Source organism: Aeromonas sp. MR19 (assembly GCF_963899305.1).
Taxonomy (GTDB): Bacteria; Pseudomonadota; Gammaproteobacteria; order Enterobacterales; family Aeromonadaceae; genus Aeromonas; species Aeromonas bestiarum.
Window position 1 is genome coordinate 1 of sequence record NZ_CAWQWZ010000012.1, and the last position, 57,671, is coordinate 57,671.

The 57,671-nt window shown below is 58.9% G+C and carries 45 protein-coding genes; 16 read left to right on the forward strand and 29 right to left on the reverse strand.

The features are described 5' to 3' along the window. From AACQ95_RS11625 to AACQ95_RS11655, 7 genes are all read right to left on the reverse strand, one after another. Window positions 1-1,885: retention module-containing protein (locus AACQ95_RS11625; protein ID WP_241280930.1), on the reverse strand; the 1,885-nt coding region annotated here is incomplete at its 3' end. A 267-nt stretch (window positions 1,886-2,152) separates the two neighbouring features. Next, a complete protein-coding gene (locus AACQ95_RS11630) occupies window positions 2,153-4,078 on the reverse strand; it encodes an EAL domain-containing protein (RefSeq protein WP_043556504.1) in 1,926 nt (641 codons plus the stop codon). Window positions 4,079-4,081: 3 nt separating this feature from the next. After that, window positions 4,082-4,843, reverse strand: a complete 762-nt coding sequence (locus tag AACQ95_RS11635; protein ID WP_241280931.1) for a transglutaminase-like cysteine peptidase — start codon at window positions 4,841-4,843, stop codon at window positions 4,082-4,084. A 118-nt stretch (window positions 4,844-4,961) separates the two neighbouring features. Beyond that, window positions 4,962-6,290, reverse strand: a complete 1,329-nt coding sequence (locus tag AACQ95_RS11640) for a TolC family outer membrane protein (RefSeq protein ID WP_043139314.1) — start codon at window positions 6,288-6,290, stop codon at window positions 4,962-4,964. 35 nt (window positions 6,291-6,325) lie between these two features. Then, window positions 6,326-7,744: an HlyD family type I secretion periplasmic adaptor subunit gene (locus AACQ95_RS11645; RefSeq protein ID WP_043139311.1), complete on the reverse strand. Its 1,419-nt coding sequence runs from the start codon at window positions 7,742-7,744 to the stop codon at window positions 6,326-6,328. Continuing rightward, a complete protein-coding gene (locus tag AACQ95_RS11650; RefSeq protein ID WP_241280932.1) occupies window positions 7,737-9,881 on the reverse strand; it encodes a type I secretion system permease/ATPase in 2,145 nt (714 codons plus the stop codon). Before AACQ95_RS11650 ends, AACQ95_RS11645 begins: the two co-directional genes overlap by 8 nt. Before the next feature lie 388 nt (window positions 9,882-10,269). After that, window positions 10,270-11,205, reverse strand: a complete 936-nt coding sequence (locus tag AACQ95_RS11655) for a TIGR01212 family radical SAM protein (RefSeq protein WP_241280933.1) — start codon at window positions 11,203-11,205, stop codon at window positions 10,270-10,272. Window positions 11,206-11,805: 600 nt separating this feature from the next. On the opposite strand from AACQ95_RS11655, the gene gltB reads away from it, so the two are divergent. Both gltB and AACQ95_RS11665 read left to right on the forward strand, forming a co-directional pair. Beyond that, entirely contained in the window at window positions 11,806-16,263 is a 4,458-nt protein-coding gene (gene gltB, locus AACQ95_RS11660; protein WP_241280934.1) for a glutamate synthase large subunit, read from the forward strand. A 12-nt stretch (window positions 16,264-16,275) separates the two neighbouring features. Beyond that, the gene (locus AACQ95_RS11665) at window positions 16,276-17,691 is read left to right on the forward strand and encodes an FAD-dependent oxidoreductase (protein WP_241280936.1); all 1,416 of its coding nucleotides are present in this window, start codon (window positions 16,276-16,278) and stop codon (window positions 17,689-17,691) included. An 83-nt stretch (window positions 17,692-17,774) separates the two neighbouring features. Here the strand turns inward: AACQ95_RS11665 and AACQ95_RS11670 are convergent, their stop codons facing one another. The 6 genes from AACQ95_RS11670 to soxR all read right to left on the reverse strand — a co-directional run bounded on the left by AACQ95_RS11670 (window position 17,775) and on the right by soxR (window position 21,857). Continuing rightward, entirely contained in the window at window positions 17,775-18,536 is a 762-nt protein-coding gene (locus tag AACQ95_RS11670; protein ID WP_241280937.1) for an amino acid ABC transporter ATP-binding protein, read from the reverse strand. Beyond that, complete coding sequence (locus AACQ95_RS11675) at window positions 18,533-19,189, reverse strand: amino acid ABC transporter permease (protein WP_240485632.1); 657 nt, start codon at window positions 19,187-19,189, stop codon at window positions 18,533-18,535. The genes AACQ95_RS11670 and AACQ95_RS11675 overlap by 4 nt, the downstream gene beginning before the upstream one ends. A 58-nt stretch (window positions 19,190-19,247) precedes the next feature. After that, window positions 19,248-20,021, reverse strand: a complete 774-nt coding sequence (locus AACQ95_RS11680) for an amino acid ABC transporter substrate-binding protein (RefSeq protein ID WP_241280939.1) — start codon at window positions 20,019-20,021, stop codon at window positions 19,248-19,250. A gap of 291 nt (window positions 20,022-20,312) precedes the next feature. Further along, window positions 20,313-20,723 (reverse strand): nuclear transport factor 2 family protein, encoded by a 411-nt coding sequence (locus tag AACQ95_RS11685; RefSeq protein ID WP_043139290.1) that lies wholly within the window; start codon window positions 20,721-20,723, stop codon window positions 20,313-20,315. Between the two features lie 11 nt (window positions 20,724-20,734). Beyond that, window positions 20,735-21,313, reverse strand: a complete 579-nt coding sequence (locus tag AACQ95_RS11690; protein WP_241280942.1) for an O-methyltransferase — start codon at window positions 21,311-21,313, stop codon at window positions 20,735-20,737. Window positions 21,314-21,392: 79 nt separating this feature from the next. Beyond that, a complete protein-coding gene (gene soxR, locus AACQ95_RS11695) occupies window positions 21,393-21,857 on the reverse strand; it encodes a redox-sensitive transcriptional activator SoxR (protein ID WP_241280943.1) in 465 nt (154 codons plus the stop codon). A 66-nt stretch (window positions 21,858-21,923) separates the two neighbouring features. Here soxR and AACQ95_RS11700 point away from each other — a divergent pair, with 66 nt between their 5' ends. Next, window positions 21,924-22,928: a questin oxidase family protein gene (locus tag AACQ95_RS11700; protein WP_241280944.1), complete on the forward strand. Its 1,005-nt coding sequence runs from the start codon at window positions 21,924-21,926 to the stop codon at window positions 22,926-22,928. Here AACQ95_RS11700 and AACQ95_RS11705 read toward each other — a convergent pair. From AACQ95_RS11705 to AACQ95_RS11735, 7 genes are all read right to left on the reverse strand, one after another. Next, entirely contained in the window at window positions 22,906-23,340 is a 435-nt protein-coding gene (locus tag AACQ95_RS11705; protein ID WP_043139280.1) for a hypothetical protein, read from the reverse strand. The genes AACQ95_RS11700 and AACQ95_RS11705 overlap by 23 nt on opposite strands. A gap of 50 nt (window positions 23,341-23,390) precedes the next feature. Further along, on the reverse strand, window positions 23,391-24,431 hold the full coding sequence (locus AACQ95_RS11710) for a M35 family metallo-endopeptidase (RefSeq protein WP_241280945.1): 1,041 nt from the start codon (window positions 24,429-24,431) through the stop codon (window positions 23,391-23,393). Window positions 24,432-24,736: 305 nt separating this feature from the next. Then, the gene (locus AACQ95_RS11715; protein ID WP_241280946.1) at window positions 24,737-25,381 is read right to left on the reverse strand and encodes a DUF2913 family protein; all 645 of its coding nucleotides are present in this window, start codon (window positions 25,379-25,381) and stop codon (window positions 24,737-24,739) included. A gap of 137 nt (window positions 25,382-25,518) precedes the next feature. Beyond that, window positions 25,519-26,814, reverse strand: coding sequence for a DEAD/DEAH box helicase (locus AACQ95_RS11720; RefSeq protein ID WP_042866233.1), 1,296 nt, complete (start codon window positions 26,812-26,814; stop codon window positions 25,519-25,521). Between the two features lie 274 nt (window positions 26,815-27,088). Continuing rightward, window positions 27,089-27,622, reverse strand: a complete 534-nt coding sequence (speG, locus tag AACQ95_RS11725; RefSeq protein ID WP_241280947.1) for a spermidine N1-acetyltransferase — start codon at window positions 27,620-27,622, stop codon at window positions 27,089-27,091. Window positions 27,623-27,733: 111 nt separating this feature from the next. Further along, window positions 27,734-28,384: a DedA family protein gene (locus AACQ95_RS11730; protein WP_043139268.1), complete on the reverse strand. Its 651-nt coding sequence runs from the start codon at window positions 28,382-28,384 to the stop codon at window positions 27,734-27,736. A 259-nt stretch (window positions 28,385-28,643) separates the two neighbouring features. After that, complete coding sequence (locus AACQ95_RS11735) at window positions 28,644-30,227, reverse strand: CHASE4 domain-containing protein (protein WP_241280964.1); 1,584 nt, start codon at window positions 30,225-30,227, stop codon at window positions 28,644-28,646. A 338-nt stretch (window positions 30,228-30,565) separates the two neighbouring features. Between AACQ95_RS11735 and AACQ95_RS11740 the strand changes: the two genes are divergently transcribed. The 4 genes from AACQ95_RS11740 (at window position 30,566) to AACQ95_RS11755 (ending at window position 35,145) form a co-directional block, all read left to right on the forward strand. Further along, window positions 30,566-31,519: a hypothetical protein gene (locus AACQ95_RS11740; RefSeq protein ID WP_098983666.1), complete on the forward strand. Its 954-nt coding sequence runs from the start codon at window positions 30,566-30,568 to the stop codon at window positions 31,517-31,519. Window positions 31,520-31,917: 398 nt separating this feature from the next. After that, entirely contained in the window at window positions 31,918-32,622 is a 705-nt protein-coding gene (locus AACQ95_RS11745) for a hypothetical protein (RefSeq protein ID WP_241280948.1), read from the forward strand. Further along, on the forward strand, window positions 32,603-33,574 hold the full coding sequence (locus tag AACQ95_RS11750) for a beta-ribofuranosylaminobenzene 5'-phosphate synthase family protein (RefSeq protein ID WP_241280949.1): 972 nt from the start codon (window positions 32,603-32,605) through the stop codon (window positions 33,572-33,574). Before AACQ95_RS11745 ends, AACQ95_RS11750 begins: the two co-directional genes overlap by 20 nt. Beyond that, entirely contained in the window at window positions 33,562-35,145 is a 1,584-nt protein-coding gene (locus tag AACQ95_RS11755) for a non-canonical purine NTP pyrophosphatase (protein WP_241280950.1), read from the forward strand. The genes AACQ95_RS11750 and AACQ95_RS11755 overlap by 13 nt, the downstream gene beginning before the upstream one ends. Before the next feature lie 165 nt (window positions 35,146-35,310). Here the strand turns inward: AACQ95_RS11755 and AACQ95_RS11760 are convergent, their stop codons facing one another. From AACQ95_RS11760 to dapB, 5 genes are all read right to left on the reverse strand, one after another. Continuing rightward, on the reverse strand, window positions 35,311-36,567 hold the full coding sequence (locus AACQ95_RS11760; RefSeq protein ID WP_445290532.1) for a DUF1615 domain-containing protein: 1,257 nt from the start codon (window positions 36,565-36,567) through the stop codon (window positions 35,311-35,313). Between the two features lie 162 nt (window positions 36,568-36,729). Continuing rightward, window positions 36,730-38,388, reverse strand: a complete 1,659-nt coding sequence (gene leuA, locus AACQ95_RS11765; protein ID WP_241280952.1) for a 2-isopropylmalate synthase — start codon at window positions 38,386-38,388, stop codon at window positions 36,730-36,732. A gap of 555 nt (window positions 38,389-38,943) precedes the next feature. Continuing rightward, window positions 38,944-42,168: a carbamoyl-phosphate synthase large subunit gene (carB, locus tag AACQ95_RS11770; protein ID WP_017412104.1), complete on the reverse strand. Its 3,225-nt coding sequence runs from the start codon at window positions 42,166-42,168 to the stop codon at window positions 38,944-38,946. Between the two features lie 16 nt (window positions 42,169-42,184). After that, window positions 42,185-43,321 carry a glutamine-hydrolyzing carbamoyl-phosphate synthase small subunit gene (gene carA / locus AACQ95_RS11775; RefSeq protein WP_043556537.1) on the reverse strand — a complete coding sequence of 379 codons (1,137 nt, stop codon included), beginning with the start codon at window positions 43,319-43,321 and terminating at the stop codon, window positions 42,185-42,187. A 673-nt stretch (window positions 43,322-43,994) separates the two neighbouring features. Beyond that, window positions 43,995-44,807, reverse strand: coding sequence for a 4-hydroxy-tetrahydrodipicolinate reductase (dapB, locus tag AACQ95_RS11780; protein ID WP_043139237.1), 813 nt, complete (start codon window positions 44,805-44,807; stop codon window positions 43,995-43,997). A 247-nt stretch (window positions 44,808-45,054) separates the two neighbouring features. Between dapB and AACQ95_RS11785 the strand changes: the two genes are divergently transcribed. From AACQ95_RS11785 to serA, 5 genes are all read left to right on the forward strand, one after another. Then, on the forward strand, window positions 45,055-46,023 hold the full coding sequence (locus tag AACQ95_RS11785) for an alpha/beta hydrolase (RefSeq protein WP_241280954.1): 969 nt from the start codon (window positions 45,055-45,057) through the stop codon (window positions 46,021-46,023). 417 nt (window positions 46,024-46,440) lie between these two features. Next, window positions 46,441-47,775, forward strand: coding sequence for a Na+/H+ antiporter NhaC family protein (locus AACQ95_RS11790; protein WP_241280955.1), 1,335 nt, complete (start codon window positions 46,441-46,443; stop codon window positions 47,773-47,775). A 156-nt stretch (window positions 47,776-47,931) separates the two neighbouring features. Next, window positions 47,932-48,531, forward strand: coding sequence for a 5-formyltetrahydrofolate cyclo-ligase (locus AACQ95_RS11795; RefSeq protein ID WP_098983661.1), 600 nt, complete (start codon window positions 47,932-47,934; stop codon window positions 48,529-48,531). Window positions 48,532-48,771: 240 nt separating this feature from the next. Beyond that, complete coding sequence (gene rpiA / locus AACQ95_RS11800) at window positions 48,772-49,425, forward strand: ribose-5-phosphate isomerase RpiA (RefSeq protein ID WP_241280958.1); 654 nt, start codon at window positions 48,772-48,774, stop codon at window positions 49,423-49,425. Between the two features lie 208 nt (window positions 49,426-49,633). Continuing rightward, a complete protein-coding gene (serA, locus tag AACQ95_RS11805) occupies window positions 49,634-50,866 on the forward strand; it encodes a phosphoglycerate dehydrogenase (protein WP_043139225.1) in 1,233 nt (410 codons plus the stop codon). A gap of 253 nt (window positions 50,867-51,119) precedes the next feature. Here the strand turns inward: serA and AACQ95_RS11810 are convergent, their stop codons facing one another. Next, window positions 51,120-51,500 (reverse strand): diacylglycerol kinase, encoded by a 381-nt coding sequence (locus AACQ95_RS11810; RefSeq protein WP_043139224.1) that lies wholly within the window; start codon window positions 51,498-51,500, stop codon window positions 51,120-51,122. A gap of 153 nt (window positions 51,501-51,653) precedes the next feature. On the opposite strand from AACQ95_RS11810, the gene AACQ95_RS11815 reads away from it, so the two are divergent. After that, window positions 51,654-52,718, forward strand: coding sequence for a 3-deoxy-7-phosphoheptulonate synthase (locus tag AACQ95_RS11815; protein ID WP_241280960.1), 1,065 nt, complete (start codon window positions 51,654-51,656; stop codon window positions 52,716-52,718). 10 nt (window positions 52,719-52,728) lie between these two features. After that, a complete protein-coding gene (gene aac(6'), locus AACQ95_RS11820) occupies window positions 52,729-53,190 on the forward strand; it encodes an aminoglycoside 6'-N-acetyltransferase (RefSeq protein ID WP_241280961.1) in 462 nt (153 codons plus the stop codon). Between the two features lie 22 nt (window positions 53,191-53,212). Here the strand turns inward: aac(6') and AACQ95_RS11825 are convergent, their stop codons facing one another. The 3 genes from AACQ95_RS11825 to AACQ95_RS11835 form a co-directional block, all read right to left on the reverse strand. Next, window positions 53,213-54,022, reverse strand: a complete 810-nt coding sequence (locus AACQ95_RS11825; protein WP_241280962.1) for an ATP-binding cassette domain-containing protein — start codon at window positions 54,020-54,022, stop codon at window positions 53,213-53,215. A 59-nt stretch (window positions 54,023-54,081) separates the two neighbouring features. Continuing rightward, window positions 54,082-55,089 (reverse strand): vitamin B12 ABC transporter permease BtuC, encoded by a 1,008-nt coding sequence (gene btuC, locus AACQ95_RS11830; RefSeq protein WP_098983659.1) that lies wholly within the window; start codon window positions 55,087-55,089, stop codon window positions 54,082-54,084. A gap of 103 nt (window positions 55,090-55,192) precedes the next feature. Continuing rightward, window positions 55,193-55,924 (reverse strand): substrate-binding periplasmic protein, encoded by a 732-nt coding sequence (locus AACQ95_RS11835; RefSeq protein ID WP_043556548.1) that lies wholly within the window; start codon window positions 55,922-55,924, stop codon window positions 55,193-55,195. A 113-nt stretch (window positions 55,925-56,037) separates the two neighbouring features. On the opposite strand from AACQ95_RS11835, the gene AACQ95_RS11840 reads away from it, so the two are divergent. Together AACQ95_RS11840 and tapW are read left to right on the forward strand one after the other, a co-directional pair. After that, window positions 56,038-56,394, forward strand: coding sequence for a DMT family protein (locus tag AACQ95_RS11840; RefSeq protein ID WP_043139210.1), 357 nt, complete (start codon window positions 56,038-56,040; stop codon window positions 56,392-56,394). A gap of 59 nt (window positions 56,395-56,453) precedes the next feature. Continuing rightward, window positions 56,454-57,593 carry a type IVa pilus ATPase TapW gene (gene tapW, locus AACQ95_RS11845; protein WP_043139208.1) on the forward strand — a complete coding sequence of 380 codons (1,140 nt, stop codon included), beginning with the start codon at window positions 56,454-56,456 and terminating at the stop codon, window positions 57,591-57,593. Window positions 57,594-57,671: the final 78 nt, after the last annotated feature.

A 57,671-nucleotide genomic window follows, 5' to 3' on the forward strand; every position in this document is an offset into this window, starting at 1 on the left:
TGCCCACCTGGTTCAGCACGATGGCCTCGCCCTGTCCATCGGGAGCCTGCGGATCTACCGCAAACAGGCCGCTGACCACGTTGCTGCCCGTGAGCGCCAAGCTATAACCAATCGTGCCCGCCCCATCGGCCCCGAAGGCCGGATTGAACTGGGCCTGCACGCTGGCAGCACTCAGGCTGGCACTGGCCACCCCGTCGTTGCCCGCGCCACCCAGGCTGACCAGGCTTTCGTCCACGAACACACTGCCCACACCTTCAGATCCAGAGGTGAGCGTGACGCTCGGTACATCATCCAGGATCACCACATCCAGACTGCCACTGGTACTATCGCCATCGGTGTCCACCAGTACCACACCGAAACTCTCACCCAGAGCCGCATCATTGACAGGCTTGGTATGATTTTCATTGTCACTCAGGGTGTAGCTGTAATTAACGCTGCCTAACCCGGTGACCGGGTTGTAATTAATGCCGGTCACTACTAGCTGATTACCCAGTGGGCTGGTAATCGCCTGAGGGAACACCGTAATAGCTTGCCCATTACTGATCAGAGTGACACCGCCCAGTGTCAAACTCTGTACACCATCTGCCGCATTGAAGGTAAACACGCCACTTTGTGTAAGAGCGGTTGCATTCGGGTTGCTGCCATCTGCCAATGCAGCTTCATTTAGCGTCAGCTCACCGCCTTCCAGCTGCAAACCAGCCAGACCAACCGGCTCATCAACCGAAGTGATGGCAATAGAGAGCGTGGACTGAACCGTGTCTGTGCCGTCTGTGACGGTATAATTCACTGTCGGAACCGGCCCATCGTAATTAGGTGCTGGCGTGAACAGATAGCTGCCATCGGCATTGACCACCAAGGTTCCTACCCCAGTCAGGGTTACGGGTGTGCCCAATGCAGAATTGATGATGGAGCCCCATCTGAACCCGGTAACAGACGGAGCCTGCGGTCCATCATTGTCGATGGTATTGGCCAACAAGTTGCCAGAAATGAGGGTGTCTTCTGTCGCAACAACACTTTCGTTCTGATCGGAAAGATCATTGGCAGGAATAATTGTCAGTTCCAGTGTTGACTGAACCGTGTCAGTGCCATCGGTGACGGTATAAGTGGCAGGAGGTACAGCGCCATCATAGTTGGGGGCAGGTGTGAAAGTGAAACTGCCGTCAGCGTTAATGACGAGGCTGCCGATACCATCAATTGTGACGCTGGTACCTACAACAACGTTGACGTTATCCCCCCAGCTGAAGAGCAGCACAGACGCCGCATCAGGACCATCAGCGTTGACTGTGTTGGTGAGAACATTGCCATTCAGTACCCCATCTTCGGGAACGGTCAACTGCTCACCTTGATCCGCCAGTTCGTTGGTCAGCAGTGGTTCTGCCAGCTGCTGAGTATCGACCACTGGCTCGGTCTGGTAAGTGGTGTCAAACCCGGCTGCGGCAATCGTTGCATCACCGGTTCTATCTATGGTGACAAAGCCGCCATTACCACTGGCGCCGGCGACTCCACCAATTCCACCGCCACCACCACCTGCAGCAGGTGCCCCACCGGCGGCAGATGCCTCAAAGTTCTGCGTCGGGTCAACCCCTTGCAAGATCGATTGTTGCAATGCGGCAATATCGGGAGAGGTCGCACTCCCGGCATCCGGAGCCTGTGGCTGTCCCGGCACCGGAGCATCCGGGGCTGCGGCATCTGGCGTGGCGGAAGCAGGAGAATCGTCATAGGGGGCCAGTGTCAGCTTGGCGTCATCTGCAATATTGAGCTTGGCGCCGGGCTGAAGGATTTCACCTTTCTGCAGAGGGCGACTGCTACCATCGGCCAGCAATATTTGAACGTTGCCTTCAACAGAAGAAACCACCACGGTTTTGTCGATTACTTGGGTACGCATATCCATTGCTCCAACATGACAGATCTTGATGTCTACACCATAGATGCCTGTCCGCCTCGCTTCCGTTGCAAAAATGTACAAGATGGGTTCAAACTGGGAGCAATGCTGCGCATTAAATCGAAGGGTCTTTTTTTATATTGTTGAATCAGCCACTTGATAGGGATTCGAGTAAGCCCTTACGCGATTACTCAGCTAAAAGTCTTAATACTTATGTTTAATTCGCATAAAAAAAGGGCCCTCATGGGGCCCATTCTTGGCGCTAATGGCTCAGGACAAAGGAAAAGCGGGGTGTACGAAGCCCTGATAACCATCGATATGCAACTTGGAGAGCAACTCGACCTGATGCTGATCCTCAACACGGGTTGCGATGGTAGTCACACCCGCATTGTGAGCGGCGCGGCAAACTGCGGCCAGGAAGGAGGTATCGGCCCCTGGCTCCATGACCTGACTGGTATAACCATGGTCAACCTTGACATAGGCTGGCGCCAGCTCCTCCAGATACCCCAGAGACTGGAAGTGACGACCATAATGATCGACCCCCCACTCGAACCCATGCTCCTGCAAGGTGTTCACCAAGGCGGTCACATGTTCCTTGTGCTTCATGATGGCGGCCTCAGGTATCTCAAACAGCAACCTGTCCTTCAATTCGGCGTGAGTCGACAGATACCCCGTCAGCCAGGTCAGAAACTCATCAGAACAGAGAGAGCCTGCCGTGATATTGATGGCCAGCACCAGATCTGATTGCCGTTCAAACAGGGGCACGCAGGCATCCAGTACTGCCTGATCAAACTCGCTGCCCAGCTTGAACTGCTCGATGGCTGGCAAGAATTGGCCGGCAAAATAGTCGGTACCGTCGCGTGAAATAGAGGCAAACAACTCGGCATGCAGTCGAACCCCATTGTCGAAACGGCAAGCCGGCTGGGCCTTGAAGCGCCACAAGTGCCGGACAATGGCATCTTGCACCAGATCCCGCCAGGCCAGACGCCCCATCAAGCCCTGATCGGTACCACCTTCCATCACCACGGCACCACGGCGCTCATTGCGCGCCTTGCCCAAGGCGTTGTCGGCCTTGGTCAGCAAGGCCGAAAGATCGTCATTACCGTCACGTCCCGCAATACCGATGACGGAGAGGGCATCCCCTTCTCCCATGGGATTTACGACCAGGTCGGCAATACGAGCGTTGATGGCTTCGGCCAGCTCCTTCAGCTGAGCCAGATCATCGGTAGGACACAGCAGCGCATATTCCGTGGCGGAGATCCGTGCCAAAGCCGAGCCATCCCAACCCTTCAACTGCTCTTTCAAGGTCTGTGCTATCGACTTGACCATGTTGTCCCGCGCGGCAAAGCCCTCTTCACGGTACAGGTCATCCAGCATATCAACCGCCACCAGCATGACTCCACCTTGCCCCGCTTCGGCAATCCATGCGTTGACCTGGCCGACAAAATAGGCCCGGTTACCCAAGCCGGAAACGGCGTCCACATAGACACGCTCCCGCAATTTTTCGGCCTCTTCCGCTTGCTCTTTAAACTGCAGCGCCAGCTTGCTGGATAGGGTGTTGATGGCCTGCACCACCTGTTTCAACTCGTGGGTCTTGGGTTCTGGAATGGCGTGGCCAAAGTGGTGCAGTTCAATCTCCACCGCCTGCTCACAGATCTGTTTGAGCGGCTTGAGCAGATAGTTCAGTGCTCTCATCAACAAAATGGTGGTGATCAAAAAACCGATCAGGAACCAGCTTGCCAGTTCACTCATCCCTCGCCACAGCTCGTAATAGGCCTGCCCCGGGTGACCCACTACTTTCAATTTGCCCAGTTGCAGCCAGCCTGACGTCAGAATTGACTCGTTGGATACCTCGGGAAACAGACCCAGACCAATGAACCATTGCGGCACACCCTGAATGTTATTGGTGTTCTCCTGCTCGATGACATCCTTGGAAGCCAGCAGATCCAGCCGGATCAACCGGTAATAACCACCATCAAAGATGGCCTGGATCACTGATTCAGCCCCCACCTTGTCACCGTTTTCCAAATACGGGGTAAGCGCCAGCCCCAGCGAAGTAGCGGTATTGATGACAGTGGTTTCCTGTTGCTGCGCCAGATAGGTTCGAGTCGAATTGAACTGCACCCAATAAGTGGCCGCAAACAACAATCCGAACAGGATCAACATGGTTGCCAATAATTGTCTGTAGAGCGTCATAGGTTAATCATCCAAATTCACCACAGGCTGAGCCAATCGCCCTGAAGTCATGCGATTGCGTAAATCACTCCATAATCCCAAGCGTGACGACTGTCCGGCCAGTTCCCCTTGGCCACGCGCCTTCATCAACCACAAGTGACTACCGTTAAAGCTGTATATCGGCACCAGATCCCTGCGCTGACTGGCAGGGCGGATCGAACCGATCAAATTATCCAAAATCACAGGCACAGAGGAAGGCGTGTCATAGTAGGCAACAACCATATGAAACTGGTTATAATCCAATGCCTTGACATATACCATCCGCATTTTTTCATCCGGAATGCCAAGCTCCAGCAGGGTGAAATACTTGGAAATGCTGAAGTCTTCGCAATCACCGCCTGCCGCCCCCAAAAACTCCAGCGGGGTGGCCCAGTAATCTTTTTTGCGCCACAACTTGATGTCATCGATGAAGCGCATCTGGTTGAAAAACTGGTTTACCTTCTCCAGCTTCTGGCGCTCGTTCAGCCCTGCAGCACGATTTTGCATGACCAGCGTACGCCAGGTCGTCACACGCTTGCCCGCCCTGACCCCATAGGTTTCCTGAGCGCGCTGGACCAATTTGAGATCTTCGGGTGTCAGAGGCTGACTGGCACAGAGCAGCAGCGGAAGTGAAACCAGCAGCAACCACAGCGAGTAACGCAACCAGCGAGCGCGTAAACGCCGGCCCAACCCTGAGGCTGACACCCTGCTGCAACCGCTTGCCTTCCACCACACAGTCACGCTCATCCTCTGGCATCCAATGACAGTCACTGCCCCGGTCTAGGGTGACAGTGAGAGACAAGGGATGGCGGCAGCACGGCTGCAACCATCCCTTTCAATCGCATCAAGCCTGATGCGATCTCCATTACTGTTTAGCTTGCCAGTCGGCCGGCTGCTGGACGTTAAACGCGTTGAGCAAACTGCCTGTGGCGTTGAGGATGCGATAGTCAGCCAGCAGAGCGTCATACTCGGCGGTGATGTAGCTGCGGCGCGCCTCAAACAGTTCGTTCTCGGTGTTCAACACGTCAAGCAAGGTACGCTGGCCCAGACCAAACTGCTTCTTGTACGCCTGTACAGTGTCATAGCTGGCGTCAACGTGCTCTTTCAGGAAGGTCTTCTGTTTGGTCAGCGACTCCTTGGCGTTCCAGGCCAGGCGTGTTCCCTCTTCAACCTGACGGAAAGCATTCATGTGAATGTCTTTCGCCTGGGAGTAAAGGGCCGAGGTTGCCTTGCTTTCGGCCAGATCAGATCCGCCACGGAACAGGTTGTAACGCATCCGCACCATGGCGGTCAGATCGTCGTTATGCCCCTTGACCGCATCTATATCCTCGTTCCAGTTCTGATCCACTTCGAACGACACATTCGGATAGAAACCGGATTTGGAGCCCTCATGCTGGTACTTGGCCGCTTCGATATCCTGCAGGGAGGAGAGCAGAGTCGGGTGCACTTCGGTAGCCGTTTTCAATGCGGCATCCAGACTGGCGGGAACAAGTTCTCCATTGGGAACGGGTTGTACCAGGTCCTTTGGCATCTCGTTGACGACACGAATGAACTCACTCTCGGCATCGCGGTAGTTGTTCTCGGCGGCAGCCTGGTTGGCATAGGCACGGGCAACACGACCATCGATCTGGGTCTGGTCTGCGGTAGAGCCCAGGCCCGAGTCGGTCCGCTTGCTGATGTCGCTGCGGATCTGCTCATGGGTTTCCAGGTTCTGCTTGGACAGCTCCAGGATCTCCTGCTGGCGCAGCATGTTGAGGTAAACCTCAGCCACACGCAGCGCCGTGTTCTCCGCCTCGGAGATCATGGCCAGACGCTGAGCGTTGGCTTCGGCATCGGTCCGGGCCACGTTGCTGCTGACATTGAAACCGTCAAACAGCATCTGACGCAGGCTGATCCCGGCCTCTTTACGGGTCATAGAGTCATCTATGGTGGTCGAATTGGCACCTGCTGCACGGGTGGACGGGCTGTCGGTCTTTTCATAACCGACACCACCGCGCAGATCTATGGTGGGGTAATAACCGCCTTTGGCGCCATCATGCTGATACAGTCGAGCCTGATAGAGGTCAAAAGCTTCCTTGATTTTCGGATGGGTAGCCAGTGACTGTGCCACTGACTGTTCCAGCGTTTGAGCCTGGGTAAGGCCCGGGAACAGCACGGCGCCACTTACTAACATGGCAACAATCGTCTTCTTCATGGTATCTCCAGTCATGTTGTTTTTAGATTGTTGGCTTATCGTTCTCTCAGTGCCGACTGCCTAGCCCGTAATATCGGCTTAAGCAAATAGTCTAGGACACTTTTTTTACCAGTAATAATATCTGCACTGGCTAACATACCGGGGATGATGGGAAGTGCGTTAAGCTCATCGCCCAAGTAACTTTTCTCGGTGCGAACTCGTACCAGGTAGAAGGAGTTCCCCTCCTCATCCTGGATGGAGTCGGCACTTATCTGTTCAACCTTTCCATGTAATCCTCCATAGATAGTGAAGTCATAGGCAGTGATCTTGACCACGGCTTCGAGCCCTGGCCGCAAGAATGCAATGTCTTTCGGGGAGACCTTGGCCTCGACCAGCAGGGTGTCTTCCAGCGGCACTATCTCCATCAGATCCATCCCTGGTTGCACCACACCCCCAAGGGTATTGATCTTGAGCTTCTTGATGGTGCCTTTGAGCGGCGCAATCACGCTGGTACGGTCGACCCTGTCCCGCAGCCCTACCTGCCCCTCGGAGAGCTGGCTCAGTTTCCCCTGCCGCTCGTTGAGCTCGGTCTGTGAGTCGGCCCGAAACTTCAACGCTATGTCGTTGCGCTTGGAGATGGTCTCCCGCAGCACTGAGTTGAGTTTGGGGATCAGCAGCCGGTTGCTCTCCAGCTCCCCCTGCATCTCGTTGACCTGACGCTCCAGCTTGATGAGCTCGACCTGAGGTACTATCCCCTCCTTGGCCAGCGGGCGGCTGATATCCAGCTCCTGACGAGCCAGATCCACGCTGCGCCCGACGGTTCTGATCTTGGCGTTGAGCTCTATGGTCTCCTGCTCTTTTTGCTCGATCTGCTGGCCGAGTATATAGAGCTGGTTGTTCAGGTTGTTGAGTCGCTCATCCTGTACCGACTTTTCACGCGCAACGTACTCGGCAAACACGTTCTCGAATCCATCAGGAAAATCGATCGGCTGCTTGTCAATGGCCACTTGCTCACGCCAACCCAGATTGGGCGCGGTCTTGACCACCACACTCTGGATCTCGGCCCTTAGCCGGGCGATATCGCCCTTGAGGATCACCAGCTCCTGCTCACGCTCCCGAAAATCGGAACGGAAACGGGTGTCATCGATGCGCAGCAGCGGCTGCCCTTTCTCGACGATATCCCCCTCCTTGACGAAGATCTCCTTGACGATCCCACCCTCCAGGTTTTGGATCACCTGCAACTGACGGGACGGGATCACCTTGCCCTGCCCGACCGTCACCTCGTCCAGCTCAGCCCAGGCTGCCCAGATGATGGCGCTCATGAAGAACAGGAAGCAGGCCCATAGCAAGGCTCTTGCCCGGGTCGGGGTAGTCAGCAGGACGGCGGCGGCGCCATCGTCGACAAACTCCAGATGCTCGGGGGCAGGCAGCACAGTATCGGACGGCGACTTCTTGAACAGGCCAAATCTAGCCATTGGACGCCTCCTGCACTCGCACCTTGCCTTCCTTCAACTGTTGCAACACCACCTCTTTGGGTCCATCTGCCACTATCTGCCCCTGCTCCACGACGATGACCCGAGATGCGACATCGAGCATGGAGGTCTTGTGAGTGATGAGGATCAGGGTCGTCTCCGGTCCCAGTCGTGCCAGCTCATGCTTGACCTGCATCTCTGACTGGTTATCCATGTTGGAAGTGGGTTCGTCCATCACCAGAATGGGGGGATCGTTGAGCAGGGCCCGGGCCAGCAGGATTGCCTGACGCTGACCACCGGAGAGCTGTCGCCCCCCTTCGCCTATCTGGCGGTCCAGACCGTTCGGGTCCCGGTTGGTGAAGTTGGTCACCCCGGCCCGTTTGGCCGCACGCATGACCCGCACATCGTCCACCAGCGGGTTGCCAAGCATTATGTTGTCGCGCACCGAGCCAAAAAACAGGGTCACGTCTTGTGGCACACAGCCTATGTTGCGCCGGATCACGGATGCCGGCAGCTGATCCAGCTCGAACCCGTCGATGCGCACCGAGCCATCGGTCGGCCGATACAGGCCCATCAGGATCTTCTCGAGGGTCGTCTTACCCGCCCCGATCCGGCCTATGATGGCCACCTTCTCGCCCGGCTCGATCCGCAGATTGATGTTGTGCAGTGTGCTGCTTTCCATCCCTGGGTACTTGAACGACACATTATCAAATTCGATCCGGCCGGCTATGACAGGGTGATGAATGTACTGCTTGCCCTCCTCCTGCTCGCCCGGCGTCATCATGATCTTCTCCAGGATCTCCAGCGCGGATTTGGCCTGGTTGTAGCGGGTGGAGAGCACAGAGAGTTGCACCATGGGGGCGATGGCGCGGCTCGACAGCATGACGGCGGCGATCATGCCGCCCATGGTAACCAGCCCTTCCGATATCTGATAGACACCGACGATCACCAGGCCCACTGTCACCACCTGCTGGATGTAGCTGGCCAGGGACGACATGGAGTTGGTGATGCGGCGAGTCTGCACGCCCCAGGTCGATATATGGGATACCGCCTGTTCCCAGCGATGCTGGAACATGCTCTCGGCACCGAAGATCTTGACGGTCTCCAGCCCGGAAATACTCTCGATCAGGTTGGCATTTTTTTGGGAAGCGAGCCGCGAGCCCTCTTCGATGGACTGTTTGAGTGGCGCCTGGATATAGAAGCTGTAGGCCACCAGGATCAACATGGCAACGATGGGCACCACCACCATGACGCCGGCAAACATCCAGATGATAAAGAGGAAGAAGACCGCAAAGGGCAGATCGATAAGGGTAGAAACCGTCGCGGAAGTGAAGAACTCCCGCACTGATTCGAACTCCTGCAGGTGTTTGGCAAAGGCGCCGGTAGAGGCCGGTCTTGACTCCATCCGCATGCCCATCACCTTGGCGAAGATCTTGGCCGACAGCAGCACGTCCGATTTCTTGCCCGCGATATCGATAAAATAGCTGCGCAACTGGCGCATCACGAAATCGAAGGTAAACACCACCATGGCGCCCGCCGCCAGCACCCAGAGCGACTCGAACGCCAGGTTGGGCACGATTTTGTCATAGACGTTCATGGTGAACAGCGGGCTGGCCACCGCAAACAGGTTGATCAAAATGGAGGCGATCAGCACATCACGATAGATGCCACGGGATTCAAACAAGGTGCTCCAGAACCAGTGTCCATCACGGGTCTCCAGCACCTTGGGGGAACGGTCATCAAACTTGAACTGTTTTTTGACGAAGAAGAGCCGGCCCAGATACTCATCACCCAGCTGGGCTATGCCAAGCCACTCGGCCGCATCCCCTGCCTGAGGAAAAATCACCTTGCCCTGGGTTCTGTCTTCGTTCCACTCCAGCAGTATGCAGGCACCGCCGTTGCGCATCTGCAGCACGCAAGGCAACAACAGGGAGGAGATATCGGCAAGGGGCTGGATCACTTCCCGTGCAGACAGCCCTCCCCGCTCGGCGGCGCGACTGAACAGGTTCGGGGTCAGCAGGCCGGACACCAGCGGCAATCCAGTGGTCAGGGCATCCCTGCTGTTGGGTACGCCATAAAAGCGGGTCAGGAAGACCAGGCACTCCAACAACTCATCAATACGGTTAGTTTCTGCTTGCATAGCATCCTGTCACTGCATGATTAGGCCGACTGTAGTGGTCACACATCGCTGTCCGGCGAACGCGATCTCGTGGAATAAATAACCCGGACTCCACGGCAAGAGATCAACAGCCTGATTAACGTTAAAGCACAGGTAAATGACACTGGATGTCATCGTCAGACCTGAGAGGCATTACGCCCAAAGACGGTACGGCATGATCGGCACTCGATAGCGACACAAGATGGCGCCATGTCCGATATATCCCGCCTAAATTGGAAATAACACAAGCTTATTGATAATGATATCTTTTTCAAGCCCGCTACTATATCAAGACAATTTTACCGAAACTATACTGCAAAGACTGAATTTCATCTAATAACCCTCTGTTTTTTTGACGAAATTTGATTGCTCACTCAATACATCCTGCGAGGGAAAAAGGTCGCCCCAGGCTGTGCCCCTGAGCGCCGGAGTGAGCCAGTTCACTAGCAATATCGGCCATGGCTGTCCAGCGATTCTCGCACCAGACCGGCGCCAACAGGGTCGGACGACGAGCCGAGGCCGAGATGCGGTGGTAGACCACCTCGGGGGGCGTGTGCTGGATCATGGCCACCGCCGCCTCCACGTATTGCTCCAGGGTAAGAACTTCAAGTCGACCCGCCTGCCAGGCCTTGCCGAGGGTACTCCCCTCCACCACGTGCAGCGGGTGCAGCTTTATCCCCTCCACGCCCGTCTCCACTATGCGGTGCAACGTATTCAGGCTGTCCATGGGCACTTCACCGGGCAGGCCGACGATCAGGTGGGCGCAGACCTTGATGCCACGCCGATGGGCCCGCTCGACCGCATCGGCATAGGCCACGTAGCCGTGCCCGCGGTTGATGCGCTGCAAGGTCTTGTCATTGGCGCTCTGCAGCCCCAGCTCCAGCCATACCTCATAGCCACGGGCCTGATAGCCGGCCAGCAAGTCCAGCACTGCATCCGGCACGCAATCGGGGCGAGTGCCGACACACAAGCCCACCATGTCGCTGACCGACAGCGCCTCTTCATACATGCGCTGCAGATATTCCACCTCGGCATAGGTGCTGGTATAAGCCTGAAAGTAGGCGAGGTAGCGCTTGGCACGGGTCACTTCATCCCGGCGCGCCAGCAGTTGTTGCACCACAGAGAGCTGCTGGGCCGACTCGTCGGCAAAAGAGGAGACATTGCAGAAGGTGCAGCCACCGCGGCCCAGGGTGCCGTCCCGATTGGGGCAGGTAAAAGCGCCGTGAATGGAGAGCTTGTGGATCTTCTGGCCGTGGCGTTGCTTGAGATCCTGACCGAATGTATTGACGAGTTCGTGTAACTGCATGACACCTCCGCTAAAGGAGCGCCATTGTACGAGCTTGCACAAACAGGGCGCTGAGCTGGATCAAGGGAGGCGAGGGTCAGAAAACATATAAATATTCACCAATATTTGGATAAATATCTGCAAGTAGGTAGTTATTGACGCTTTCGAAACCCGTCAGCTAAAAACAGCGCCCAGGCCACAACCGCATAACGACCAGCTAACCACCTGTTGAGCAATGAAATTTTCCTCATAGCCTCATTGGCGACAAATGCAAGACACAGGGTGCGTAATTGTGATCGCCACCTCTCACTGGCCGGATTGATTGGTAAAATTACTACAAATCACTGCCCCCACTGAGTCAACCAACAAAACCCAGGATATCAGTATTAAATCCTGCAAAAATAAAAACAGCCAGAGCAATAGCCAATTCAAGCCCCATATACACCCGCACCCCGACATTTTGTTATGAGTTTGTAATAATGAAAACAGCCGGGATGTCCAATTGACCTTGCCGAAAAATCCCATTAGTTTGGAGATTCGCCACGTCAGGCGGACGGAACCACAAGAGCCAATCGCAATTTATGCAGTTTGCGATGCAAGGCCGAGCAAGGGAGAAATGCAATGTCACTATATGATCCAAAGCTGGAGAGGGATAACTGTGGCTTCGGCCTGTTGGCCCACATGGAAGGTGAAGCCAGCCACAAGCTTGTCCGTCTCGCGATGTCAGCATTGGCTCGCATGCAGCACCGCGGCGGCATCTCCGCCGACGGCAAGACCGGCGATGGCTGCGGTCTGCTGCTGCAAAAACCGGACAGCTTCTATCGCGCGATCGCCGAAGAGAAAGGATGGCACCTGGGCCGCAACTATGCGGTCGGCATGCTGTTCCTGAATCCGGACCCCCTGTTGGCCCAGCAGACCCGCGACATCATAGACGAGGAGCTGGAAAGAGAAACCTTGAGTCTGGTCGGTTGGCGCAAGGTGCCCATCGATACCAATGTGCTCGGTCCCATCGCCAAAGCCTCCCTGCCCAGCATCGAACAGGTCTTTGTCAACGCGCCCCCCGGCTGGGTCGACAAGGATCTCGAGCGCCGCCTCTATATAGTGCGTCGCCGCATCGAGAAGCGTATCAGCGACGACTACTTCTACGTGGTCAGCCTCTCCAATCTGGTCACAGTCTACAAAGGGCTGTGCATGCCGGTGGACTTGCCGCGCTTCTATCTGGATCTCGCCGACATCCGCATGCAGGCCGCCATCTGCGTGTTCCACCAGCGCTTCTCCACCAACACCAGCCCGCGCTGGCCGTTGGCGCAGCCGTTCCGTTATCTGGCCCACAACGGCGAAATCAACACCATAGCCGGCAACCGCCAGTGGGCCAAGGCGCGCAGCTACAAGTTCGCCACCCCGCTCATTCCGGATCTGCAAGAGGCAGCCCCCTTCGTCAACACCACTGGGTCCGACTCCTCCAGCCTGGACAACATGCTGGATCTCTTCCTGGCCGGCGGCATGGACTTGTTCCGCGCCATGCGCCTGCTGATCCCGCCGGCATGGCAAAAACACCCGAACATGGATGACGACCTGCGCGCCTTCTATGACTTCAACTCCATGCACATGGAGCCCTGGGATGGCCCGGCCGGTATCGTCATGACAGATGGCCGTTACGCCACCTGCGCGCTGGACCGCAACGGCCTGCGCCCAGCCCGCTACGTCATCACCAAGGACAAGTTCATTACGCTCGCGTCTGAGGTCGGCACCTGGGACTACACCCCGGACGAGGTGCTGGAGAAGGGCCGGGTCGGCCCGGGCGAACTGTTCGTGGTGGATACCCGTAACGGCAAGGTGTGGACCAGCTTCGAGATCGATGACGATCTCAAGAGCCGTCACACCTACAAGCAGTGGATGGACAAGCATTGCAAGCGGCTGGTGCCGTTCGAGCAGATGGATGACGCCAGCACAGGTGCCCGCGAGTTCTCGGACGACCAGCTCAAGACTTATCAGAAGCTGTTTGGCTACTCCTACGAGGAGCTGGACCAGATCATCCGCGTGCTCGGCGAGAACGGCCAGGAGGCAGTGGGCTCCATGGGGGATGACACCCCGATGGCGGTGCTCTCCTCCAGCCAGCGCACCCTGTATGACTACTTCCGCCAGATGTTCGCCCAGGTGACCAACCCGCCCATAGATCCGCTGCGGGAAAACCACGTCATGTCGCTGGCCACCTGTATCGGCCGCGAGCAAAACGTCTTCAACGAGACCTTCGGCCACGCCCACCGGGTGCTGTTCCAGTCGCCTATCCTGCTCTACTCCGACTTCCACCAGCTGCTGGCCCTGGAAGGGGAACACTATCGTCATGCGGTGCTGAGCCTGAACTACCAGCCCGAAGAGGGGCTGCAGGCGGCGCTGGAGCGGCTGTGCAAGGACGCCGCCGACAAGGCGCGCGGCGGTACCGTGCTGCTGATCCTGTCGGATCGGGACGTCAGCGCCGATACCCTGCCCATTCCGGCCGCCATGGCGGTGGGCGCAGTGCAACGCACCCTGGTGGACAACAACCTGCGCTGCGACGCCAACATTTTGGTGGAGACCGCCAGCGTGCGCGATCCGCACCACTTCTCCGTGCTGCTGGGCTTTGGCGCCACCGCCATCTACCCCTATCTGGCCTATGAAACCCTCGCCAAACAGGTCGAGGAAGGCGTGCTCAAGATGAGCCTGCGCCAGGCCATGCTCAACTACCGCAACGGCATCAACAAGGGGCTCTACAAGGTGATGTCCAAGATGGGCATCAGCACGGTCGCCAGCTACCGCTGCTCCCAGCTGTTCGAAGCCGTGGGCCTCTCCAGCGCCGTGGTCTCCATGTGCTTCCGCGGCGTCTCCAGCCGCATCCAGGGCGCCGATTTTGCCGACATCCAGCAGGATCAGCTCAATCTGGCCCGCCAGGCCTGGTTGGCGCGCAAGTCCCTCACCCAGGGCGGCCTGCTCAAGTTTGTCCACGGTGGCGAGTACCACACCTACAACCCGGACGTGGTGCAGACCCTGCAAACCGCGGTGCGCTCCGGCGACTACGCCGATTACAAGGAGTACGCCCGTCTGGTAAACGAGCGCCCTGTCTCCACCCTGCGCGATCTGCTCGCCCTGAAGAAGGTCGACAACCCAGTGGCGCTGGATCAAGTCGAGCCTGCGGCCAAGCTGTTCCCCCGCTTCGACTCCGCCGCCATGTCCATAGGCGCACTGGGGCCTGAGGCCCACGAGGCGCTGGCGGTGGCCATGAACCGGCTCGGCGGCAAGAGCAACTCGGGCGAGGGTGGCGAAGATCCCAAGCGTTTCGGTACCGAGAAGAATTCGCGCATCAAGCAGGTGGCCTCGGGGCGCTTCGGCGTCACCCCCCACTACCTGATGAACGCCGACGTGGTGCAGATCAAGGTGGCTCAGGGCGCCAAGCCCGGCGAGGGCGGTCAGCTGCCCGGTGACAAGGTCACGGCCCAGATAGCCAAACTGCGTTATTCCGTGCCCGGCGTGACCCTGATCTCGCCGCCGCCGCACCACGACATCTACTCCATCGAGGACTTGGCCCAGCTCATCTTCGACATCAAGCAGATCAATCCGGACTGCCTTGTGTCGGTCAAGCTGGTCTCCGAACCCGGCGTCGGCACCATCGCCTGCGGCGTGGCCAAGGCCTATGCCGACTTCATCACAGTCTCGGGTTATGACGGCGGCACCGGTGCCAGCCCGCTGAGTTCGGTCAAATATGCCGGCTCCCCCTGGGAGCTGGGCCTGGCCGAGACCCAGCAGGCGCTGGTCGCCAACGGCCTGCGCCACAAGGTGCGCCTCCAGGTGGATGGCGGCCTCAAAACGGGTCTGGACATCATCAAGGCGGCCATTCTCGGCGCCGAGAGCTTCGGCTTCGGTACCGGCCCCATGGTGGCGCTCGGCTGCAAATACCTGCGCATCTGCCACCTGAACAACTGCGCCACCGGCGTCGCTACCCAGGATGAGAAGCTGCGCCGCGAGCACTTCACCGGCCTGCCGGAGATGGTGATGAACTACTTCAAGTTCATCGCCGAGGAGACCCGCGAGCTGATGGCCCAACTTGGCGTCACCCAGCTCACCGACCTCATCGGTCGTACCGACCTGCTGGAAGCCCTGCCCGGCCTCACCGCTCGTCAGGCCAAGCTGGATCTCTCCGGCCTGCTGGCGAGCCCGGTGGCACCGGCAGGCTCCAGCCTGTTCAGCCAGCAGCACAACCCGACCTTCGACAAGGGTCCGCTCAACCTCAAGATGGTGGAAGACCTGCTGGAGGCGGTCGAGCACAAGTCTGGCGGCGAATTCCGCTATGACATCCGCAACACGGATCGCTCCGTGGGTGCCCGTCTCTCCGGCGAGATAGTCAAACGCCACGGCAACCAGGGCATGGCGGCCGATCCGGTGAAGGTTCACTTCAACGGCACCGCAGGCCAGAGCTTCGGCGTCTGGAACGCGGGTGGCCTCGAGATGATACTCACGGGTGACGCCAACGACTACGTGGGCAAGGGCATGACAGGCGGCAAGCTGGTGGTCAAACCCCACGTCGGCGTGGCGTTCAAGTCCCACGAGGCGGCCATCATAGGCAACACCTGCCTCTATGGCGCCACCGGCGGCAAGCTCTACGCTGCAGGCACGGCGGGCGAGCGCTTCGCGGTGCGCAACTCCGGCGCCCTGGCGGTGGTCGAGGGGATTGGCGACAACGGCTGTGAATACATGACAGGCGGTATCGTCACCATACTCGGCACCACGGGTGTCAACTTCGCGGCGGGCATGACGGGCGGTTTTGCCTACGTGCTGGACGAGTGCGGCAACTTTGCCAAGCGCACCAACCCCGAGCTGGTGGAACTGCTGGATGTGGCGGATCTCGCCATCCACCAGGAGCACCTGCGCGGTATCATAACGGCGCACCTCAATGAGACCGGCAGCTCGCGCGCCGAGGAGATCCTGGCCCATTTCGACGCCTATGTGCCCAAGTTCAGGCTGATCAAACCCAAGTCCAGCGACGTCAAGTCCCTGCTTGGCCACACCAGCCGTTCCAGTGCAGAACTCAGAATCCAGGCGCAATAAGGAGGGAACCCTATGAGCCAGAACGTATTCCAGTTTATCGATGTCCAGCGGGTCGACCCGCCCAAGAAGCCGCTCAAGATCCGCAAGATCCAGTTTGTGGAGATCTACGAGCCCTTCAACCAGGCCCAGGTCGGCATGCAGGCGGATCGCTGCCTCGACTGCGGCAACCCCTATTGCGAGTGGAAGTGCCCGGTGCACAACTACATCCCCAACTGGCTGAAACTGGCCAACGAGGGGCGCATCCTGGAGGCGGTGGAGCTCTCCCACCAGACCAACAGCCTGCCGGAAGTGTGCGGCCGGGTCTGCCCGCAAGACAGACTGTGCGAGGGTGCCTGCACCCTGAATGATCGCTTCGGCGCCGTCACCATAGGCAACATAGAGAAATACATCACCGACAAGGCGTTCGAGATGGGCTGGCGCCCGGATCTCTCCAAGGTGGTGAAGACAGACAAACGGGTCGCCGTCATAGGTGCGGGCCCGGCCGGGCTCGCCTGCGCCGACGTGCTGGCGCGCAGCGGTGTCAGCGCCGTGGTGTTCGACAAGTATCCAGAGATCGGTGGCCTGCTCACCTTCGGCATTCCCTCCTTCAAGCTGGAAAAAGAGGTGATGCAGCGTCGGCGCGAGATCTTCGAGGGCATGGGGATCGAGTTCCGCCTCGAGACCGAGGTGGGCAAGGATGTCACCTTCGCCGACCTGCTCGGCGAGTTCGATGCCGTCTTCCTCGGGGTCGGCACCTACAAGTACATGAAGGGCGGCTTCGACAACGAGACGGCCCCCGGTGTGTACGACGCCCTGCCCTACCTCATCTCCAACGCCAACCGGTTGCTGGGCTTTGAGAAGGCACAGGCCGATTACATCGACTTCGCCGGCAAGCAGGTGGTGGTACTCGGCGGCGGCGATACCGCCATGGACTGCGTCCGTACCGCCATCCGCCAGGGCGCCGACAAGGTGATCTGCGCCTACCGCCGGGACGCCGAGAACATGCCTGGCTCCAAGCGGGAGGTGAAGAACGCCCAGGAGGAAGGGGTGGAATTCATGTTCAACCTGCAGCCGGTCGGCGTCGAACTCGATGCCCATGGCCGTACCTGCGGCATCAAGGTGGTGAGCACCGAGCTCAGTGCGCCCGATGCCAACGGCCGCCGCAATCCTGTGGTTGTGACAGGCTCCGAGCAGGTGCTGGCCGCCGATGCCGTGGTGATGGCGTTCGGCTTCCAGCCCAACCCCCAGCCCTGGATGGCGGAGTACGGTATCGAGCTCGACAGCCGGGACAGGATCAAGGCCCCCGAGCAGGCCGAACATGCCTTCCAGACCAGCAACCCCAAGGTGTTCGCCGGTGGCGACGCTGTGCGTGGCTCGGATCTGGTGGTCACCGCCATCTACGAGGGCCGCAAGGCCGCCGAAGGGATCATGGACTACCTGGCCGTGTAAGCTGCCGTCCAAGGCTTCCACAAGCAAACAGCCCCGCAGATGCGGGGCTGTTTTTTATATGGTTGTCGTCCGGGCAAGCGCCGCTAGATGCTCCAGCTCTCCGGCAACCGCTCGGTCAGGGTGGAGATGTACTCGAAGGTGCGGGCCCGCTTGGGAGTGGTAAACATCTGGCGCGCACTGCCCGCCTCCACCACCTCGCCAGATTCCAGAAAGATCACCTGTTGCGCTATCTGGGATGCCAGACGCAAGTCGTGGGTGGCGATCAGCATGGTGGTCCCTTCACGGGCCAGCTGGCGCAGCACGGCCACCACCTCCAGCGCGAGCTCGGGATCCAGCGCCGAGGTGGGCTCGTCACAGAGCAGCACCTTGGGCGCCGGTGCCAGCGCCCGGGCTATGGCGACTCTCTGCTGCTGGCCGCCGGAGAGGGTGGCGGGCACCGCCTCGGCCTTGTGCCTGAGCCCCACCTTGTCGAGCAGTTGCAAGCCGCGCGCCTGCGCTTTCGCCTTGGGCCACTTCAGCACTGTCACCAGTCCCTCCATCACGTTTTCCAGCACCGTCATGTGAGGGAACAGCTGGAAGTTCTGAAACACCATGCCGGTCTGCTGGCGCAGGCTCAGCACGCTTTGCCGTGACAGATGCTGGGTAAAGTCGAGCTCGCTGCCCCCCAGCACCAGCTGCCCCGCATCGGGTCGCTCCAGCAGGTTCACGCAGCGCAGCAAGGTGCTCTTGCCGCTGCCGGAGGGGCCTATCAGGGCGGTAACGCTGCCCGCCGCCATGGCAAGGTCTATCCCCTTGAGCACCCGCTGGCCGCCAAACTGTTTCTCGATGCCGCTCAATCGGATCATAGGGCAAGCTCCCGGGTCTCTTTGTGGGTCAGTCTGCGCTCCAGCCTGTCTTGCAGGGTGGAGAGCACAGAGCTGAACAGCAAGTAGATGATGGCCGTCTCGACATAGAGGATGAGCGGCTCATAGGTGACGGAGGCGAGTCGCTGGGCCGCCTGAAACAGCTCGGGCACGGTCACCGCCGCCGCCAGCGAGGTGTCCTTGACCAGCGAGATGAAGGTGTTGGAGAGCGGTGGCACAGCGATGCGCGCCGCCTGCGGCAGGATCACCCGCCACATCACCTGGGGCCAGTTCATGCCGATGGAGTAGGCAGCCTCCCACTGCCCCTTGGGGATGGCGGCCAGGGTCGCGCGGATGATCTCCGAGCTGTAGGCACCTATGTTGAGGGTGAAACCGATGACGGCGGCGGTAAAGGCATCCAGCACTATGCCGGCACTCGGCAAACCATAAAAAATCAGAAAGAGCTGCACCAGCAGCGGCGTGCCCCGAATAAGCCAGACATAGAAGCGGACCAGGGCGACCAGCGGAGCGGGACCATATAACCTTGCCAGTGCCACCAGGAAACCGAGCAATATTCCCAATACGAAGGTGATCAGGGTCAAGGGCACGGTAAAAATAAGCCCCGCACTGAGCAGGGGCCAAAAAGAGTCGATCATTAACTGCAACCAAGCTGGCACGTTAATTCCCCTTTATTGTTATTATTCGGCCAAGTTATTAATTCGAGACGTCAGTGCCAAAATATTTCAGCGATATCTTCTGATAGGCACCGTCTTGCTTGGCGGTGCGCAGCGTCTGATTGATGGCGGCCAGCAATTCCGGTTGTCCCTTGGCGAGCAGGGCGGCCGATTGATCCCCCTTCGGCTCGGTCGCCGCCACCTTCAACTTGGCATCCGGCTTCTGCTTCTTGAAGTCCAGGTAGGAGAGGCTGTCGTTGATGGTGGCATCCACCCGCCCGGTCAGCACCAGCTCAAGGGACTGGTTGAACCCCTCGGTGGCCACCACCTCGGCCCCCGATTTTTTGGCCAGCTGGGCGAAGTTGCTGGTCAGGGACTGGGAGGATGTCTTGCCCTTCAGATCCGCGAAGCTCTTGATGGTGCCGTTGTCGCTGTGTACCACCACCACTGCCTTGGAGGTGATGTAGGGGTCTGAAAAGTCATATTTTTTCAGCCGCTCCGGGGTGATGGCCACTTCGTTGAGCACCAGATCGTAGCGCTTGGCATCCACCCCGGCGATGAGCCCGTCCCACTTGCCTTCGACGAACTCCGGCTTCACCCCGAGACCGCGAGCGATCAGCTCGCCAATCTCAACGTCAAAACCCACCAGTTTGCCGCTCTTGTCGTGGTAGGTAAACGGAGGATAGGCCCCTTCAGTGCCTATCTTGATCACCCCGGCACTCTGAATGGCGGCGAGGCTGGATTGGGCCTCGGCCGATGTCATCAGAGCCAGCGGAAGCGCCGCCAGCAAAAACAGGGAACGTACTTTTTTCATGAATCACCTCGTTATATTTATAAATACCCAGAACGCTTGCCAAATAAAATGTATTGGCGCCATGCAATTATTATTTTCCGAACCTGAATTCGTAGCGGGCCGATTGATATCATTCGCTGCAACATCACAGATTAATCCGGCTGACTATCGGCATGGACAAAACATAACGCGGGCCATTCCATTGCCAAACAATAAAATGTGGGGATATTTATCGAAATTATGGATAACGAGGATAAGGTAAACAACATAAGCATTCCCCCAGGGTGGCATGGCTCACCCTGGGGGCCGGGATCAGGCGAGTTGCGACTCCCGGGGGATCGGGGTCACCCAGGGTCGACGCCAGTGGGGGGCCTCGTAGAGATCGGGCCAGAACTCGGTCTGGTGCAGGATGGCGTCTCCGCGCACAGTGTGAAAGGTGATGGCGCGGGCCTGCACCAGACCATCGGTGATCAACACCTCTGTCACCACCTCCCGCCCCTGCTCCAGCAGCCGGACCACCTCAAAATTCCAGGGGCCCGCAGCCGGATAGCGGCGGTTGATCTCGATGAAGTTGCAGCGCCCTGCGATCCGCTCGCCCGACTGCGGCCAGTCACAGACATAATCCTCGCACAGCCACCTGGCCGCCTTGGCAAAATCGTTGCTCTGCATGGCCTGCCAATAGGCCTCTACCACAGCTCTTGGTTCCATGGTCTTGAATTCCATGCTCACTCTCCCTACAGACGCACCACCAGCCACTCCCCCTTGCCCACCGGCACCAGCGTGCTCTGGAAGGCCGGATCGCGCTGCACCTCACTCATCCACTCGACCATCTCGTCCCGATGGGAGATGGCGTTGTCCACCACCAGCAAGCCGCGAGGGGCAAGCAGGCGCCGGATCTGCGGCCACCAGGCCCGATAGTGCTGACGATCTGAATCCAGGAAGATCAGCTGATAACCTTCCGTCGGCAGCTCGGCCAGCAGGGCCCCCGCCTCGCCCGCCAGCTGGGTTATCCAGGGGCCTAGGCCGGCGCGCTGGAAGTTGGCAGCGGCCATAACCCGTTTGCCCTCATCCAGCTCTATGGTGGTGACCCGGCCATCTAGCCTGCGTACCGCCTCGGCCAGCCAGAGGGTGGAGTAACCGTTGGAGGTGCCTATCTCCAGCACGGCGTCTGCCCCCCTGGTCTGCACCAGCACCGCCAGCAGCTCGCCGGTATCGCGGGTGATGTTGAGCATCTTGCTGCCACGGGTCTGCTGCTGGCTGTCGTTGTATTCGCCAAACTGCTCCAATTCCCGTTTAAGCTGTTCCAGTGCCATGTCTCCTCCTTGACGGTTAAACGAGTCGGCCCTGTGCATGGCATGGCTGGGTCGACACTCATGTTCATCATGTTGCTGATCACTCGTCGGACGGCGGTGCATCCCCCAGCAGATAGCGGGGGCCGGCGCCCTGTCTTGCGGCCTGATCATCCGGGTTGTAAAGGGCGCAGTGCTCGAGCGACAGGCAACCGCAGCCGATGCAGGAGGTGAGCTTGCCCTTGAGCTGCAGCAGAGCCTCGATGCGCTGATCGAGCAGCCCCTGCCACTGGCTGGCGATCTGCTCCCAGTCGCGACGATCCGGTGTGCGGCCATCGGGCAAACCGGCGAGGGCATCGGCAATGTCGCCAAGGCTCAACCCCATCCCCTGCGCCACCCGGATGAAGGCGATCCGGCGCAGCGCATCCTGCGGATAGAGGCGCTGACCTCCATGGCTGCGCACGCTGCGAAGCAGCCCCTTCTGCTCGTAAAAACGCAAGGCACTGGCGTTGACGCCGGAGCGACTGGCTATCTGGCCTATGGCTAACCACTTGCGATCCGTATCCATCCTTGACCTCAAGTTAGCTTTAACTTGCACAATCCTGTCTCCCTTAATGAAAGGAGTCAAACGATTATGCATCATCTTCATCGCCTGCTCGATGCCAACCGTGCTTTTGCCCTCAATGGCCGGGGCACCACCAACCACTGCCCGATGGCGCTGCACGCCCTGCACGAGATGGGAGCCAGCCCCCGCCAGCTGCAGCATTTCTTCGATCACTGGCAGGCAACCCATGCGCTGCCGAGCGGGGAACCAAGTCAGGGGGAGGATGAAATCAGCTTCGTTCGGCTGCGTCAGCAGCTGGCAAACCGGCTCGCTACCCAAGGCTGGCAGCCCACCTTTGAGACACTGCTGGCACGCCGACTCTCACCGGCGGGAGGGGCCTTTCACCCCCTGATCCGCTTCGCCTGCGCCCTGGAAAATGGCCATCTGGGGGAGCAGGCCGCGGCGCTGGCCGCCTGGCAGTGCCGCCCCCTGATACTGCCTGCCGGAGAGGCCGCCCCCAGCCGGGATGTCGCCAGCCTGCTGGCCGGGCTTTCCGCACAGTGGGAGGGTGCGAGCTGGCAGGGCGAGTGGATCACGGAGCGATTGCAGCAGGTGGCAGAGGCGCCGCGCTGGCCGGGCACACTGCCATGCTCACTCGCCGAGTCATCGGCAGTATTCACCCAGCTGGCCGAGATCGCCCTGCAGCTCTATTGGCAGACCGGCAATTTCACCGTGTTGCACATGGTGACCGGCAGCCGAGCCGCCGCCTTGGTCGCGCAGCAGTTGCCCGGCGAGTGGCAAGCGCCGTGGCAAACCCTGATGTGGCAGGCGGTGGCGGCGGCTTATATCACGGTCGGGGCGCCCGCGTTGCGTTCCCAGCGCTGGCCGGACGCCACAGGGCTGGATTGGCAGAGGGTGTTGCCACTGGCGCTGGCCAGCCTGGACGATCATGTGATCAAGCTGGTGCACTGCTGCTGGCGGGAGCGGGACGCATCGCCTCGTTATCTGGCGGTGGCGGCGCGCGCTGTAGGGCTGCTGGATGCGAGCAGCGGCAAGGCGCGAGTCAGCCCGCCTAGGGCGCAGCCAGGCGATTGAAGCTGATGGCGGGGCAACGCGGGGCAACCCCCTGGGTCAGGGTCAAGGGCTGGGCGCGATAACTGAGGTGATAGAGGCCTGGGCGCGACAAATCGTAGACCTGGGTCAGATCCGCATCCGCCTGGCTCTGCTGGCCCGGTCCCAGTATGAAGAAATCCTCGGCCGCGGGAGCACCACGCTTGGCGAGCGGCCCCTTGTAGGCCAGCGGCTGGTTATCCAGGGTGAGTTCGATGGCATCGGCAAACCAGCCCTCGAACGGGGTGAACCAGCTCAGCACCTCGAGCGGCCCCTCCCCCTTGTTGGTCAAGGTCATCACCAGGGGCAAGGGCTCGTCCACCCGGCTTTGTGCCTTGACCGACAGCTCGCACTGCAGGGGGGCGAGTGCGAGGGTCGTGAGCAAGAGTGTCATCATGGCGCCTCCTTCAACATCAAAAAAGGGGCCTGGCGGCCCCTGTCAGCGGATCAATTTTCGCTCGGGGTATTTTCGGCGAAGTATTCATGGTTGTCGGCGTTGTTGAGCGCCTTGACCGGCTCCGTCTTCGCCAGATTGCGGGCATTGGCCTGACCGTAACCCAGATCATCGGTGCCTGCCACCACGGTGAAGTGGCTCAGCTCATGGACTATGGTGCCGGCACGGGAGTCGGTCCCGGTGACGGGCGCGGTCCAGAAGCTCTTGCACAGATAGACCTTGTAGGGCTGATCCGGGTAGACGTAGGCAAAGTAGCTCTGCTTGCAGCCGCAGTCGAAGGTGAGCGGCTTGTTGTCGATGGCATCCTTGATCTTGCTGAAGTGCCCCTCGGCCTGATCCCAGCGGGAGGCGTCATAGGCGCCAAACCAGCTGCGATAACGCTGGCCATCGGGCTTGTCCACCGCCAGATAGCTGCTGGAGTTGTTGCTGATGCCGCTGGCGGCATCGAGCGCGGCCAGAATATCGCTCTTCTGGGTGTTGCTGCAGCGGCCGCTGAAGCTGACCGAGGCGGTGACGGCCTGAGGGTCGGCGGCGGCCACCTTGGCCTGAACTCGCTCATCGTTCACCCCCTCCACCCACAGGGTGATGGCGTTGGACTCGCTCGCCTGGGCCTGTTTGGCCTTGGCGGCCTTCGCCTCCTGCGGCAGGGTCGGCAGCTGATAACGGATGCTGTATTGACCCTGGGCGCTCATGTCATAGAGACCCGACACCTCCGCCTGCACCGTCAGGCTCTGGCCGGCCTTGAGCAGCTGGAAGTCCTTGTCGGTCGGCGCCGCCCGCTTGATCAGGGCCCCCTCGTAGCTGACCGGCTGACCATCCCGTTCCACCAGGAACAGGGGGGCATCTTCGCTGCCCGGCAGTTGCCACTTGAGCAGGCGGATCGGCTTGTCGCCCGTGTTGGTCAGCGTCAGGTTGACGCGCACATCGTCTGTGCTGCCATCCACCAGGGTAAGTTGGGCATCGAGCCCTGCGGCGCAGAGCGGAGAGGCCAGCACACCGGCCAGCAGCAGGGCAATGGGAGTCGCTTTCATCATGTTTCCTCATTCATTGAGTATCGCCATCAGGCGGTTTGCTTCCTTAAGGCCCTCTTTGGGGCCAACCCACCCTAGAGCAGAAATTTTCCGCCACCATCCCACCATATGGGGGACGCCCCCCATCAGAGGGGGAAAGAGGAGGAAATAGCTCTATGCGACAAACCATCCGCGACAAAAACGGGGCTCGCCATCCCACTTGCCCCTGGCTCTCCTCGCCTCCCCGGCGTTCCCATCGCCGCTCGCCGCGCATAAAAAACCCCGGCGCCAGGCCGGGGTTTGGGAAGGACAGAGGAAAAGGCTCGCCGTCAGGCTTTCGCCTCGGCCAGCAGCGCCAGCGCGGGCTGCAGGTTGGCCGGCACCAGACAATACGCCTTGTGGTGTTTGACCAGCGTGGTCTTCTTGTTGCCCTGGCTCAGCAGCAGACCATGGCGAAAGGCCGCCTCGGCCAGCTGGGTTTCGTCACAGCGCGCATAGAGGGTCAGCGGCTTGACAAGCTCCCCCTGGACCAGGTGCTCGCCGTATTCGCGGCTGGAGATCACCAGGCTGGATTGGCCCTGCCCCTGCAGGCGCAGCTTGGCGCTCACCTCGCTGTCGGTAAACACTAACCAACCCGCGCTTTCCAGCTCGGCCAGCATGGCGGCCAGCCTGGTGCCGAGCTGCTGGGAGTCGGCCTGCACGCGGGCGTACTGGAAGGCGATGCGCTCCAGCAAGCCCTTGAGGTCGGCGCCGGCTCCCAGGGTGCGGCCCTGCTGGATCCAGCCTTTCAGATCCTCCATCACCAGCCGGGAGAAGCGCTTCTCCTTGAGGGAGTCCGCCATCCAGGTACAGAGAAAATGGCTCTCCTGGGCCGGGGTGCGCTTGCCCGTCTTCTGCTCGGCGGTACGCGCCAGCTCGGCAAGGCTCTGGGTGGCCATGTCGAGCAGGGCCTGATTGTAGTTGGGAGGTGTCATCACGAGTCCTCAGAGAGACGGGCGGGCCAGAGGCCGGGTCATCAACAGCATAAAGGCGCCACTGGCGCCTTTATGTACTAAATCCCCCCTCCCGGCCTGCCCTGACAAGGGGAAGGCCGGGGCGGGGTTGGGCGCGCTTACTTCGGCTGACGCGGCTTCTTCATTGCCGCCAGACGCTTGAGACGCTGGCCTTGCAGCTTGGCCTCGGCCATGGCCTGGGCGGCGGCGTTGTCATCGCGCTGGGGACGCTTGCCGAAGCGACGACGCTCCTGCAACTGCTTGATCAGCTCGTCACGGTTGCCCACCTGGTAGCCCGGCACCATGACGCGGCGGATCTTCTGGCCGATCAGCGCCTCGATCTCGAGCAGGGTGCGCTCTTCCTCGCGGCTGACGAAGGAGATGGCCATGCCGCTCTTGCCGGCGCGGCCGGTACGACCGATGCGGTGCACGTAGTCTTCGGCCAAGAACGGCAGATCATAGTTGACCACGTACTGCAGATCCGGGATGTCCAGACCACGGGCGGCCACTTCGGTGGCGACCAGCACCCGCACCTTGCCTTCGGTGAATTCGCGCAGGGCGCGGCGACGGCTGCCCTGGGCCTTGTCGCCATGCACCACGGCGGACTTGATGCCATCCAGGTTCAGCTCGGCTACCAGCTCGTCACAGCTTTCACGGGTACTGGCAAACACCAGCACCTGCGGCCAGTTCTGCTTGCCGATGAGCTCGGAGAGCAGCTCGCGCTTGCGCTTCTGCTCCACCGGATAGACGGTGTGGGTGACGGTATCGGCGGTGGAGTTCTGCTTGTTGACGCTGATGATCTGCGGCTTGTCCAGCATGACGTTGGCCAGCTTCTTCACCCCGTCGGAGAAAGTGGCGGAGAACAGCAGGTTCTGGCGCTCCTTGTTGACCGCTTGCAGGATCTGCTGCACATCGGCGCTAAAGCCCATGTCGAGGATGCGATCCGCTTCGTCCAGCACCAGACACTCGACACCGGAGAGGCTGAGGTTGCAGGCGGTCAGGTGCTCCAGCAGACGACCCGGGGTCGCCACTATGATGTGAGCACCCGCTTTCAGCTTCTTGGCCTGCACATCCTGCTTGCCGCCGCCAACGAGCGTCAGCACGGTAACATCCAGGTACTTGGCGAAGTCATTGATGTTGCTCGCCACCTGGGCCGCCAGCTCGCGGGTCGGGGTCAGGATCAGCACACGGGCGTTGGACGGTTGCAGCTCGGCCGGCTTGTCCACCAGGCGCTGCAGTATCGGCAGGGCGAAGGCGGCAGTCTTGCCGGTCCCGGTCTGGGCACTGGCCAGCACATCGAGACCGCGACGTATGGTCGGGATCGCCTGGCGCTGCACAGGGGTCATCTCCTGATAACCGCAATCTGAGACGGCACGCAAAATCTCGGGGGCAAAATCGAACGATTCAAATCTCATAAATTGGGTTCCTGTGTTCCAGCTGGGCTGTGTTTGGCTTGCGGCTCGGCGTAGGCGAGGCGGAGGTTGATACCACCGGTGGCTGCGTCCGACATCAAGTCAGAAAGTGAGCCGGAAAATGGCGGGCGCGAAGTGTAACAGATAGGCATCACAAATTCTGCCTCAAATGACCTGAGTTTTTATCCTGCGGCCAAAACGCGCCGACCGGGGGAGAGGCCAGGCTGACACAGGCCGGCGCCGCCCTCCCCCCTGGGCACTCAGGCGTCAGGCAACCTTAGTTCCGGTTTACATCATCTGCCTTGAAATCACGCTGAAACAGGCACATGCGAATGGCGGTGCGATATTTGCCATCGATGAAGAACTCCTCTTTCAGCTCCCCCTCCGGCTCGAACCCCAACCCCTGATAGACATGGATCGCCTTGGCGTTGTCCCGATCGACGATGAGGTACAACTTGTGCAGGTTCAGCACGTTGAAGGCGTACTTCATCCCCTTCAGGGTCGCCGTCCTGGCATACCCCAACCCCTGATAGGCGGGGGCTATGATGATCTGGAATTCGGCGCGGCGATGAATGCTGCGAATGTCCACCAGCTCCACCAGCCCGACCTGGGTGCCGGCCACCTCCAGGATGAAGCGGCGCTCGTGCTGATCGTGGATGTGCTTGTCATAGAGCTGGGCCAGCTCCATGTAAGCCTCGTAAGGCTCCTCGAACCAGTAGCGCATTATGCTGGCGTTGTTGTTGAGCTGATGCACAAATTTCAGATCCTCTCGCTCGAGGGGACGAAGGCTCAGGGTGTCATGACATGACATAAGGTACCTGCTTGAAGGTTGAGGGGCGACCCTGGCGGCCCGCTCGGGGTCGCGCCTGGGTCAGGTGTATATTCACAAGAAATACGCGGGGCGATGACCGCCTGCAGCCGATCAGCGGATGCGGTTGGTCGGGCGCTTGAGCAGCCGGATGGCGATGGCCGCCATGGCGATGACGAACAGGCCGAGGGAGGTCACCAGCAGACACTTGGTCATCAGCTCGTGATACTGGGCAAACACCGGGGCCGCCATCACGAACTTGCCCACCAGACTCAGCAGCAGGGCCCAGAGGAAGGCGCTGGCAAAGCTTGCCATCATCACCCGCGGCAGATGCAGGCGCGAAACCCCCATCAGCATAGGCGTCAGCACCCTGACGAAGGGCACGAAGCGGGAGGAGAACATGGCCCAGAAGCCGTAGCTGTGCAGCAGACGCGAGGCCCGTGGCAGGCTGCCGTCCGGGATCATCCGCTCCACATGGCCCATGAAGGAGGTACCGTGCAGCGCATGGCCCTGCAGATAGGCGATCAGGCTGCCAAGCCCGGCGGCAAGCGGCATGTAAATCAGTGTGACTTCGGGGCCAAGCACCCCCATTCCCACCAGGCCACCGGCCAGCAGCACCAGACTGTCACCGGGCAGGGGCAAAAAGACGAAGCTCGATTCGAGAAAGAGGATCACCACCAGACAGGTGACGAGCAGGCCCACCGCCTGCATCTGGATCAATTGGTTAAAGTCCTGTTGCCATATGGCAAGCAGCATCTCCTGCATCTGGTGACTCCCATCAACATAGTGAGCATCCATAGTGGGTGACCCGAGGGCCACCGGTGCGGCAGACCCTCCCTGTCGCCATGCCCCTTCTCTCCATGAGGGAGGCCCGTTATACACCCTGCCAAGTGAACAAGAAATTAATGCAGGTCACGGATAGTGGAGATAATCGCTCTGGCGCGACGAAAGTTGCGCCTTGAGCCGTGTGTGCCTTGAGCATGTGTGCCTTGAACGCAAGGGAGGGCACCTGGCGAGGCGGCCCTCAGCTGCGCTTGAGTTGCTGCAATTTGGTGAGGGTGAGCAGGGTCTGGGCGGAGAGATCGCACACCGAGAGCACGAAGGCCGTCTCGTCCGGGTGCCACTCCTCCTTCAGACTGGCTCGTTCGGCGATGATGAAACCGAGCAGCTCATCCCCCTGCTTGAGGGGTGCCATCAGTATGGCGCCCGAGAGGGCATCGAGCCCGAGCTGGGCCAGCATGGCGCCAAACCGTGACAGATCATAGCGCTCGCGGATGATGAGGCAGGGGGCATGCTCGGGCTTGGAGACCTCGTAGCGGCCCTGGATCAAGGCATATGGCAGGTGAAAACCCTGCTGATGATGGCGCTTGGGCAGGAAGAAGAGATCCTGGCAGAACATGGATTGCTTGTCCTCGGCGCAGAACCAGACGCTGGCGCGGGCGGCCCCGGTGCCGGCGCACACCGCCTCGTTGATATGACGGGCGGCCTGCCCCGGATCCTCGCCGGTCAGCAGATCGCTCTTGGCCAGGTGGATCAGGGCCCCGTGCTGCAACTGCTGCCGGGTCCCGCTGTCGGCCTGCTGCTGACGCAGGCTGTCCAGATGATCGAGCATGCGATTGCAGTCGATGGCGACCTGGGAGATCTCGTCCTTGCCCTCCACCAGCAGCCGACGCACGGCGCCATCGTCAGCGATGAGGCGCAGGTTGGCACTCAACCGCTGCAGGCGGGCGGCTATGTAGCCGTTGAGGATCAGCAACACCAGGGCGGCAAACAGCAGGGTACCCAGGCTCAGCAACCAGAAGATGCGCTGCTCGATGGCCTTGCCCTCCAGCATCAGATCCCGTGGCAGGGTGAAGCGAAAGATGAGGGGCGACGTCTCCTGCAAGGTATCGATCTGGGCCAGGGTGAGCAGGCGGTCCTCTTGCGGCAGGATCAGGCTGTCGCTGGCCATGAGCCGGGTCAGGGTCGGCGCCCCCTGGCTGGCGGCGAGCTGATCCGGGCTCAGGAAGGTGAGCGACAGGGCTGTGCGTTTTTGCAGCTGGCGGATGAATTTCGGGGTAAAAGCCTTGAACAGCAACAGGGTGCCGCGACTTGGCCCCTCCCCCTCGCTGCTCAGGATCTGGGTGGCGGCCATCAGGTAATAGCGCTCGCCGTCGAACCAGATGCCGGCGTTGGGCTTGAGGGTGCCGTAGCGCATCAGGTAATCGGTCAAGGCCCCCAGCTGGGCCGGCGTTTGCGAGACCAGCTTGCCGGCCTGGTAGGCAAAGGCCACCTGCGGCTGCTTCTCCCTGTCGTAGAACGCCAGCAGATCGATCCCCAGGGTCTCGAAGGTGCGCACGTTGAAGTTGGCATCCAGATAGGCCTGATCCCGACGGGCCATGAAGGCATAGGTCTCATCCCATTCGGACCAATCCTGCCCCAGCATGGTCAGCTGGCCCAGCTCGGCCTGCACCACGGCCCTGACCCGCTCGCGGTTGCGCTCCACACTCATGCGCTCCAGCTCGCCGAACTTGTCGCTCACCACATAATGCAGGCCGACATAGCCAACCCCCTGCAACAGCAGCAGCGTCAGCACTATGGTCAGCGTAATCTTGCGGCTGATCTTCATCTCCACTCACACTCCCGAACAAGTGACCCATTGAGTTTAATGGATTTTTATTATCCGCCCGGACGCAGTGCGAAAAACCTGACCCGACCGTCCGTGGCCCGCATCGGCAAGCGGTGGCGTCCACTCGCACCCCACGAGCACACGGGCTGCACAGCCAGGAGAGGCGCAGAGAACGCCGCCAGCCCCCGCCTGTTGCATCGCCAGCAAGCCGGCCCCTGATCTGAGGATCGCGTACGCCAGAAGAGTGCCATCCGGCTCATTATCCGGGCTGCCAAGCCGAGAAAAAATCGCTACAGTGTAATCGTGCCTCAGCCAACGAGGCTTCACGGGAACCCGGCATGCCCTCATACACCTCTCACACCAACCTGCCCCTGCTGATCAGCCTGCTGCTCGGCACCAACGCCATGGCCGACGAGGACTCGCTGGTGCAGCAGCGCGCCAACGCTGTGGTGTCGCTGATGACCTTCACAGTCGTGCCCGACATCACCGCCAGCAACATCAATATCGGCAGCGGCACCAACCAGGCGGCGGCGCTCAACATGACCCAGGTCGGCGGCGGCGCCACCATGAGCGAGAGCGTGCCCATCTATCTGGAGGGGACGCTGGGCTTTAGCCGCTACGATCCCCAGTTCGTGGTGAGCAACGGCAGCGAGACCCGCACCATTCCCACCAAATGGAACAGTCTGACGGCCACCGGCGGGATTGGCTGGGACATAGGACTGCACCGGGACAGGCACGGCGGCAACTGGGTGCTGCGTCCCCTCGGCAACGTCACCCTGGGCACAGTGGCCAGCGATCTGCGCATCGGCAACTGGCTGCTGGGCCAGTACACCGGCAAGAACCTCGACTTTCTCGATGGCGGCAGGCTCGATGTCTATGGCCTGGGCGGCGCCCTGATGCTCGACTATGAACTCTTCTCCCCGACTCAGGACATAGACGCCGAGCTGCGCTACTCCTACCAGCATCTGCAGAGCTTTGGCGGCACCTCGGCCAGCGTGACCGGCCAGGCCAACGCGGAAAATCTCGGCCTCTATCTGCGCCGCCGTGCCCCCATCGGCGATCTGACGCTGCTGAGTCGGCCGCTGCGCTACGTGATGGAAGGGGCTCGCACCGAATACCTCGGCGAGCAACGGGGCCTGCTCGGTTTCAACTCCCTCAACTCGCTGGGGCTCGGGATCGAGCTCGACAGCAGCAAGTACGACATCATAGTGACCCGCACCCGGCTGGTGGCCCGCTATATGTTCAGCCACAACACCAGTGGCTACGGCGTCGGGCTGGCGATGAGTTTCTAAGCTCTGCCCACGGAACAGAGCCGCCCAACCTCTGTTGCGGGATTCCTCTTGCCTTCTCTTCTCATAAGACCCTCCGACAGCAACGCCTAACCCCCAGCCACCGCCCTCTAACTGCCAGCGCCACCACCGGCTAAAAATCACTGATGAGTCACACAGTTAGTGGGACTTGTCACACATTCGTCCTGATTAAGTCGCTATAGTAGTTCTGTTTGACACTCTGGTTATTCGTATAGAGTCCACAACGTGTCAACCCAGTACTCTCTGTAATACGGTTGAAACCCAAGGACGATAGTTCGGTTACTTTCAGCCACAATATGACGACTGCCAATGATGCCACAATAGAAATTTCAAGTTATAAACCTACTCATAGTAACAATGTTTGATAATAAGGCGACTATATGATTAAAAAGAAAATAACTATAAGTCTCAGTAAAGTAATATTGTGGACTTATATTTCAATGGCTATATTACTTGTTGCCCTATATTCCTTTGATATTATTACATCAACTAAATGGGCCCCTTTAGTTGGCGGTGGACTAGTTTCAGTTGTAGCATTATTGGTTCAATTCACGACGGATTACCTTGATTATGTCAGAAATGAAAAGATAATAAATTCTGGACTAATTGGAGTTCTAGAACGAAGAGACGATAAAGATTTTTACAGAAACATAATAAAAAATTCCAAGGCTGAACTTAAGTTCCTCTTCCACACCGGAAAGCGTTTCTCAGAAGACTTCTGCCAAGCAGAATCTGGAGACAATGAGTTTATTTTAGCGTTAACGAGAGGTGTTAATGTTAAATTACTTCTTCCAAGAGTGGACTCAATTACAAGTGAAAAAGAAAAACAAAACTTAACTTTAGCACTTGAGCGTTTCGTTGAGATTAAAGATAATTTCAAAGAAAACTTTGAAATTAGACTTTATAATCATGAGCCACACCACAGTATTTTTGCATCTGATACTGACATTATTGTAGGACCTTATTTTGAAAAACGGAAAAGTAAATACTCACAGTCTCTACATTTCAGAACTGGCGCTGCGTTCACTCTAGATTACATTCAATATTTCGATGAGGAGTGGTGTAATGCTAAAGGTCAAGATTAGTTTGCCATTTAGGCTCCATTTCACTCTAATCGCAATGCATGACTGTAACTACAGAGTTAATGGCGGTGTAGGGCTTGCTGTTTCAAGCAACAATCATTTCCTAGAGGCGACACATGGAAATAAAAACACTTTAAATATAAGAGGAAAATGCAATGATGCTAACAAGATAAAGAATATATGTTGCCAACTTGACGACATATCTAGATCTCTTTCGCTCAAGCAGTCAATAAATATTACAGCAACAGGGGATTATTTTTTCCACGTGGGCCTTGGAACCCACACCGCTATAATTCTTGCATGTATTGAGTTGTTGATGATCATGAACAACATACCTTATAAGGAGGAAGATATAATACAGCTCTCAGGTAGAGGTGGGACATCCGGCATAGGTATAAAAAGTTATTTTTCTGGCGGTTTTGTATTTGATTTGGGTAGAAAAAAAGAGAATGATGAATATCTCCCTTCTTCTTTTGCAAGTAAAATGAGAAAACCAACAACTTTAATTACACATGATGTTCCAGAAGGATGGAAAATTGGATTGATAATTCCACAAACCGATACTCTTATTTACGGTAATTCAGAGTTTGAATTTTTTAAGAAGACATGTCCTATTAGTTCACATGCAGCCCACTCTGCATGCTACATATCTACATTTGTTATTACCAGCTCTATTATAGAGAATGATTACGTTAGCTTTTGTGATGGTATAAATGCACTTAGGGAATGTGAATGGAAAAAATCAGAAATAAATAATCGATCTGAAAATTTATCATCCATGTTAGAAATATCCACTTTTAATCCTGACTGTTATGGCATGAGTAGCTTTGGACCAAGCATTTATTTTTTCCATGATGATGCAGAGATCATCGCGAAAGAATATTGTGCTTTACATGGAGGAGACTATATTCCATTAAATATCTGCAACTCAGGGAGAACTATATGTTTGAACTGATTTTTTTCACCTCAAATAGAACTAAGATGCAACACGCTAGATATTTATGTCGTGAGTATAATATAAAGATAACTAATTTCAGAGAAAAAACCTATCATGCGAACTATGATGAGCCGAGAATAAATGACAGGTTCAAACTACTCAAAGAGAGTTTGAAAAGTGCCAAAAACAAGGCTAAATCAGCTGGATTGCCTCCGTCACAAGCATTTATTATTGAAGATACATCAGTAATTATTGATGCCCTTAGTACGGATGGTATGGAGTATCCAGGTCTTGATATAAAATATTGGATGCGAGAAAATTCTTTTGAAGACATAGATATAGTACTAGATTTTTCTGGTAATAATCGCACCGTTACGGTCAGGTCTGATTTAGTTCTATACATTCCGACCATACGAGCGGAAGAGTTTATATTTACAAGCAGCACATCAGGGACAATAGTAAGGCTTGAAGATAAGAGCTTACAAACAAATGCTATATATCCATGGTTAGATAATAAAACTTTTAATAAATGGTTCTGTCCTGGTAAAGAAAAAATTGTTATTAGCCAGATGCCTATCGAAGTTGCAGATAAATATGACTTCCGTAAAAATGCATTTTTAGACATGCTTTCATTTTTAGAAAAAAAACATGTAATTTCAAAAGCAAAATTATCCGTAGGCCCAGCAACAAATAAAGAAATCATAAATGACATTTCAGCATGCCATATCGTCACAGGATTGAGTTGCGCAGGGAAAACCACTATTGCAGAATACTTGACCAGTAAATATTCTTTTTTTCATATTGAAGCCTCTGATTTTATGCATCTTATATACTTAGAGACTCATGGAGAGAAAAGTGATATCCAAATTGGTAGATTTGCTGAATTTTTGTTATCAGAGAGGCCTACTCTAGTAGCTGAAAAAGTATTGGATTTTTTAGAGAAATATAATTGGCCATATGTAGTTATAACCGGATTCAGAAAGTATGAGGAGGTTGTATTTATACAGAACAATTATATTGTTGGCAACGATGCAGATATAATATTTATATCTGCAAACAGCACAAGTCGAAAAGAAAGGAAACTTGAAAGAAATCGCTCTGAGGTAGGGCCACAAAGGGAGTCTTTTGAAGAGAGAGATTCCCGAGAACTCGATATGGGATTAAATAAAATCAGAACGCTACCTCAAATAAACACAATAGAGAACGATAAAAAAATAGATGATTACTATGATTTTTATGAGCATGCCATGAAATTATCACCACCTATGTTCTCTCCTAATGAAACAAATAAGTCAAATTCACATGACTCACTCAAATTAAAAGATTTAATTGTTCTTGTTTTATATAAAAAAAGAGGACCAGGGGAGCGTAACTCATATTATACAACAGGTGAAATCTGTACCTTTATAAATAATGAACTAATCCTTTCAAAACCAAAATTCAGAGAGAATGTAGGTAGACTACTAAATAAGAAATTTGATGTCTTTTTTGAAGTTTATCCTGATAAAAAATTAAAAATAAAAAAATTTCGTCTATCAAACACAGGAACTAGCCATGCTAAACTGCTACTAAAAAGATACTTAATATAAATAATCGCAACGCATCCATATTTTATTTACCACCCTAATTATTAATGTAGATGTAGAGTCTTTTACTATTCGTTGGGATTTTTAGGTCAGGTAAACATTGTTTTTAATTTAACGCATCCTTGATAACAAGGGCAAACACTTGGCCACCCTTGCTATTTCTGGATACTAGCGAATTGTAGCAATCTTCCTAATGCAAGCTTGTGCCCTGCCATCCACCCGTTTGGCAAACCAGGCGGTGGTGAGGTTGCGGGTGATCTTGGGGCTCTTGAGGGAGATGCCCGGCAGCACGGCGCGGGGTTGCCGCTTGCCGGCCTGCTTGTCGGCCAGGGTAAAGACCCTGTGGTAGAGATCGCTTTGGGCAAAATCGCTGGTGTCGCCGAGCTTCAGGCTCTGGTGAATGGCCTGCTTGCTCATGCTGAGGCGGCCGGCGATGGCATGAACAGCGAGCTCTGTCTTGCCCGGCAGATCTGAGTCATAGCGAATGAGATCCCCATCCAGTGCCAGCGGCTTGCCGCTCACGCGGCTGACCGCCGCCTGGAATGCGGCGTTGCGACTGGCATACCAGCCGGCGTTGAAGTCGGCGTAACGGTAGAGGTGATCCGGATACTGGGCCGGGTAGTTGAGCAGATGACGGGTGCCAAACCAGATGCCGCCACGGCGGCTAAAGACTTCGTGGCGGATGGAATCCTTGACGGGATAAGGGTAGCCACGGGCGTTGGCCTCGGCGAAGGCGATGCTGACCTGCATGGGGCCACCGGTACGCACCGGGTTCATGTTGCCAAACAGGGTCTTGCCCATGGGCACCTCCCCTATCATGTCCTCGAAGATCTCGCTCATCTCCCGCTCGGTGCGCAACTTGTCGATGCGCTCGGCATAGCTCTTGCCGGTGGGGGAATTGATGCTGAGCGCAGTGCGCACCACGAATTCGGGGATCAGCAGCTTGCTGGCGCGGGCGTTGATCTCCTGCCAGGCGATCTTGCCAAGGCCAGGCACCACGGGATCAGCCTGAAAGGTGGACTCCTGCTCGGCCACCGCCAGCACGGAACAGACGTTCTCGTCGGTCACGGCCAGCTCCTGTTTGGCGAGGGCCGTGACTATGTCCTGCGCCCAGCCGTTGCGATCCACGGTACGGGCCGGCAACAGCCGCACTATGCGCGACGGCATGCTGGCCGGGGCTCTGGGGATCTGGGCCTTGGGCAGGGGAGCGGGTTTGGTGATGGCCGGCCCCGTGATGGCCGCACTGCCAGGTTGGCGGGTATCGCCCTGGCTGGCCGGTTCGCTGGCACAGGCAGCCAGCAGCAAGGCGGCCAGCAGAGGCGCGACATGATGACGATAACGAATGAGATGATGCATGAAAGCTTCCCGATGGATAAGGCGTCCCGGCACCCGCAGAGGGTATCCGGACGCAGACAGCCAGGGCATTGTAGAGGATTGATCGGGGGATCAGAAGGCATGAGCATGGCCAGCCCGCAAGCATCCGCCGCTGACACGACAAGGCCCCCGCCGGTTGGACGGGGGCCTTGCAGATGTATCGGGTCATGGCCAGGGGCAAAGACAGTGCCCGGCCGATGAGCTGGGGGCGGATCAGGCCGTTTGGCGCAGGGCCTGGATCTGGGCGGCGCCATTGATCACCGCCTGCAAGGAGGCGTTGACCACGTCGCGGCCGATGGCGACCCCGCACTGGCGCCGACCATCGACACTGAGCAGCACATAGGCGGCGGCGCGGGACTCGGTGCCCGCACTCAGGGCATGTTCCGAGTAGTCGAGCACGTCTATGTGCATGCCGGTCTGGCGCTCCCAGCCGTTGACCAGCGCCGTGATGGCCCCCTCCCCCTCGCCCCGCAATTGCAGCGATCCATCTGGGGTCTGCAGCTCGAGGTGCAGGCTCTCCTGGCCGTCGTGACCGAGCTGGAAGCGACCGATGCGATAGCCGTGCACCGGCTCAAGATAATGTTGCTCGAACAGGGCGCGGATCTGCGCCGGGTTGATCTCGCTGCTGCTCGCCTCGGCCTGCGCCTGTACCCGGCGGCTGAAGTCGATCTGCAGCCAGCGCGGCAGTTGCAGGCCGAGATCGCGCTCCAGCAGGTAGGTGACGCCCCCCTTGCCGGACTGGCTGTTGATGCGGATCACCGCCTCGTAGCTGCGACCGAGATCGGCGGGATCTATGGGCAGGTAGGCCACATCCCAATAGGTGTCGGGCTTCTCGGCCGCCAGGGATTTACGAATCGCATCCTGATGGCTGCCGGAAAACGCCGTGTAGACCAGCTCGCCGGCATAGGGGTGGCGCGGGTGCAGGGCTATCTGGGTACAGGCGCCCACGGTAGCGACTATGGCATCCATGTCAGACAAGTCCAGCTCGGGATCTATGCCCTGGCTGTAGAGGTTCATGGCCATGGTGACTATGTCCATGTTGCCGGTGCGTTCGCCATTGCCGAGCAGGGTCCCCTCGATGCGATCCGCCCCCGCCAGCACCGCCAGCTCGGCGGCAGCCACACCACAGCCTCTGTCGTTGTGGGTGTGAATGGAGATGCTCACCTCGGGGCGCGCCCTGAGGTGGCGGCAGAACCACTCCACCTGATCCGCAAACACGTTGGGGGTGCTCACCTCGACCGTGGCTGGCAGGTTCAGGATCATGGGGCGGGCGGCGGGGCGCCACTCGTCGATCACGGCGTCACACACCTCCACCGCGAACTCCACCTCTGTGCTGCTGAAGCTCTCGGGGGAATATTGGAAACTCCACTCTGTGCCCGGGTTCCTTGCCGCATGCTCGCGTACCCAGCGCGCCCCCTGCACGGCGATGGCCTTGACCCCCTCTTTCCCTGAGTTGAACACATAGTTGCGCTGGGTCGGGTTGACCGAGTTGTAGACGTGAACGATGGCGCGCTTGGCCCCCTTGAGGGATTCAAAGGTGCGGATGATGAGATCTTCGCGGGCCTGCACCAGCACCTGTATGGTGACGTCATCGGGAATGAGATTGCGCTCGATCAGCTCACGCACGAAGTCAAAATCGGGCTGGGAGGCGGCCGGGAAGCCCACCTCGATATGCTTGAAGCCGACATGGACCATCAGCGCCCACATTTGCAGCTTCTGGGCCACCGTCATGGGTTCGACCAGCGCCTGATTGCCATCGCGCAAGTCCACGGCACACCAGAGCGGCGCACGCTCCAGCACCCGGTTGGGCCATTGGCGATCCGTCAATGCGATGACGGGGGCGGGGCGGTATTTGCGATGATCGAAGCTCATATTCAGATTCCCTTGGCTGATGTCCTTGAGGTGCGGCGCCGTTGCGGGCTATGAGGGTGAGCAACGACGCGACTGGGCAGGCAAGCAGACGGGGTAAGGAGGGGGAAGCAGGCTGGCGCGGTAACGCTGGCCCTGACGGTTGCGCGGGTGGTAACCCCACAACCGGTTTCCTGTGGCCCCTCTGGGTAAAAGGGGACGGCCTTCGCTGCCGGATAAGCAACTGGCCCTGATCCTCGCACCCCGCTGTTGCGGGCGCAGACGACCTTATGTGATGAGAAACCAGTATATAGAGGCGGCTCGGGTGAGTGATTGCAAAGATTGCGAATAAAAGCCACCAAGGCGCAATCATTGTCACCTTTACGCCACTAAAAGGGATGATATCGCCTACTCTTGACCCTATTCCCTCTCCCCTGCGCACCTCACTCCCATGACAGAGGCTGGCCGGATCCGCAAAAAAACAGAAACCCCGCCATCGCTGGCGGGGTTTTTCAGGGTTCGCAAGTGTTGTGCAAAAAAGAAGGAGAGAAAGACTCCCCTGCCCTTGTTACGCAATGCTTAGCGGTTTTTCACCTTCTGGTGCAGCTCCTGCACCGAGTTCACGTTGGCGGTGGCATCCATGCTGATGGCCATGCAGGTGGCAAACGCCTCATTCATGGTGGTGGTATAAGCCACCTTGTGCTGCAAGGCGGCGCGGCGCAGCTGCTTGGAGTCCTGGATCGCCACTCGCCCTTCGGCGGTGTTGACGATGTAGGTGTACTCGCCGTTCTTGATGCGGTCGAGAATGTGCGGACGCCCTTCGTGCACCTTGTTGACCAGGCGCGGGTTGATGCTCGCTTCACCCAGCGCCACTGCGGTGCCGTGAGTAGCATCCAGCTCGTAGCCCAGCTCCAGCAGCTTGGCGGCCAAATCGACCACCAGCGCCTTGTCGCTGTGACGCACCGACAAGAGCGCGCGGCCCTCTTTCGGCACCGCATGGCTGGCACCCAGCTGGGCCTTGGCATAGGCCTCGGCAAAGCTGCTGCCTACCCCCATTACTTCACCGGTAGAGCGCATCTCTGGCCCCAGCAGCGGGTCAACCCCAGGGAACTTGGCGAACGGCAGTACCACCTCTTTCACCGAGTAGTAAGGCGGGATGATTTCGGTGGTAAAGCCCTGATCTTTCAGGCTCTGACCGGCCATGACGCGGGCGGCAATCTTGGCCAGCGGCGCACCGGTCGCCTTGGAGACGAAGGGCACGGTACGGGCGGCACGCGGGTTCACTTCGATGAGGTAGATGTCATCGCCCTTGACCGCAAACTGCACGTTCATCAGGCCGACCACACCGAGTTCCAGCGCCAATTTCCGCACCTGCTCGCGGATCTCGTCCTGAATTTTCTTGGACAAGGTATAAGGTGGCAGGGAGCAGCCGGAGTCACCGGAGTGGATACCGGCCTGCTCTATATGCTCCATGATGCCGCCGATGACCACGTCCACGCCGTCGCAGATGGCATCCACATCCAGCTCGGTAGCGTCATCGAGGAAGCGGTCCAGCAGCACCGGCGATTCGTTGGAAACGCTCACCGCCTCGGCGAAGTAGCGACGCAGGTCGGTCTCGTCATAGACGATCTCCATGGCGCGGCCACCCAGCACGTAGGAGGGGCGCACCACCAGCGGGTAGGTGATCCGCTCGGCGGTCAGCACTGCCTGCTCCAACGCGGTGACTGTGCCGTTTTCCGGCTGCTTGAGGCCGAGGCGCTCGACGGCGGACTGGAAGCGCTCGCGGTCTTCGGCGCGGTCGATGGCATCCGGGCTGGTACCGATGATCGGCACGCCGTTCGCTTCCAATGCCCGTGCAAGCTTGAGCGGGGTCTGGCCGCCGTACTGGACGATGACGCCCTTGGGCTTCTCGATGCGCACGATTTCCAGCACGTCTTCCAGGGTCACCGGCTCGAAGTAGAGGCGATCCGAGGTGTCGTAATCGGTGGAGACGGTCTCCGGGTTGCAGTTGACCATGATGGTCTCGTAACCGTCTTCGCGCAGGGCCAGTGCCGCATGGACGCAGCAGTAGTCAAACTCGATGCCCTGACCGATACGGTTCGGGCCACCGCCGATGATCATGATCTTGTCACGATTGGTCGGGTTGGCCTCGCACTCTTCGTCATAGCTCGAATACATGTAGGCGGTGTTGGTGGCGAACTCGGCCGCGCAGGTATCGACCCGCTTGTAGATCGGGAAGATGTTGTGGCGGGCACGCAGTTTGCGCACCTCGCCCTCGGCCACGCCGAGGATCTTGGCCAGGCGCGCGTCGGCGAAGCCTTTGCGCTTCAAGGCGCGCAGGAAGTCGGCATCGAGACCGGCCATGCCGCGCTCTTTCACCTGCTCTTCCAGCTTGATGAGATCTTCTATCTGCACCAGGAACCAGGGGTCAATCTTGGTCAACTTGAAGATGCCGTCCATGGAGAGACCGGCGCGGAACGCATCGGCTATGTACCAAATCCGGTCGCAGCCAGCATCCTGCAGCTCGTGGCGGATGCGGGTCAATGAGTCAGGGGCATTGAGGTCAACCATGGGGTCGAAGCCGGTCTTGCCGGTCTCGAGGCTGCGCAGCGCCTTGTGCAGGGACTCCTGGAAGTTGCGGCCAATCGCCATCACTTCACCGACCGATTTCATCTGGGTGGTGAGACGGTCGTTGGCACCGGCAAATTTTTCGAAGTTGAAGCGCGGCACCTTGGTGACCACGTAGTCGATGGCCGGCTCGAAGGAGGCCGGAGTACGACCGCCTGTGATGTCGTTCATCAGCTCGTCCAGGGTGTAACCGATGGCGAGCTTGGCGGCGATCTTGGCGATGGGGAAACCGGTCGCCTTGGAGGCCAGCGCGGAGGAGCGGGACACCCGCGGGTTCATTTCGATGATGACCATGCGGCCATCTTTCGGGTTGATGCCGAACTGGACGTTGGAGCCGCCGGTTTCGACCCCGATCTCGCGCAGTATCGCCATGGAGGCGTTGCGCATGATCTGGAACTCCTTGTCGGTCAGCGTCTGGGCTGGCGCGACCGTGATGGAGTCACCGGTGTGTATGCCCATGGGGTCGAAGTTTTCGATGGTGCAGACGATGATGCAGTTGTCGTTGCGATCCCGCACCACTTCCATCTCGTACTCTTTCCAGCCGATCAGCGACTCATCGATGAGCAGCTCCTTGGTCGGCGACAAGTCCAGACCGCGCTCGCAGATCTCAACGAACTCTTCGGTGTTGTAGGCGATGCCACCGCCTGAGCCGCCCATGGTAAAGGAGGGACGAATGATGCAGGGGAAACCAACCATCTGCTGCACGCCCCACGCCTCTTCCATGTTGTGGGCGATGCCGGCGCGCGGGCACTCGAGGCCAATGCTCTTCATGGCGATGTCGAAGCGGCGGCGATCTTCGGCCTTGTCGATGGCATCGGCAGTGGCGCCTATCATCTCCACACCGAACTCGGCCAGCACGCCGTGTTTTTCCAGATCCAGCGCGCAGTTCAGCGCAGTCTGGCCACCCATGGTGGGCAGCACCGCATCCGGGCGCTCCTTCTTGATGATCTCGCGCACCACTTCCCAGGTGATGGGCTCTATGTAGGTGGCATCCGCCATCTCGGGGTCCGTCATTATGGTGGCCGGGTTGGAGTTCACCAGGATGACGCGGTATCCCTCCTCGCGCAGGGCCTTGCAGGCCTGGGCGCCGGAGTAGTCAAATTCGCAGGCCTGACCGATGACGATGGGGCCGGCGCCGAGGATCAGGATGCTCTGTAGGTCGTTACGTTTTGGCATGGCTTCTCTTTTCCTCTTAAGCGCGATACTGCTTGATCAATTCAATAAAGTGGTCGAACAGACCGGCACAGTCGTGCGGGCCCGGGCTCGCCTCGGGGTGACCCTGGAAGCTGAAGGCCGGACGGTCGGTGCGGTGGATGCCTTGCAGAGAACCGTCAAACAGGGAGACGTGGGTGGCGCGCAGGCAAGCCGGCAGGTTGTGCTCATCGACCGCGAAACCGTGGTTCTGGGCGGTGATCATGACGGTATTGTCATCGAGACTCTTCACCGGGTGGTTGGCACCGTGGTGGCCGAACTTCATCTTCATCGTCTTGGCACCCGAGGCCAGACCCAGCAGCTGGTGACCCAGGCAGATACCGAACACAGGGGTGTTGGTATTGAGGAAGGCCTTGATGGCCTCGATGGCGTAGTCGCAGGGCTCGGGGTCACCCGGGCCATTGGAGAGGAAGATGCCATCGGGGTTCATCGCCAGCACCTCGGCGGCCGGGGTCTTGGCCGGCACCACTGTCAGGCGGCAGCCACGGTCCACCAGCATGCGCAGAATGTTGCGTTTGACGCCAAAGTCGTAGGCCACCACGTGGTATTTGAGTTCATCGGCCGCCGGGGTGACATGCCCCTTGCCGAGCTGCCAGCTGCCTTCGGTCCAGGCGTAGGCTTCTGACACAGTCACTTCCTTGGCCAAGTCCATTCCCTTGAGACCGGGGAAGGCGCGCGCCTGTTCGAGGGCATATGCCTCATCGACTTGCTTGCCCGCCAGGATGCAACCGGCCTGAGCGCCTTTCTCGCGCAGGATGCGGGTCAGTTTGCGGGTGTCGATGTCGGCGATGCCAACTATGTTGTGAGACTTGAGGTAATCGGAGAGGGATTGCTGATTGCGGAAATTGGAGGCAAGTATCGGAAGGTCCCGGATGATCAATCCCTGAGCGTGGATTTGACTGGACTCTTCATCTTCGCTGTTGGTGCCGGTGTTGCCTATATGGGGGTAAGTGAGGGTGACTATCTGACGGGAATAAGAGGGATCGGTGAGGATTTCCTGATAGCCCGTCATCGACGTATTGAAAACCACTTCACCAACGGAACATCCCTCGGCGCCTATCGACACGCCTTTGAACACAGTTCCATCTTCCAGCACTAGCAATGCAGTGTGATTCAAGACAACCTCCAGTTATTTAGCTTTAAATTCAGCAATTTACCTGGGTGTTGCGGGTCCGGACGCTGTTTGAAACAGGGCTCAAACCCGGCAGATTTCTGGCAAATTGGGCGCATTCTACTTAAAAACGATCGCATTTCAACGTCTTTTCTCGTTTTAAATGCATCTAAATTCAATAAACAAGCAACATTACCCATTATCTATGCACTCAATCGCTTTGCAACCCCCGCCGTCAAAAGAAAAGCCAAAACCCGATACAAAAGAGATGCCCCATGCCGCGCAACTCACAAAAATAGACATTTAAACCTTAAAAAACAACAAATTAAAATTTACAAATAAAATTCATAAAGGCTTAAACGAGACTTTTATTGACAGATGAGTGCCAACTAAAAATAGAAAACGTTTTTCTCGTTTTGAATTTTTAGTCTTTTTCATGTCATGTAAAAAAATGAGGGTACAGGGGGCATTGAGGCTCAATCCCGTTACCCTTTGATGACATTTGAGCAATGGCTGGATGGGATGAATTGAACAAAGAAGAGGTTTAGGCCATTTCACATAAAAAACAGGGTGTAATCGCCATTTATACAAAAAGATATGAAAAACCCCGGCGAACCGGGGTTTGGCAACACTGTCAGGAGTGGGCTCATTGCGGCCCGCCTGCCGCCAACTTGGCCGCTCACTTGAGGTCGAGCACATCCTGCATGTCGTAGAGACCGGCACTCTGGCGGCCAAGCCATTTGCCGGCCCGCACGGCGCCATTGGCGAAGGTGAGGCGGCTGGATGCCTTGTGGCTGATCTCCACCCGCTCGCCGATGTCGGCAAACATGACGGTGTGCTCCCCCACCAGATCGCCGGCGCGAATGGTGGCAAAACCGATGGTGTTGCGATCCCGCTCGCCTGTGATCCCCTCGCGGCCGTAGACGGCGCACTCTTTCAGGTCGCGTCCGAGCGTCCTGGCCACCACTTCCCCCATGGAGAGCGCAGTGCCGGACGGTGCATCCACCTTGTGGCGATGATGCCCTTCGATGATCTCGATGTCGGTGTAATCCCCCATTACCTTGGCGGCCTGCTCCAGCAGCTTGAACACCAGGTTGACCCCGACCGAGTAGTTGGAGGCGAAGACGATGCCGATCTGCTTGCCGGCCTCTTTCAGGGCGGCCTTGCCTGCATCATCAAAGCCGGTGGTGCCGATCACCATCTGCTTCTGATGAGCCAGCGCAAACGCCAGGTTGGCCAGGGTCACCTCGGGACGGGTGAAGTCGATGATGAGATCAAACTCATCGCGCACCTTGTCCAGGCTGTCGCTGATGCTCACCCCAAGCTTGCCCAACCCGTTAAGCTCACCGGCATCCAGGCCTATCACGGCAGAGCCGGGCCGCTCCAGCGCCGCCCCGACCACCACGCCCTCGGCGTTGGTGATGGCTTCCAGCAGCACCTTGCCCATACGACCATTACAGCCCATCACGGCCACACGGATCGGATTATCCATCTCCACCCTCTCATCTGTTTATTATGGAAAGAGACCGTTTTACCAGCCCGCGCCCCCTTTGAAAAGCCGTGAGACACCCTCTTCGGTTCGGGCTCGACAGTGAACCGCTCAAAATGGCTGATGCACAGGCTTGCCACTTCTCCTCGCAGACTGACGGTTTGGAGTTTGCTAGATACAGCGCCATATGATAGATTTCCGCCAACCAAAAAGACCCAGTCGACACCTTTTTTCACCAGGAGATAAACATATGGATGCGGGATTGCTGTGCGTACTGGGCCTGATGTTGCTCGGCCTTATCGCGCTTGTGGCTGCGCTGCGGTTTGGCGGGCCGAGCCCTGCACCAGCGATGGCCAGCATCAACAACCCTTTCAAAGGGAATGACTGGAGCGGCATGCCGCCCCTCTCAAGGTACCCGGCGCGTGACGGCAAGCAGTTGGCCTACCGGCAATATGGTGCAACGGGCGATAAGCTCAGGGGCAGCGTGGTGCTGGTTCACGGCTCTTCTGCCAGCAGCCAGAGCATGCACAAGATGGCAAATGCCTTCTCACAAGCGGGATTCGATGCCTACGCCCTCGATATTCGCGGCCATGGTGAATCTGGCAGCAAAGGCACCATTGCCTACATCGGTCAGCTCGAAGACGACCTGGAAGATTTCATTAAGGCGGTGGCCCCCAGCAAACCAGCCACTCTCATCGGCTTCTCGTCAGGGGGTGGCTTCGTGCTGCGCGTTGCCGGCAGTTCGCGACAAACCCTGTTCGATAATTATCTACTCCTCTCCCCCTATCTTGGCCCCACGGCCGCCAACTACCGGCCCAACAGCGGGGGTTGGGTGCGCGTCGGCCTTCCTCGCCTGATCGCATTGAGCATCCTCAACGGGCTGCATGTCTCTGCACTGAACCATCTGACTGTGCTTAACTTTGCGCTCAATGAAGAAGCGAAAACTCTTCTGACCCCCTCCTACTCATTCAACCTCGCCTCGAACTTCCAGCCAGAGCGCGACTACCAGCAGAATTTGCGCAATGTAAAACGCCCCTGCGCCGTGATTGCTGGCACCGATGACGAGGCATTTAAAACCGACCAACTGGAACCCGAGTTAAGAGCGCTGGGCATTCAATGGCCCCTCACCCTGGTGCCAGATATAGGCCACATTCCCCTGACCCTCGATAAACGCGCCCTGGCTGCAGCCGTTCAGGCTGTAGAGAAAATGACGCAGTAACAGCGCCACCCTGACCGAATATCAACACCGCCTTGTGCCCTGCGGATGCCAGTACGGCTTTCGTCATGCTCGGTATGGCGGCATTGATGCCCTAATCCCACACGCAAAGCGCCCGGATATCCAGTACCACCAAATTCTCCGTCAGCCACACTCCATGTCTGTGAAAAACACACAGAAAACCCAGGGCACAACACGGAACAATTAACAGAGTTTATTAATTTTTCCGAATATACTTTTGATATTTTTACAGATACAGAATTGAAAGATAAAAACACCTATCCATCTGGACGTCTATCTTGACCGAATGGCCCCGACTCACTACTGTAGGCGCCCCATAGCGGCAGGATGCCCGCCAGGTTCACCCCCATATCAGGGCTGGCTGCGACAGGGAGGTCATGTTCAACCACAGAGGAACACATGATCCAGACCCAACCCAGTGCCATAGCCCTGCTGCCTCTTCTGGTCTTTCTCGCTCTCTTTATCGGTACCGGCACCTGGCTCACCCTGCAGGGGGTCGAGTTCGCCTTCTACCAGCTGCCCGCCCCCGTGGCCGCCCTGCCCGCCGTCATGCTGGCGCTGATGCTGGGGAAAGAGGGGTTCAACAAGAACCTGGAGACCTTCTTCAAGGGGGTCGGTGACAGCAACATAATGGCGATGTGCCTCATCTACCTGCTGGCGGGCGCCTTTGCCACCGTGGCCAAGGCCACCGGCGGGGTGGATGCCACCGTCGCCATGGGTCTGTCGCTGATCCCGGGCTGGTTCCTGCTGCCGGGGCTGTTCCTCATCTCTGCCTTTATTGCCACCGCCATGGGCACCTCCATGGGCACGATCGGTGCCGTGGCCCCCGTGGCCCTCGGCGTGGCACAGGCCGCCGGCATAGATCCGGTACTGATGGCCGGCACCATTCTCTCCGGCGCCATGTTCGGCGACAACCTCTCCATCATCTCCGACACCACAATCGCCGCGACCCGCAGCCAGGGCTGCGAGATGAAGGACAAGTTTCGCGAGAACTTCAAGATTGCCGCCCCTGCCGCCATCGGGGTGATCCTGCTCTATCTGACCCTGGGATCCGTAGGGGAGGCCCCCGCCACGACAGCCCATGCGGATCTGTTCAAGGTGATGCCCTACCTGCTGATCCTAGTGCTGGCCCTGTCCGGCATGAACGTCTTCATGGTGCTGGGCATTGGCATACTGGCCGCCGGCGCCGTGGGCATGGTCAGCGATTATCCGCTGGGCCAGTTCAGCAAGGACATCTATCAGGGCTTTACCGGCATGCAGGAGATCTTCCTGCTCTCCATGCTGATCGGCGGTCTCGGCGCCCTGATGGAGCGCCAGGGCGGGCTGGCCTGGATCAGCGAGCGGATCAGCGCCCTGATCGCCCGCTTCACCCGCCAGCACGATGGCGAACAGAACGAGAAGGCGGCCGAGCTCGGCATCGCCGGCGTGGTGGGGCTGACCAACCTCTGTACCGCCAACAATACGGTGGCCATTATCGTCGCCAGCAAGGTAGCACGGGAGCTGGCGGAGCATCATGGCGTCACCCCGCGCCGCGCCGCCTCCATGCTGGATATCTTCTCCTGCGTGGTGCAGGGCCTCATCCCCTGGGGCGCCCAGGCGCTGCTGCTGGGCTCCATCTTCGCCCTCTCCCCGCTGGCGGTGGTGAGCATGAGCTTCTATCCCATGGCCCTGGCGCTGGCGGCGCTGGTGGCTGTGTTCGTCAAGCATCAGATGGGCAAGACTGCTGACAAGTAACCCAATCCACTGCCGGATGGGGCATTGAGTCCTGTCCGGCGGCCCATTCAAGCAGGGCTGGTCACGCTGTTCATCCCCCGCCAGCCTTGTTAAGGTAACCCCAGCCCGTTGCGGCAACCCATCTGCACCACACGGGTGCACACCAGAGGAGCCCCCATGCCGGATGATACCCAGCCTGAAAGACAATCCCTGCGCCAGCTCATCCGCCAGCGCAGAAAGAGCCTGAGCCAGACCGAGCAGCAGGAAGCCGCCCAGCAGCTGGTTGCCCAGTTCAAGCAACATCCGGAGATACTGGCGGCCAGACGCATCGCCCTCTATCTGGCCAACGACGGCGAACTCAATCCCCTGCCCGCCATCCACTGGCTCTGGGCCCAGCAAAAGGAGGTCTACCTGCCGGTGCTGCACCCCTTCACCCCGGGTCATCTGCTCTTCTTGCGCTATACCGCCACCAGCCCCATGACCCGCAATCGCTACGGCATCGCCGAGCCTGAGCTGGACATGTCCCAGGTGGTGCCTCACAGCACGCTCGACCTTATTTGCACCCCGCTGGTGGCGTTCGATGCCGAGGGCAACCGGCTCGGCATGGGCGGCGGCTATTACGATCGCACCCTCGCCTGCTGGCATGAACACAGGCTGGGTCCCAAACCGCTGGGGCTCGCCCACGACTGCCAGCAGGTGGAGGCGGTACCGCAGGAGGAGTGGGACGTGCCGCTGCCGCAGATCATCACCCCCAGCCGCTGCTGGCAATTTCCATGACCATCAGGCAGTCGGCCCGCACTGACTGCCTGCTCCTCTCTGTCTTGGGCTTGGCCTGCTCCCTTTTGCGTGCGATACCGCCACTTTTGCACATGCCTCCGCCCCGTCCGGGCGACAGGGCTCAATAAACAGGCAAACGATTTACATCTTGGGGATTTTTGGGCCGGAACGTGAGCGCTGTGGTCGCCCTGAGGGGGATGCTTGGATATAATGCGCCCGCTTTTTCCCAAAGGATCCATCATGACTCAAGATGAAATGAAGAAGGCGGCCGGTTGGGCTGCGCTCAAGTACGTGGTTCCCGGCACCATAGTCGGGGTAGGCACAGGCTCTACCGTCAACCACTTCATCGACGCGCTGGCGACCATGAAGGACGAGATCAAGGGGGCCGTATCCAGCTCAGTGGCCTCCACCGAGCGCCTCAAGGGCCTTGGCATCCAGGTGTTTGACCTCAACGACATCGATGCCCTCTCCGTCTATGTGGATGGTGCCGACGAGATCAACGCGACCCGCGACATGATCAAGGGCGGTGGCGCCGCCCTGACCCGCGAGAAGATAGTCGCCGCCGTGGCCGACAAGTTCATCTGCATCATAGACAACACCAAAACCGTGGACGTGCTGGGTCAGTTCCCGCTGCCGGTGGAAGTGATCCCCATGGCCCGTGAATACGTGGCCCGCGAGATCAAGAAGCTGGGCGGCAATCCGGTCTGGCGTGAGGGTGTGGTCACCGACAACGGCAACATCATACTGGACGTCAAGGGGATGGCCATCGAAGATGCCAAAGGGCTGGAAGTGCAGCTCAACGCTATCGTCGGCGTGGTCACCAACGGCCTGTTCGCCCACCGCGGTGCTGACGTTGTGCTGATCGGCACGCCGGACGGCGTGGTTATCCAGTAATCCCCCCGCAATGAAAGACGGCGCCTGATGGCGCCGTTTTCATTTATCCCTCAATGAGTTGCAAACTGTGGTTTACAACTATCGTTGAAAACTTCAAAGAATTTGACTTTCGTCACAAATATTCCCTCTCCCAACCGTTTTTGTTACTTTACGGTTTTCTTCACACACCATATCTGCACTCATTCTTTGCATACATAGAGGGATCGTCATGACTGCCAAGTTTTCGCTGGACAAGGATAAGATCAAGGTGCTGCTGCTGGAGGGAGTCCATCCCAACACGGTGGAAACCTTTCGTGCCGCCGGTTACACCAGCGTGGAGTACCTCAAGACCTCCCTGTCGGAAGAGGATCTGATCGAACGCATTCGTGACGTGCATTTCGTGGGCCTGCGCTCCCGTACCCAGCTCACCGAGAAGGTGCTGGATGCCGCCGGCAAGCTGGTCGCCATCGGCTGCTTCTGCATCGGCACCAACCAGGTCGACCTCGATGCCGCCCACCTGCGTGGCATCCCTGTGTTCAACGCCCCCTTCTCCAACACCCGCTCGGTGGCCGAACTGGTGCTGGGCGAGATACTGCTGCTGCTGCGCGGCATCCCGGAGAAGAACGCCAAGTGCCATCGCGGCGTGTGGGAAAAACTGGCCAACCGCTCGGTCGAAGCCCGTGGCAAGAAGCTTGGCATCATAGGCTACGGCCACATCGGCACCCAGCTCGGCATCATAGCCGAGAGCATAGGTCTCAAGGTCTACTACTACGACATCGAGAACAAGCTCTCCTTGGGCAACGCCATCCAGGTGCCGAGCATGGTCGAGCTGCTCAACATGTCTGACATCATCAGCCTGCACGTCCCCGAAACCGCCTCCACCAAGGATCTGATCGGTGCCGAGCAGCTGCGCATGATGAAGCCGGGCGCCATCTTCATCAACGCCTCCCGCGGTACAGTGGTGGACATAGATGCGCTGGCCGACGTCATCAAGAGCGGCCACCTCTCGGGCGCCGCCATCGATGTCTTCCCGAGCGAGCCCAAGTCCAACGACGAGGAGTTCCTGACCCCGCTGCGCGGCCTGGACAACGTGCTCCTGACCCCGCACATAGGTGGCTCCACCCAGGAAGCCCAGGAGAACATAGGGTTGGAGGTGGCCAACAAGCTGGTCAAGTATTCCGACAACGGCTCCACCCTCTCCGCCGTCAACTTCCCGGAAGTCTCACTGCCGGGCCACAAGGGTTCCAGCCGCCTGCTGCACATTCACCGCAACCAGCCGGGCGTGATGAACCAGATCAACCAGATCTTCGCCGAAGAGGGGATCAACATCGCCGGTCAATACCTGCAGACCAGCAGCCATATCGGTTACGTGGTGATCGACGTGGAGACGGAGCACAGCGAGAAGGCCCTCGCCAAGCTCAAGGAGATCAACGGCACCATACGTGCCCGGATCCTGCACTGATGCCCTGAGCCCCGGCGCTCGGCCAGCAAAAAGCCCGTCATCTGACGGGCTTTTTTATGCCAATAAAGAAGCTTGCTCTCGCAAGCTACCACCAGCCCAGCTGGGTTATTCCCCACCGGGCTTTTCTTGGTACCGAAAACACTACCACCAGCCCAGCTGGGTTATGCCCCACCGGGATCTTCTTGGTACCGAAAGCACTACCACCAGCCCAGCTGGGTTATGCCCCACCGGGATCTTCTTGGTACCGAAAGCACTACCACCAGCCCAGCAGATTGCGTCCCACCAGAGCGCCCCACACCAGGGCGTTGAGGGCCAGCGCGATAAAGACGGCGGCAGAGCCGAGATCCTTGGCGCGGCCCGACAGCTCGTGATGCTCCGAGCCCACCCTGTCTACCACGGCCTCGATGGCGGAGTTGAGCACCTCGACGATCACCACCAGCCAGCTGATGACGATGAGCAGCAGGATCTGATTGAGGGAATCCCCGAGCCAGAAGGCCAGCGGCATCAACAGCAGGATCAGCACCAGCTCCTGCCTAAAGGCCGCCTCGTTGATCCAGGCTGACTTGAGCCCTTTCATGCTGTAACCGGTTGCGTTGATGATGCGGGTGACCCCGGTTGCCCCTGGCTTTGCCACGCTATCTACCTCATTTGGAATCGTTTTAGGGCTCACATCCTATCAGAGCCCCTCAAGGTTTCAATCAGGGGGTTTTTGCTTTATTTTATCCCCTTGCATTTTCGGCACGCCGTCGAGCAACAGCCCACGCCACCCACTCGAGAATTGAGTCGTATGTCCATTCACACCGATGAATTGCGCACCCGTCGCCTGGAGTCCCTGATCACTCCGAGCGAGCTCGCGCACGCCTTCCCTATCAACGACACCATTGCCCAGAATCTGCTGGATGCCCGCCGCGAAGTGGAAGCCATTCTGGCCGGTGAGGATCAGCGCCTGCTGGTCATCGTCGGTCCCTGCTCCATCCATGATCCGGCCGCCGCTCACGAGTACGCCCGCCGCCTCAACGTCCTGCGCGAGCAGTACAAAGAGAGCCTCTGCATCGTCATGCGCACCTACTTCGAGAAACCGCGCACCATAGTCGGCTGGAAGGGGCTCATCAATGATCCGCGCCTCGATGGCAGCTTCGACGTCAACGAAGGGCTGAAACTGGCCCGCAAGCTCTTGGTCGACATCAACGAGATCGGCATGCCCACCGCCACCGAGTTCCTCGACATGGTGACCGGCCAGTACATCAGCGATCTCATCACCTGGGGTGCCATAGGGGCACGCACCACCGAATCCCAGGTGCACCGCGAGATGGCCTCCGCCCTCTCCTGCCCGGTCGGCTTCAAGAACGGCACCGACGGCAACACCCGCATCGCCATCGATGCGGTGCGTGCCGCCCGTCACAGCCACATCTTCTACTCCCCGGACAAGGACGGCAAGATGACCATCTACCGCACCGCCGGCAACCCCTACGGCCACGTGATCCTGCGTGGCGGCCACAGGCCCAACTACGATACCGCCAGTGTCGACGAGGCGTGCGAGGCCCTGGCTGACGTGGGTCTGCCCGAGCGGCTGGTGGTGGATTTCAGCCACGGCAACAGCATGAAGGATCACCGTCGCCAGCTGCTGGTGGCCCAAGACATCTGCGATCAGCTGCGCCGCGGCCGCACCGGCATCGCCGGCATCATGGCCGAGAGCTTCCTGGTGGAAGGACGTCAGGACGTGGAGAACGGCTGCGCCGCCACCTTCGGCCAGAGCATCACGGATGCCTGCCTGTCGTGGAGCGACACCGAGACCCTGCTGGCCATGCTGGCAGAAGCCGCTCAGGCGCGTCTGCAACGCTGCGCGGTCTGAATCGGTGACAATGGCTCACACCGCCGTCTTTCAGATAGTGCCGCTGAGCCAGGCACAACTGGCGCAATGGGCAGCCCTGCGCCAGCAGCTGTGGCCCCATCATGACGCCTCTGCTCACCTGCAGGATGGTATCGACATGCTGGCCAATGCACGCCAGAGTGCCTTCCTTGCCCTCGATGAGCATGGACAAGCGGTGGGGTTTGCCGACGCTGCCCTGCGCCTGGATTACGTGAACGGCTGCGAGAGCAGCCCCGTGGTCTATCTCGAGGGGATTTATGTGCAGCCACAGCAACGCCGCCTGGGCGTGGCCCGGACCCTGATCTCCCATGTGGAGCGCTGGGGTATCGAGCATGGCTGTCATGAGCTCGCCTCCGATACCGCCATCGAGAACCTCGCCTCACAACAGATGCACCAGCAGCTGGGTTTCAGCGAAACCGAGCGGGTGGTTTTCTTCAAAAAGGCCCTTGGCTGACGCCAGGGGCCTTTCCTGTTAATCACAAGCTGGGCATAAACCAGACCCGGCCGGCCGCCTCGACGCGATCCGTCTTTATCTGGAACACCTGCTCCAGCAAGGCTTCGTCGATAAGCCCTGTTCCCCCCTCGCTCACCACCCGCCCCTGTTGCAGGCAGAGGATCCGATCCGCCCAGTCGATGGCCAGGTTGATGTCGTGGATGGCGAGCACCACCAGCAGTCCCTGTTGGGCCAGCGTCTTCAGCAGCCGCAACAACGCCAGCTGATGGTGCAGATCCAGCCCCGCCAGCGGTTCGTCCAGCAGCAGCACCCGGCCTGCCGGATTGAGGCTGGGCCACAGCTGCAGCAGGGTGCGGGCGATCAGCACCCGCTGCTGCTCCCCGCCGGAAAGTCGACTGAAATCGCGCGCCAGCAGCGTGCTCAGCTCCAGTGCATCACACAGGGCGTCGATGGCCTCGCTCTGGGCCTGCTTCACATCGCGCTGCGTGCCGGCCTCCACCCCGTCGTCCAGCCCTATGGCCAGCACCTGAAACACCGGAATATGAAACAGCTGGGGCTGGCGCTGGGGCAGCATGGCGCGGCGCCGGGCCAGCTCGGGCCAGCTCAGATCGCTGACCGCCTCCCCGCAGAGCCGCACCCTGCCCGTTGCGGGCAGAATGCCGGCCAGGGCGCCGAGCAGGGTGGATTTGCCGCTGCCGTTGGGACCGAGCAGGGCCACCAGCTGGCCCCCCTGCCAGCACAGATCGAGCGGGGCCAATCGCTCGGGGATGGCGAGGGCGTGCGCCTCGATCAGAGGAGCCGGTTCAAGCGCAGAGGGATCAGCGGGCAGCATAAGCACCTTGCCTCAGCAGCGGGTAGACAGCTTGTGCACGTTGGCATTCGGGCCGGTATTTATGCGGTGGCATGGGCATCTTGTCTCAACAGCAGGTAAATGAAGAGCGGCGCCCCCACGGAGGCGGTGATGACACCGATGGGCAGCTCGCCTGCACTCAAGGCCGAGCGCGCCACCAGATCGGCACCGAGCAGCAAGGCGCCGCCCCCCAGTGCCGAGGCGGGCAACAAAAAGCGCTGATCGCTGCCGCCACACAGGCGCAGCAGATGGGGCACCACCAGCCCGACGAAGCCGATGACACCGCACAGGGATACCGCCAGGCCGGTGAGCAGACAGACCGCCAGCACCAGCCGCACCCGCATCCTGTCCACGTCCAGTCCCATCAGGCGGGCCTGGGTCTCCCCCAGCAGCAGTTGCTGCAAGGCCTTGCCCTGCCAGCAGAGCCAGCCCAGGGTGAGCGGCAGCGCCAGCCACCACCAGCCGAGCTGCTGACTGCCGTAGGCGAGGCTGCCCATCATCCAGAACATGTATTCGCGCAGGGAGCCGTCGTCGGCAAAGTACATCAACCAGGTCATGGCCGCGTTGGTGAGGATGCCAATGGCCACCCCGAACAGCAGCAGGCGGGCATGGCCGAGCCGGGCCCGGCGTGCCAGCCGTATGAGCAGCATGGTCACCAGCAGGGCGCCACCGAAGGCCGCCAGCGACAGCCCCCAGCCCGGCAGATAGACGCCGAGGGATTTGGCCACCGCCATCGCCACCATGGCAGCAAGGCCAGCCCCGCTCGAGACGCCGAGCAGGCCGGGTTCGGCCACCGGATTGTGCAGCATCACCTGCAGCACGGCGCCGCCACAGGCGAGCGCGGCCCCGGCCAACAGGGCCAGCAGGGCGCGCGGCAGCCGCAGCTCCAGCAGGATGCGCTGCTCTAGCTCCCCCATGGGTTGCCAGGGCAGCAGCACGAATTCGCCCCAGGCGAGGGAGAAGAGAAACAGCGTGAGGGTCAGCAGCGCCAGGCCGAGCAACCAGCCCCGCTGCCAGCGGCGCTGGCGGGCGAGCAGAGAGAGATACACAGAGGATCCCCGAACGTGAACAAGGCCCGGCGCCGATGCGGGATTGAGCAGCCCGGCGCACAAGGATGAAAAACGCATGATAACAGCGTGTTACCACCCGAGGTCAAGGCTGGTAAGGCTTGGCCAGGGCCTGGATTTCGCCGCTGGCCACCAGCTCCTGCAGCGCCAGCGCCAACGGCTGTCTGAGCGCCTGATGGGGTGAGTGCTTGCTCATGCCCAGATAGAGCACCACTGGCTGGGGCGGCTGGTAGGCCGCCTTGATGAGGCCGGCCTCGTTGTGCAGGCTCAGGGCATAATCCACCTGGCAGTCTGTGCCTATCATCAGCGGCAGGTGGCCCCGCTGCACCATGCGCAGCAGCTGATCCTCGGTGGGCACGCCGTGCTTGTCGAGCCGGTTGTCGGTATCAAACGGTTCAAAATAGACGGAATTGAGCACATAACCCACCTTCTGCCCCCGCAGATCGGCGTAGGTGCGCAGGGTCGACACCGCCGCGGCCTTGCCATAAAACGCAGGCCGGCACTGGTAATAGGCCGGTTGCAGATAATCGATGAACTGTGCCCGCTCCGCCGTCATGGCCAGGCCTATCATGAGGTCGACCTGACCGGTCTGCATCTGCTTGAGCGCCCGTCCCCAGGGCACGCGTTTCACCTCGAACGGTATGCCGCTGCGGCGCTGCAGCCGTTGCAGAATGTCCATGTCCAGCCCCCGGAACTGACCGTCCGGTTGCGAGATCCGAAAGGGTGGCCAGACATCGGTGGCCACCGTCAGGGTCGGCGCCCCGTGCGCCAGGCAGGCAAACAGCAGACCAAGCACACCCCAGCTTGTCTTGCCCATCCCGTTGAACCTCGTGTTACCCCATCCTTGATGGGTTAAAAATACCCTGCTGCCCCACTTATGGAAACCCGTGGTTCAGAGATAAAATGCGATTGATTTTAAAGGAGAACCTAATGAACCCTATCATTACCAGTATCGGTCTGTTGGTGTGCAGCAACGTCTTCATGACCTTCGCCTGGTATGCCCATCTCAAGAGCATGAACCACAAACCCTGGATCATCGCCGCCCTGGTGAGCTGGGGCATAGCCCTGTTCGAATACCTGTTGCAGGTGCCCGCCAACCGCATCGGCCATACGGTACTCTCGGTCGGTCAGCTCAAGATATTGCAGGAGGTGATCACCCTGACTGTGTTCGTCCCCTTCTCGGTCTTCTATCTGAAAGAGGATCTGAAGTGGGATTACCTCTGGGCTGGCCTGTGCATCATGGGCGCTGTGTTTTTTGTGTTTCGCGAGAAACTTACCGGCGCCTGAGGCTGTACACTCTATGACATTCAATGTAATGGCATCTGCTTGATAGACGAGGCAAAACCATGGAATTGCGAGACATGCTACAGATCCTGGCCCAGCAGGACGGCTCCGACCTCTATCTGTCGACCGGCGCCCCCCCCTGCGCCAAGTTCAATGGCGGATTGCGTCCCCTGCTGGAGACGCCGCTCGAGCCGGGCGAGGTGGCGAAGATTGCCGCCGACATCATGGACGGCGAGCAGAAGCTGCAGTTCGAACGGGAGCTGGAGATGAACCTCGCCATCTCCTTGCCCCAGATAGGGCGCTTTCGGATCAACATCTTCAAGCAACGCAACGAAGTGTCCCTGGTGGCCCGCAACATCAAGACCGAGATCCCCCGCTTCGAGGATCTGAAACTGCCTCCCGTGCTGCTCGACACCATCATGGAGAAACGCGGCCTGGTGCTGTTCGTCGGGGGTACCGGCTCGGGCAAGTCCACCTCGCTGGCGGCTCTCATCGACCATCGCAACCGCAACAGCGGTGGCCACATCATCACCATAGAGGATCCGGTGGAGTTCGTTCATCGCCACCGCAAGAGCATCATCAACCAGCGTGAGGTGGGGGTGGATACCCGCAGCTTCCACGCAGCCCTGAAGAACACCCTGCGCCAGGCGCCGGACGTGATCCTCATCGGCGAAATTCGCGACCGCGAAACCATGGAGCATGCGCTGGCCTTCTCCGAAACCGGTCACCTCGCCATCTCCACCCTGCACGCCAACAACGCCAACCAGGCGCTGGATCGCATCATCAACTTCTTCCCGGAGGAGCGCCGCCCGCAGCTGCTCAACGATCTGGGCAACAACCTCAAGGCCTTTGTCTCCCAGCGGCTGGTCAAAACCACGGACGGCGGCCGCCGGGCGGCGGTGGAGATCATGCTGGGCACCCACACCATCCGCGACATGATCAAGCGCGGCGAATTTGGCGGCCTCAAGGAGGTGATGGAGAAGTCCAAGGCCCTCGGCATGGTCACCTTCGACAGCGCCCTGTTCGATCTGGTGGTGGAAGGAGTGATCGAGGAGGAAGAGGCGGTGAAAAATGCCGACTCGGCCAACAACCTGCGCCTCAAGATCAAGCTGTGGAAGGAGAAGGGCCAGATAGCCAGCAGCAGCGATGCCACGGGTTGGAGTCTGGAGCCCACCAAGGATGAGAAAGACGAACTCTTCTAGTGCGGGTCACCCCCTCCCCCATTAAACAGACACCCGCTTCGGCGGGTGTCTGTTTAAAAAAGTGCTGTTTATTCAATA

Coding starts and splice junctions, on each gene's coding strand:
- AACQ95_RS11710 (WP_241280945.1), bottom strand. CDS start 24,431: ATGATGAAAGCGACTCCCATTGCCCTGCTGCTGGCCGGTGTGCTGGCC.
- AACQ95_RS11750 (WP_241280949.1), top strand. CDS start 32,603: ATGCTAAAGGTCAAGATTAGTTTGCCATTTAGGCTCCATTTCACTCTA.
- AACQ95_RS11735 (WP_241280964.1), bottom strand. CDS start 30,227: ATGAAGATCAGCCGCAAGATTACGCTGACCATAGTGCTGACGCTGCTG.
- leuA (WP_241280952.1), bottom strand. CDS start 38,388: ATGAGCTTCGATCATCGCAAATACCGCCCCGCCCCCGTCATCGCATTG.
- carB (WP_017412104.1), bottom strand. CDS start 42,168: ATGCCAAAACGTAACGACCTACAGAGCATCCTGATCCTCGGCGCCGGC.
- dapB (WP_043139237.1), bottom strand. CDS start 44,807: ATGGATAATCCGATCCGTGTGGCCGTGATGGGCTGTAATGGTCGTATG.
- tapW (WP_043139208.1), top strand. CDS start 56,454: ATGGAATTGCGAGACATGCTACAGATCCTGGCCCAGCAGGACGGCTCC.
- AACQ95_RS11665 (WP_241280936.1), top strand. CDS start 16,276: ATGAGCCAGAACGTATTCCAGTTTATCGATGTCCAGCGGGTCGACCCG.
- AACQ95_RS11785 (WP_241280954.1), top strand. CDS start 45,055: ATGGATGCGGGATTGCTGTGCGTACTGGGCCTGATGTTGCTCGGCCTT.
- AACQ95_RS11680 (WP_241280939.1), bottom strand. CDS start 20,021: ATGAAAAAAGTACGTTCCCTGTTTTTGCTGGCGGCGCTTCCGCTGGCT.
- AACQ95_RS11755 (WP_241280950.1), top strand. CDS start 33,562: ATGTTTGAACTGATTTTTTTCACCTCAAATAGAACTAAGATGCAACAC.
- AACQ95_RS11730 (WP_043139268.1), bottom strand. CDS start 28,384: ATGCAGGAGATGCTGCTTGCCATATGGCAACAGGACTTTAACCAATTG.
- AACQ95_RS11705 (WP_043139280.1), bottom strand. CDS start 23,340: ATGATGACACTCTTGCTCACGACCCTCGCACTCGCCCCCCTGCAGTGC.
- AACQ95_RS11740 (WP_098983666.1), top strand. CDS start 30,566: ATGCCCTCATACACCTCTCACACCAACCTGCCCCTGCTGATCAGCCTG.
- AACQ95_RS11815 (WP_241280960.1), top strand. CDS start 51,654: ATGTCCATTCACACCGATGAATTGCGCACCCGTCGCCTGGAGTCCCTG.
- AACQ95_RS11645 (WP_043139311.1), bottom strand. CDS start 7,744: ATGGCTAGATTTGGCCTGTTCAAGAAGTCGCCGTCCGATACTGTGCTG.
- AACQ95_RS11640 (WP_043139314.1), bottom strand. CDS start 6,290: ATGAAGAAGACGATTGTTGCCATGTTAGTAAGTGGCGCCGTGCTGTTC.
- soxR (WP_241280943.1), bottom strand. CDS start 21,857: ATGGATACGGATCGCAAGTGGTTAGCCATAGGCCAGATAGCCAGTCGC.
- AACQ95_RS11650 (WP_241280932.1), bottom strand. CDS start 9,881: ATGCAAGCAGAAACTAACCGTATTGATGAGTTGTTGGAGTGCCTGGTC.
- AACQ95_RS11795 (WP_098983661.1), top strand. CDS start 47,932: ATGCCGGATGATACCCAGCCTGAAAGACAATCCCTGCGCCAGCTCATC.
- AACQ95_RS11720 (WP_042866233.1), bottom strand. CDS start 26,814: ATGAGATTTGAATCGTTCGATTTTGCCCCCGAGATTTTGCGTGCCGTC.
- AACQ95_RS11685 (WP_043139290.1), bottom strand. CDS start 20,723: ATGGAATTCAAGACCATGGAACCAAGAGCTGTGGTAGAGGCCTATTGG.
- AACQ95_RS11630 (WP_043556504.1), bottom strand. CDS start 4,078: ATGACGCTCTACAGACAATTATTGGCAACCATGTTGATCCTGTTCGGA.
- AACQ95_RS11690 (WP_241280942.1), bottom strand. CDS start 21,313: ATGGCACTGGAACAGCTTAAACGGGAATTGGAGCAGTTTGGCGAATAC.
- AACQ95_RS11745 (WP_241280948.1), top strand. CDS start 31,918: ATGATTAAAAAGAAAATAACTATAAGTCTCAGTAAAGTAATATTGTGG.
- serA (WP_043139225.1), top strand. CDS start 49,634: ATGACTGCCAAGTTTTCGCTGGACAAGGATAAGATCAAGGTGCTGCTG.
- AACQ95_RS11760 (WP_445290532.1), bottom strand. CDS start 36,567: ATGCCCTGGCTGTCTGCGTCCGGATACCCTCTGCGGGTGCCGGGACGC.
- AACQ95_RS11825 (WP_241280962.1), bottom strand. CDS start 54,022: ATGCTGCCCGCTGATCCCTCTGCGCTTGAACCGGCTCCTCTGATCGAG.
- speG (WP_241280947.1), bottom strand. CDS start 27,622: ATGTCATGTCATGACACCCTGAGCCTTCGTCCCCTCGAGCGAGAGGAT.
- AACQ95_RS11790 (WP_241280955.1), top strand. CDS start 46,441: ATGATCCAGACCCAACCCAGTGCCATAGCCCTGCTGCCTCTTCTGGTC.
- AACQ95_RS11675 (WP_240485632.1), bottom strand. CDS start 19,189: ATGATCGACTCTTTTTGGCCCCTGCTCAGTGCGGGGCTTATTTTTACC.
- gltB (WP_241280934.1), top strand. CDS start 11,806: ATGTCACTATATGATCCAAAGCTGGAGAGGGATAACTGTGGCTTCGGC.
- AACQ95_RS11835 (WP_043556548.1), bottom strand. CDS start 55,924: ATGGGCAAGACAAGCTGGGGTGTGCTTGGTCTGCTGTTTGCCTGCCTG.
- AACQ95_RS11700 (WP_241280944.1), top strand. CDS start 21,924: ATGCATCATCTTCATCGCCTGCTCGATGCCAACCGTGCTTTTGCCCTC.
- AACQ95_RS11715 (WP_241280946.1), bottom strand. CDS start 25,381: ATGACACCTCCCAACTACAATCAGGCCCTGCTCGACATGGCCACCCAG.
- AACQ95_RS11635 (WP_241280931.1), bottom strand. CDS start 4,843: ATGAGCGTGACTGTGTGGTGGAAGGCAAGCGGTTGCAGCAGGGTGTCA.
- rpiA (WP_241280958.1), top strand. CDS start 48,772: ATGACTCAAGATGAAATGAAGAAGGCGGCCGGTTGGGCTGCGCTCAAG.
- AACQ95_RS11840 (WP_043139210.1), top strand. CDS start 56,038: ATGAACCCTATCATTACCAGTATCGGTCTGTTGGTGTGCAGCAACGTC.
- AACQ95_RS11670 (WP_241280937.1), bottom strand. CDS start 18,536: ATGATCCGATTGAGCGGCATCGAGAAACAGTTTGGCGGCCAGCGGGTG.
- AACQ95_RS11655 (WP_241280933.1), bottom strand. CDS start 11,205: ATGCAGTTACACGAACTCGTCAATACATTCGGTCAGGATCTCAAGCAA.